Annotated in this window: 49 protein-coding genes and 6 tRNA genes (1 of these 55 only partly in view); 39 read left to right on the top strand and 16 right to left on the bottom strand. The window is 71.9% G+C overall.

Translation table 11 applies throughout. The features are described from left to right. The 3 genes from NHL53_RS09975 to NHL53_RS09965 all read right to left on the bottom strand — a co-directional run. Positions 1-124: the 5' portion of a hypothetical protein gene (locus NHL53_RS09975; RefSeq protein WP_433776713.1), read on the bottom strand. The gene continues 239 nt to the left of window position 1, outside the view; the window shows 124 of its 363 coding nt (coding positions 1-124); its start codon is at positions 122-124; its stop codon lies beyond the left edge, outside the window. Positions 125-263: 139 nt separating this feature from the next. Beyond that, the gene (locus NHL53_RS09970) at positions 264-884 is read right to left on the bottom strand and encodes a response regulator (protein WP_433776712.1); all 621 of its coding nucleotides are present in this window, start codon (positions 882-884) and stop codon (positions 264-266) included. Beyond that, positions 881-2,071 carry a sensor histidine kinase gene (locus tag NHL53_RS09965; RefSeq protein WP_433776711.1) on the bottom strand — a complete coding sequence of 397 codons (1,191 nt, stop codon included), beginning with the start codon at positions 2,069-2,071 and terminating at the stop codon, positions 881-883. Before NHL53_RS09965 ends, NHL53_RS09970 begins: the two co-directional genes overlap by 4 nt. 144 nt (positions 2,072-2,215) lie before the next feature. On the opposite strand from NHL53_RS09965, the gene NHL53_RS09960 reads away from it, so the two are divergent. Further along, a complete protein-coding gene (locus NHL53_RS09960) occupies positions 2,216-3,304 on the top strand; it encodes an FtsX-like permease family protein (protein WP_433776710.1) in 1,089 nt (362 codons plus the stop codon). Beyond that, positions 3,301-4,005 carry an ABC transporter ATP-binding protein gene (locus tag NHL53_RS09955; protein ID WP_433776709.1) on the top strand — a complete coding sequence of 235 codons (705 nt, stop codon included), beginning with the start codon at positions 3,301-3,303 and terminating at the stop codon, positions 4,003-4,005. Before NHL53_RS09960 ends, NHL53_RS09955 begins: the two co-directional genes overlap by 4 nt. Positions 4,006-4,159: 154 nt before the next feature. Here the strand turns inward: NHL53_RS09955 and NHL53_RS09950 are convergent. The 3 genes from NHL53_RS09950 to NHL53_RS09940 form a co-directional block, all read right to left on the bottom strand. Beyond that, positions 4,160-4,232 (bottom strand) — tRNA-Phe (locus tag NHL53_RS09950). A gap of 63 nt (positions 4,233-4,295) precedes the next feature. Next, positions 4,296-4,369 (bottom strand) — tRNA-Asp (locus NHL53_RS09945). 41 nt (positions 4,370-4,410) lie between these two features. Next, a tRNA-Glu gene (locus tag NHL53_RS09940) sits at positions 4,411-4,483 on the bottom strand. 277 nt (positions 4,484-4,760) lie between these two features. Here NHL53_RS09940 and NHL53_RS09935 point away from each other — a divergent pair. Then, positions 4,761-6,242 (top strand): M23 family metallopeptidase, encoded by a 1,482-nt coding sequence (locus NHL53_RS09935; RefSeq protein ID WP_433776708.1) that lies wholly within the window; start codon positions 4,761-4,763, stop codon positions 6,240-6,242. 58 nt (positions 6,243-6,300) lie between these two features. Here the strand turns inward: NHL53_RS09935 and NHL53_RS09930 are convergent, their stop codons facing one another. After that, entirely contained in the window at positions 6,301-6,837 is a 537-nt protein-coding gene (locus NHL53_RS09930; protein ID WP_433776707.1) for an inorganic diphosphatase, read from the bottom strand. A gap of 37 nt (positions 6,838-6,874) precedes the next feature. Here NHL53_RS09930 and tilS point away from each other — a divergent pair, with 37 nt between their 5' ends. The 12 genes from tilS (at position 6,875) to lysS (ending at position 19,352) form a co-directional block, all read left to right on the top strand. Then, complete coding sequence (gene tilS / locus NHL53_RS09925; RefSeq protein WP_433776706.1) at positions 6,875-7,921, top strand: tRNA lysidine(34) synthetase TilS; 1,047 nt, start codon at positions 6,875-6,877, stop codon at positions 7,919-7,921. A 10-nt stretch (positions 7,922-7,931) separates the two neighbouring features. Further along, a complete protein-coding gene (hpt, locus tag NHL53_RS09920) occupies positions 7,932-8,483 on the top strand; it encodes a hypoxanthine phosphoribosyltransferase (RefSeq protein ID WP_433776705.1) in 552 nt (183 codons plus the stop codon). A gap of 136 nt (positions 8,484-8,619) precedes the next feature. Next, positions 8,620-10,623 carry an ATP-dependent zinc metalloprotease FtsH gene (gene ftsH, locus NHL53_RS09915; RefSeq protein WP_433776704.1) on the top strand — a complete coding sequence of 668 codons (2,004 nt, stop codon included), beginning with the start codon at positions 8,620-8,622 and terminating at the stop codon, positions 10,621-10,623. Positions 10,624-10,637: 14 nt separating this feature from the next. Then, positions 10,638-11,282, top strand: coding sequence for a GTP cyclohydrolase I (folE, locus tag NHL53_RS09910; protein ID WP_433776703.1), 645 nt, complete (start codon positions 10,638-10,640; stop codon positions 11,280-11,282). Then, entirely contained in the window at positions 11,279-12,076 is a 798-nt protein-coding gene (gene folP / locus NHL53_RS09905; protein ID WP_433776702.1) for a dihydropteroate synthase, read from the top strand. The genes folE and folP overlap by 4 nt, the downstream gene beginning before the upstream one ends. After that, positions 12,073-12,447: a dihydroneopterin aldolase gene (gene folB, locus NHL53_RS09900; protein ID WP_433776701.1), complete on the top strand. Its 375-nt coding sequence runs from the start codon at positions 12,073-12,075 to the stop codon at positions 12,445-12,447. The genes folP and folB overlap by 4 nt, the downstream gene beginning before the upstream one ends. Beyond that, positions 12,444-12,977, top strand: a complete 534-nt coding sequence (gene folK, locus NHL53_RS09895) for a 2-amino-4-hydroxy-6-hydroxymethyldihydropteridine diphosphokinase (RefSeq protein ID WP_433776700.1) — start codon at positions 12,444-12,446, stop codon at positions 12,975-12,977. Before folB ends, folK begins: the two co-directional genes overlap by 4 nt. Next, positions 12,974-13,462 (top strand): DUF3180 family protein, encoded by a 489-nt coding sequence (locus tag NHL53_RS09890; RefSeq protein ID WP_433776699.1) that lies wholly within the window; start codon positions 12,974-12,976, stop codon positions 13,460-13,462. The genes folK and NHL53_RS09890 overlap by 4 nt, the downstream gene beginning before the upstream one ends. Continuing rightward, positions 13,413-14,621: a PH domain-containing protein gene (locus tag NHL53_RS09885; protein WP_433776698.1), complete on the top strand. Its 1,209-nt coding sequence runs from the start codon at positions 13,413-13,415 to the stop codon at positions 14,619-14,621. The genes NHL53_RS09890 and NHL53_RS09885 overlap by 50 nt, the downstream gene beginning before the upstream one ends. Next, entirely contained in the window at positions 14,618-16,321 is a 1,704-nt protein-coding gene (locus NHL53_RS09880; RefSeq protein ID WP_433776697.1) for a PH domain-containing protein, read from the top strand. Before NHL53_RS09885 ends, NHL53_RS09880 begins: the two co-directional genes overlap by 4 nt. 693 nt (positions 16,322-17,014) lie before the next feature. After that, positions 17,015-17,722, top strand: coding sequence for a DUF2520 domain-containing protein (locus NHL53_RS09875; RefSeq protein WP_433776696.1), 708 nt, complete (start codon positions 17,015-17,017; stop codon positions 17,720-17,722). Positions 17,723-17,831: 109 nt separating this feature from the next. Then, complete coding sequence (gene lysS / locus NHL53_RS09870; protein WP_433776695.1) at positions 17,832-19,352, top strand: lysine--tRNA ligase; 1,521 nt, start codon at positions 17,832-17,834, stop codon at positions 19,350-19,352. Here lysS and NHL53_RS09865 read toward each other — a convergent pair. Further along, a complete protein-coding gene (locus NHL53_RS09865; RefSeq protein WP_433776694.1) occupies positions 19,345-20,538 on the bottom strand; it encodes a DUF4192 family protein in 1,194 nt (397 codons plus the stop codon). The genes lysS and NHL53_RS09865 overlap by 8 nt on opposite strands. A gap of 125 nt (positions 20,539-20,663) precedes the next feature. Here NHL53_RS09865 and NHL53_RS09860 point away from each other — a divergent pair, with 125 nt between their 5' ends. Both NHL53_RS09860 and cls read left to right on the top strand, forming a co-directional pair. After that, entirely contained in the window at positions 20,664-20,852 is a 189-nt protein-coding gene (locus NHL53_RS09860) for a hypothetical protein (protein WP_433776693.1), read from the top strand. Positions 20,853-20,923: 71 nt separating this feature from the next. Then, positions 20,924-22,384 carry a cardiolipin synthase gene (gene cls / locus NHL53_RS09855; protein ID WP_433776692.1) on the top strand — a complete coding sequence of 487 codons (1,461 nt, stop codon included), beginning with the start codon at positions 20,924-20,926 and terminating at the stop codon, positions 22,382-22,384. Here cls and NHL53_RS09850 read toward each other — a convergent pair. Beyond that, positions 22,365-23,384 (bottom strand): diacylglycerol/lipid kinase family protein, encoded by a 1,020-nt coding sequence (locus tag NHL53_RS09850; protein ID WP_433776691.1) that lies wholly within the window; start codon positions 23,382-23,384, stop codon positions 22,365-22,367. The two genes, cls and NHL53_RS09850, sit on opposite strands and share 20 nt — an antisense overlap. A 58-nt stretch (positions 23,385-23,442) precedes the next feature. Between NHL53_RS09850 and serS the strand changes: the two genes are divergently transcribed. The 5 genes from serS to NHL53_RS09825 all read left to right on the top strand — a co-directional run bounded on the left by serS (position 23,443) and on the right by NHL53_RS09825 (position 27,477). Continuing rightward, the gene (gene serS / locus NHL53_RS09845; RefSeq protein ID WP_433776690.1) at positions 23,443-24,711 is read left to right on the top strand and encodes a serine--tRNA ligase; all 1,269 of its coding nucleotides are present in this window, start codon (positions 23,443-23,445) and stop codon (positions 24,709-24,711) included. Next, entirely contained in the window at positions 24,708-25,604 is an 897-nt protein-coding gene (locus NHL53_RS09840; RefSeq protein ID WP_433776689.1) for an HAD family hydrolase, read from the top strand. The genes serS and NHL53_RS09840 overlap by 4 nt, the downstream gene beginning before the upstream one ends. Positions 25,605-25,725: 121 nt before the next feature. Continuing rightward, positions 25,726-25,810: transfer RNA gene (locus tag NHL53_RS09835), tRNA-Ser, on the top strand. A 196-nt stretch (positions 25,811-26,006) separates the two neighbouring features. Next, positions 26,007-27,314 carry an LCP family protein gene (locus NHL53_RS09830; protein ID WP_433776688.1) on the top strand — a complete coding sequence of 436 codons (1,308 nt, stop codon included), beginning with the start codon at positions 26,007-26,009 and terminating at the stop codon, positions 27,312-27,314. 71 nt (positions 27,315-27,385) lie between these two features. Continuing rightward, positions 27,386-27,477: transfer RNA gene (locus tag NHL53_RS09825), tRNA-Ser, on the top strand. A 41-nt stretch (positions 27,478-27,518) separates the two neighbouring features. On the opposite strand, the gene NHL53_RS09820 is transcribed toward NHL53_RS09825, so the two are convergent. Next, the gene (locus NHL53_RS09820; protein ID WP_433776687.1) at positions 27,519-28,220 is read right to left on the bottom strand and encodes a FadR/GntR family transcriptional regulator; all 702 of its coding nucleotides are present in this window, start codon (positions 28,218-28,220) and stop codon (positions 27,519-27,521) included. Positions 28,221-28,369: 149 nt separating this feature from the next. Here NHL53_RS09820 and NHL53_RS09815 point away from each other — a divergent pair, with 149 nt between their 5' ends. Genes NHL53_RS09815 through NHL53_RS09800 form a run of 4 tightly spaced genes read left to right on the top strand, consistent with a single transcriptional unit; the run spans position 28,370 to position 32,812 of the window. Beyond that, entirely contained in the window at positions 28,370-29,599 is a 1,230-nt protein-coding gene (locus tag NHL53_RS09815) for an aminotransferase class V-fold PLP-dependent enzyme (RefSeq protein ID WP_433776686.1), read from the top strand. A gap of 40 nt (positions 29,600-29,639) precedes the next feature. Next, complete coding sequence (locus NHL53_RS09810; RefSeq protein WP_433776685.1) at positions 29,640-30,953, top strand: ABC transporter substrate-binding protein; 1,314 nt, start codon at positions 29,640-29,642, stop codon at positions 30,951-30,953. Between the two features lie 3 nt (positions 30,954-30,956). Further along, entirely contained in the window at positions 30,957-31,919 is a 963-nt protein-coding gene (locus NHL53_RS09805; RefSeq protein ID WP_433776684.1) for a carbohydrate ABC transporter permease, read from the top strand. Further along, complete coding sequence (locus NHL53_RS09800) at positions 31,916-32,812, top strand: carbohydrate ABC transporter permease (protein WP_433776683.1); 897 nt, start codon at positions 31,916-31,918, stop codon at positions 32,810-32,812. Before NHL53_RS09805 ends, NHL53_RS09800 begins: the two co-directional genes overlap by 4 nt. A gap of 38 nt (positions 32,813-32,850) precedes the next feature. Here the strand turns inward: NHL53_RS09800 and NHL53_RS09795 are convergent, their stop codons facing one another. Beyond that, a complete protein-coding gene (locus NHL53_RS09795) occupies positions 32,851-34,257 on the bottom strand; it encodes an anthranilate synthase component I family protein (RefSeq protein ID WP_433776682.1) in 1,407 nt (468 codons plus the stop codon). Continuing rightward, the gene (locus tag NHL53_RS09790) at positions 34,250-34,846 is read right to left on the bottom strand and encodes an anthranilate synthase component II (protein WP_433776681.1); all 597 of its coding nucleotides are present in this window, start codon (positions 34,844-34,846) and stop codon (positions 34,250-34,252) included. Before NHL53_RS09790 ends, NHL53_RS09795 begins: the two co-directional genes overlap by 8 nt. Before the next feature lie 197 nt (positions 34,847-35,043). Between NHL53_RS09790 and NHL53_RS09785 the strand changes: the two genes are divergently transcribed. Next, on the top strand, positions 35,044-35,820 hold the full coding sequence (locus NHL53_RS09785) for an aminotransferase class IV (protein WP_433776680.1): 777 nt from the start codon (positions 35,044-35,046) through the stop codon (positions 35,818-35,820). 510 nt (positions 35,821-36,330) lie between these two features. On the opposite strand, the gene NHL53_RS09780 is transcribed toward NHL53_RS09785, so the two are convergent. Beyond that, positions 36,331-36,975 (bottom strand): YigZ family protein, encoded by a 645-nt coding sequence (locus tag NHL53_RS09780; protein ID WP_433776679.1) that lies wholly within the window; start codon positions 36,973-36,975, stop codon positions 36,331-36,333. A 511-nt stretch (positions 36,976-37,486) separates the two neighbouring features. On the opposite strand from NHL53_RS09780, the gene NHL53_RS09775 reads away from it, so the two are divergent. The 3 genes from NHL53_RS09775 (at position 37,487) to NHL53_RS09765 (ending at position 41,580) form a co-directional block, all read left to right on the top strand. Next, on the top strand, positions 37,487-37,621 hold the full coding sequence (locus NHL53_RS09775) for a hypothetical protein (protein WP_433776678.1): 135 nt from the start codon (positions 37,487-37,489) through the stop codon (positions 37,619-37,621). Between the two features lie 385 nt (positions 37,622-38,006). Beyond that, on the top strand, positions 38,007-40,514 hold the full coding sequence (locus NHL53_RS09770; protein WP_433776677.1) for a DEAD/DEAH box helicase: 2,508 nt from the start codon (positions 38,007-38,009) through the stop codon (positions 40,512-40,514). A gap of 454 nt (positions 40,515-40,968) precedes the next feature. Then, complete coding sequence (locus NHL53_RS09765; RefSeq protein ID WP_433776676.1) at positions 40,969-41,580, top strand: thymidine kinase; 612 nt, start codon at positions 40,969-40,971, stop codon at positions 41,578-41,580. A 215-nt stretch (positions 41,581-41,795) separates the two neighbouring features. On the opposite strand, the gene NHL53_RS09760 is transcribed toward NHL53_RS09765, so the two are convergent. Both NHL53_RS09760 and NHL53_RS09755 read right to left on the bottom strand, forming a co-directional pair. Beyond that, a complete protein-coding gene (locus tag NHL53_RS09760; RefSeq protein ID WP_433776675.1) occupies positions 41,796-43,136 on the bottom strand; it encodes an AAA family ATPase in 1,341 nt (446 codons plus the stop codon). A gap of 150 nt (positions 43,137-43,286) precedes the next feature. After that, positions 43,287-44,393 (bottom strand): hypothetical protein, encoded by a 1,107-nt coding sequence (locus tag NHL53_RS09755; RefSeq protein WP_433776674.1) that lies wholly within the window; start codon positions 44,391-44,393, stop codon positions 43,287-43,289. A 345-nt stretch (positions 44,394-44,738) separates the two neighbouring features. Between NHL53_RS09755 and NHL53_RS09750 the strand changes: the two genes are divergently transcribed. Next, on the top strand, positions 44,739-46,253 hold the full coding sequence (locus NHL53_RS09750; protein WP_433776673.1) for a glyceraldehyde-3-phosphate dehydrogenase: 1,515 nt from the start codon (positions 44,739-44,741) through the stop codon (positions 46,251-46,253). A 196-nt stretch (positions 46,254-46,449) separates the two neighbouring features. On the opposite strand, the gene NHL53_RS09745 is transcribed toward NHL53_RS09750, so the two are convergent. After that, complete coding sequence (locus NHL53_RS09745) at positions 46,450-47,211, bottom strand: GntR family transcriptional regulator (RefSeq protein WP_433776672.1); 762 nt, start codon at positions 47,209-47,211, stop codon at positions 46,450-46,452. Between the two features lie 149 nt (positions 47,212-47,360). Here NHL53_RS09745 and iolC point away from each other — a divergent pair, with 149 nt between their 5' ends. From iolC to NHL53_RS09705, 8 genes are all read left to right on the top strand, one after another. Further along, positions 47,361-48,308 carry a 5-dehydro-2-deoxygluconokinase gene (gene iolC / locus NHL53_RS09740; RefSeq protein ID WP_433776671.1) on the top strand — a complete coding sequence of 316 codons (948 nt, stop codon included), beginning with the start codon at positions 47,361-47,363 and terminating at the stop codon, positions 48,306-48,308. Beyond that, entirely contained in the window at positions 48,308-49,216 is a 909-nt protein-coding gene (locus NHL53_RS09735) for a Cgl0159 family (beta/alpha)8-fold protein (RefSeq protein WP_433776670.1), read from the top strand. The genes iolC and NHL53_RS09735 overlap by 1 nt, the downstream gene beginning before the upstream one ends. 31 nt (positions 49,217-49,247) lie before the next feature. Beyond that, a complete protein-coding gene (locus NHL53_RS09730; RefSeq protein WP_433776669.1) occupies positions 49,248-50,762 on the top strand; it encodes a CoA-acylating methylmalonate-semialdehyde dehydrogenase in 1,515 nt (504 codons plus the stop codon). A gap of 161 nt (positions 50,763-50,923) precedes the next feature. Then, positions 50,924-52,837 carry a 3D-(3,5/4)-trihydroxycyclohexane-1,2-dione acylhydrolase (decyclizing) gene (iolD, locus tag NHL53_RS09725; protein ID WP_433776668.1) on the top strand — a complete coding sequence of 638 codons (1,914 nt, stop codon included), beginning with the start codon at positions 50,924-50,926 and terminating at the stop codon, positions 52,835-52,837. A gap of 40 nt (positions 52,838-52,877) precedes the next feature. After that, positions 52,878-53,819, top strand: a complete 942-nt coding sequence (locus NHL53_RS09720; protein WP_433776667.1) for a sugar phosphate isomerase/epimerase family protein — start codon at positions 52,878-52,880, stop codon at positions 53,817-53,819. 40 nt (positions 53,820-53,859) lie between these two features. Then, positions 53,860-54,870, top strand: a complete 1,011-nt coding sequence (iolG, locus tag NHL53_RS09715; RefSeq protein ID WP_433776666.1) for an inositol 2-dehydrogenase — start codon at positions 53,860-53,862, stop codon at positions 54,868-54,870. Between the two features lie 183 nt (positions 54,871-55,053). Next, on the top strand, positions 55,054-55,599 hold the full coding sequence (locus NHL53_RS09710) for an asparagine synthase (protein WP_433776665.1): 546 nt from the start codon (positions 55,054-55,056) through the stop codon (positions 55,597-55,599). Between the two features lie 96 nt (positions 55,600-55,695). Beyond that, positions 55,696-55,771: transfer RNA gene (locus NHL53_RS09705), tRNA-Arg, on the top strand. Positions 55,772-56,196 lie beyond the last annotated feature (425 nt).

Here is a 56,196-nt window from a genome sequence, read left to right as displayed (position 1 = left end):
CGTGCGGCGCCGACCACTCGACGCGGTCGCGCCTCTTCGCCGGCCGCGCGTCCTCGAACCACGTGAGCTCCACGCGGTGGCCGACGGGGATCGGGGCCGGGTAGTTCAGCGCGACCTTCGTCATGGCGACAGCCTAGGGGCGCCCCGGATCCCCGCGACCTCTCGCGCCGCGAGCGACCACGAAATCACCGAGCGACCACGAAATATCTTGGTCGGTCGGTGATTTCGTGGTCACTCGGCGAGCCGCGACGCCCCGCCCGGCGTCAGTCGATGATCCCGCCCTCGCGCGCGGCGGCGACGGCGGCCGTGCGCGAGGACACGTCGAGCTTCGTGTAGATGTGCACGAGGTGCGACTTCACGGTGGCGTGGCTGATGTGCAGCGCGTCCGCGATGCGGGTGTTCGACGCGCCGGCCGCGACGAGGCGCAGCACCTCCGTCTCGCGTGCGCTGAGGCTGACCCGCGGCGCGCGCATGCGTGCGAGGAGGCGGCGGGCGACGGCGGGAGCGAGGGCGCTCTCGCCGGCGGATGCGGCCCGGATGGCGGCGACGAGCTCCTCGGGTGGAGCGTCCTTCAGCAGGTATCCGCTGGCCCCGGCCTCCACGGCTCCGAGGATGTGCCCGTCCGAGTCGTAGTTCGTGAGCACGAGCACCGCGGGCGGCTCGTCGCCCGCCCGGATGCGGCGGGTCGCGTCCGCGCCCGTCTGCGCGAGGCCGAACTGGAGATCCATCAGCACCACGTCCGGCGACAGACGGGCCGCGAGCTCCACCGCCTCGTCGGGCGTCGCGGCCTCGCCGACGATGCCGAGCTCCGACTCGGTCGCGAGCAGGGCGCGCAGCCCAGCGCGCACCACGGGGTGGTCATCGGCGATGAGGATCCTGATCATGCGCGCCGCTCCTCTCGCTGAGCGTCCTCGAGCGTCACCTCGATGGCCGTCCCCCGGCCGGGTGCGGAGGAGATCTCGATCTCTCCGCCGAGCTGCGCGACGCGCTCGCGCATCGCCCGCAGTCCGAACGACTCCGATCCGGCAGGCGCCGTCGCCGCCTGCGCCGCGTCGAAGCCGCGGCCGTCGTCGCGCACCGCGAGGGAGACCGCGCCGGCGCGGGGGCGATCGAGGACGATGCCGATGCGCGAGGCCTCGGCGTGCCGCACGGCGTTGGCGACGGCTCCCTGAGCGATGCGCAGCAGCGCCGTCTGGATCGGCATGGGCGGGTCGATGTCGCCGGCCTCGACGTCGATCCGGATCCCCGAGCGCCGGGACTGCTCGTCGCCGAGGCGCCGCAGCGCGGCCGGGAGGCCGTCGCCGAGCGACACGGGGGTGAGCTCGCGGATGATCTGACGGGTGTCGGCGAGGCTCTCGGCCGCGGTCTCGCGGGCGAGGCGCAGGTATCCGGCCGCGGGTTCCTCCGCGTCGCGCTCGACGGCGCGGAGGAGCATCTGGATGCTCGAGAGGCCCTGTGCGACGGTGTCGTGGATGTCTCGGGCGAGGCGGGAGCGCTCTTCGAGGGCGCCCTGCTCGCGCTCGGTCTCCGCGAGCTGCCGACGTGTGCGGAGCAGCTCACCCAGCAGGCGCTCCCGTTCCGCCGCCTCGCGCACCATGGCGCGGTAGGCGAGGCCGATGAGCAGCGCGACCCCCGCGCCGACGAGGGGCCCCATGACGCCGCCGACGCTGAAGCCGTGATGCAGTCCGAGCGCGACGATCGCGCAGCCGGTCGCCGCGAGGATCGCGATGACGCCGCCCGCGCCCGGGAAGAGGTGCATCCAGAGGAAGAAGAGGGGGAACACGAGGTAGGCGCCCCCGGGGCTGAGCCACATCAGCAGCGCCCACAGCGCGGTGAGTGCGACGGCCCACGCGATGCTCCTCCCGCGGCGCGAGCCGGCGCGGTCGCGATGGGCGGCGATGACGCCGGCGAGGTAGACGGAGACGAACGCGGTCGCGGCGGCGGCCGCGGCCGGCGCGGTGGGCGAGCGGAGCGCGACGGCCTGGGCGACGGCGAAGACGGCGAGTCCGACGAGCAGCGCGTGGAGCCCCCAGCGCAGCCCCGAGAACACGGGGTCGAGGGCCTGTCGCACGCCTCCAGACTAGGCGGCGCTCGCCGCCGCGCATCAACCGAAAGTCGGATCCCGGAAGCGGGGGAACGGGCGATGCTCGCGCGTTCTCCCCGCGGGAGGCTCGAACGAGAGCCCGCGCAGACGCCGCGGGCGGAAAGGCACAGCGTGTTCGTCGCATGGAGAGAGCTGCGGTTCGCCCGCGGACGCTTCCTGCTCATCGGGGTCGTCGTGGCCCTCATCACCCTTCTCGTCGGATTCCTCTCCGGCCTCACGGGAGGCCTCGCGGCGCAGAACGTCTCGGCGGTGCTGCAGATCCCGGGAGAGCGGATCGTGCTGCAGCAGCCCGCAGACGGATCCCCGAGCTTCGCGACGTCGGAGATCGACGAGGCCGCCGTGGACGCGTGGCGGTCGGCGGAGGGCGCCGATCGCGTCGAACAGGTCGGCATCGCGTCCTCGCGCGCTTCTCGGGAGGATGCGGACGACGCCGTCGGCGTCGCTCTCTTCGGCATGGATCCGGACCGCACGGCGGGGGAGGGGACTCTCGCCGCCCTGATCCCGAGGAGCGACGACGAGATCGGGCTGTCGGCGGGCGCCGCGGACGATCTCGGCGCCGCCGTCGGTGACGTCATCGTCATCACCGGCAGCGCCTACACGGTCTCGGCGGTCGGCGAGGAGGTCTGGCACAGCCACCTGCCCGTCGTCGCGATGACGCCGGATGCCTGGAGCGACGCGAGCATCCGCGTGGGCGGATCGGGCGAGCCGACGGCGCTCGCCGTCTCGGGCGATGTCGACGTCGAGGCGGTGGGCGCGGCCACCGGGACCGTCGCGCAGACGCCGCTCGCGAGCCTCGCCGCGCTCGAGGCCTTCACCTCGGAGATCGGCTCGCTCGGCCTCATCATCGGCATGCTCTTCGGCGTCTCCGCCCTCGTCGTGGGCGCCTTCTTCACCGTGTGGACGATGCAGCGCGCGGGCGATGTCGCGGTGCTGAAGGCGCTCGGCGCGACGACGGGATCCCTCGTGTGCGACGCGCTCGGCCAGGCGCTCATCGTGCTCGCGGCCGGGATCGGGGCGGGCCTCGCCGCGGTCGTCGGCCTCGGCGCGCTGGCGCGTCAGGCGCTGCCGTTCGTGCTCAGCCCCCTCACCACCCTCCTGCCCGCCGCGCTCATGATCGCGCTGGGCCTCGCGGGCGCCGCGTTCGCGCTGCGCGCCGTCACGAAGGCCGACCCCCTCACCGCTCTCGGGAGCCACCGATGATCACCCTGCACGATGTCACCCTGACCTTCCCCGACGGGGACCGCCTGATCACGGCCGTCGACCGCGTCACGCTGCGCGGCGAGAACGGCGTCGTGACCGGCATCACCGGGCCGTCGGGGTCCGGCAAGTCGAGCATCCTCGCTCTGGCGGCGACCCTGATCCGCCCGGACGCGGGCCGGGTGCTGATCGGCGACGGCGCGGACGCGATCGACGCGGCTCGGCTGTCGCGGACCGAGGCGACGGCGCTGCGGCGCGAGCGCATCGGCATCGTGTTCCAGCAGTCGAACCTGCTGCCCTCCCTCACCGCGCGGGAGCAGCTGCGGGTGATGGCGGAGCTCGGGGGCGGGAGCCGCGCTCGTCGCTCGGCCGTCCGGGCGCAGGCCGATGAGCTCCTCGAGGAGGTCGGTCTCGCCGATCACGCGGACCGGCGGCCGCACCAGCTCTCCGGCGGTCAGCGTCAGCGCGTCGCGATCGCCCGCGCGCTCGTCCACGATCCCGACGTGCTGCTCGTGGACGAGCCGACGAGCGCTCTCGACCAGGAGCGCGGCGCGGAGATCATGCGCCTCATCGCCCGGCTCACGCATGAGCGCGACACGGCGACCCTGCTCGTCACGCACGACCTCGTGCACCGCGACGCGCTCGACGCGCTCGTGACCGTCGTGGACGGCCGGATCGCCCGCGCGCCTGCGCGCGTCGAGTGACCAAGAAATCGCCGAGTGACCACGAAATATCTTGGTCACTCGGCGATTTCTCGGTCACTCAGCGCGCTGCGCGGGAGCGACGGCGCGGAGAGAAGGGCAACCGGCCCCGGACGTGAAAGAACCCCCGCGATGTAGAAGCTACGCGGGGGTTCAGTGGCTCCGACCGGCGTCGATCCGGTGACCTTTCGATTTTCAGTCGAACGCTCTACCAACTGAGCTACAGAGCCGTACGGCTGTGTTGCCGCATCTTATGCGACAGGCCTTCTCGAAAGAAGGCCCGTCGCTCAGAGCGACCCTGACGGGACTTGAACCCGCGACCTCCGCCGTGACAGGGCGGCACGCTAACCAACTGCGCTACAGGGCCATGATGTGCTTTCGCACGATTTTCTATTGTATCAGCTCGTGTGACCCCAACGGGATTCGAACCCGTGCTGCCGCCGTGAAAGGGCGGTGTCCTAGGCCGCTAAACGATGGGGCCGTGTGGCGAACCGCGGGGGCTCACGCGCCAACCAGATAATCATACGCACAGCTTCTGCGCCCACGCAAAATCCCCTCGCTCCCGGGCGTGGCGCACGCGATCCGGCTTCCCCAGGGCGCATGCTGACGCGGGGAGGCGGCGTCTGCCTCGCGAAGGCGGAGCACGGCGCGGGGCTCGAGAAGACGCTCGCGCGCGCCCACGTGCGCGCGAGGAGGAAGACCTGATGCACAGGGAGACAGGCGTTGCGGATGAGCGAGGTGTTGTTAGTGTGACGGATGTGAAACCGATCGACGACGCACCCGACGCCGCCGTGCCCTGCGACTGCGCGCCCACGCGCGAGGAGAAGAAGGCGCTGTGGGGATCCGTCTCCCGCCGGAGCGCTCTCGCCGCCGGCGCGATCGGCGTGCTCGGCCTCGGCGTCTACGGGTCACTCCGCAGCCCCGGCTCCGCGTGGGCCGTCAGCTACGACCCCGCCGACTACCCCACGTGGGAGGACGTCGAGCGGGCGCGCGGCAACCAGAGCGCGAAGGCCGGAGAGATCCGCCGCATCGAGGGGTACATCGCCGACCTCAAGAACCGCGTCGCCGCCGCGCAGGAGGCCGCCCGCATCGCGGGCGAGGAGTACTACGAGGCCCAGCAGGACTTCTACGAGGCGTCCTTCCGCGCCGAGGAGCTGCAGCAGCAGGCGGACGACGAGTCGACCAAGGCCGATGAGGCCGCGCAGGCCGCGGCGAAGGTCGCCTCCTCGCTCGCCCGCACCGGCGGCGAGAGCACGCCCTACGAGGTGCTGTTCGCCGACTCGGCCGCGAACGCCGACGAGCTGCTCGCCAAGCTCGGCCAGATGGACAAGCTCGCCTCCCGCAACGAGTCGATCTACGCGGCGGCCGTCGCCGCCCGCGACTCCGCGCAGCACCTCAGCGACCAGGCGGAGGAGGCGCGCAAGGAGCGCGACCGCCTGCAGAAGATCGCCGAGCAGAAGCTCCAGGAGGCGCAGGCCGCGCAGGCCGCGGCCGAGCAGGCGCTCGCCGACCAGGAGACCCACCTCGTCACGCTCGAGCAGCAGCTCGCCGCCCTCCGCGACACGACCTCGAAGACGGTCGAGGAGTACCGCGAGGGCGTCGCCGCGAGGAAGGCGTATGAGGAGGAGCAGCGCCGCCTCGAGGAGGAGCGCCGCCGCAAGGCGGCCGAGGAGGCCGAGCGCCGCGCCCGCGAGGAAGAGGAGCGCCGCCGCCGCGAGCAGAGCCAGAACCCGGGCGGAGGCGGGACTCCCGCCGCTCCCGCACCGAACCCCCAGCCCTCGCAGCCCGCGCCGAACCCCGGCGGGGGCGGCAGCGGAAGCGGCGGCTGGACCCACCCGCACAGCGGCGCGGTCATCACCTCGGGCTACGGCTACCGCAACCAGATCTGCGGGCCGTCCTACTGCTCGACCTCGCTGCACGCCGGCACCGACCTCGCGGCCGGCTGCGGATCCGCGATCGTCGCCGCCAACTCCGGCACCGTCACCTACGCCGGATACAACGGCGGCTACGGCAACTACGTGCGCATCGAGCACGGCGGCGGCATCGGCACCGGCTACGCGCACATCGTCGACGGCGGCATCGCGGTCGGCTACGGCCAGCAGGTCAGCGCGGGACAGGTCATCGCCTACGAGGGCAACACCGGCAACTCGTTCGGCTGCCACCTGCACTTCGAGGTGTATGTGGGCGGCCCGACCGTCGACCCCGTCCCGTTCATGGCGGATCGCGGCATCTACCTCTGACGTCCGCGGGAACGCGAGAAGGGGCCCGGCATCGCCGGGCCCCTTCGTCGTGCGCGCGTCAGGCGCGGGTGTCGGGGAACTCGCCCTCGCCCTGCGTCTTCGTCTTGCCCTCCTCGGCGTCGAAGCGCTCGTAGGCCTCCTGGACGAGGCGCTCGGCCTCGGCCGCGTCGCCCCACTCGTCGACCTTGACCCACTTGCCGGGCTCGAGGTCCTTGTAGTGCTCGAAGAAGTGCGCGATCTCCTTGCGGGTGTACTCCGGGAGGTCCGAGACGTCCTGGATGTGCTCCCAGCGCGGGTCCTTCGCGAGCACCGCCACGACCTTGTCGTCGCCGCCGGCCTCGTCGCTCATCTTCAGCACGGCCACGGGGCGCACCGACGCGCCGACGCCCGGGTAGACCGAGTGATCCATGACGACGAGCACGTCGAGCGGGTCGCCGTCCTCGCCCAGCGTGTTCTCGAAGAAGCCGTAGTCGGTGGGGTAGCCGAACGTCGTGTACAGGACACGGTCGAGGAACACGCGGCCGGAGCCGTGGTCGACCTCGTACTTCACGCGGCTGCCGCGCGGGATCTCGATGACTGCGTCGTACGCGCCCATTGTCGTATCGCTCCTTGGAATGCGTCGGAAGGGACCGGTGACACCCTATCCCGGCGGCACGGCCGACACGGGATCCGGATACCGTGGGGGCGTGCTGGATCCCTCCATCGCGGCCGTGCGCCGCGCCGTGCGCCTCTCGCTCGCCCCCTTCGAGAACAGCGGGGCGACGATCCTCGTCGCCCTCTCGGGCGGCCCCGACTCGCTCGCCCTCGCCGCGGCCGCCGCGCATGAAGGGCCGCGGCTCGGCGTCGAGGTGGCGAGCGTCACGATCGACCACCAGCTGCAGGAGGGGGCGTCGGAGGTCGCGCAGCGCGCCGCCGAGGCGGCGAGGGGGCTCGGGATCGCGGACGCCCGCACGATGATCGCCGAGGTCGGTACGCGGGGCGGCCCCGAGGCCGCGGCGCGTGATGCCCGCTACCTGGCGCTCGACGGGGCCGCCTGGACGTCGAACGCCGCCGCCGTGCTCCTCGGCCACACCCTCGACGACCAGGCCGAGACCGTGCTGCTCGCCCTCGCCCGCGGATCCGGCGCCCGCAGCCTGTCCGGCATGTCGCCGCACCGCGTCGACCAGCGCGGGCTCGCGTGGATCCGCCCCCTCCTCGACGTGCGCCGCAAGACCACGCGGGCGTTCTGCGCCGCGAGCGGCCTCGAGCCGTGGCAGGATCCCCACAACGAGGACGAGCGGTTCCGCCGCGTGCGGGTGCGCCGCAGCGTGCTGCCCGTGCTCGAACGCGAGCTCGGGCCCGGAGTGGCCGCCGCCCTCGCCCGCACGGCCGAGCAGATGCGCGAGGACGACGAGGCGTTCGCCGACATGATCGACGAGACGATCGAGGACATCGTCGAGCACGCCGAGGCGGGCATCGCGGTCTCGGCCGCGGCCCTCGCGGCGAATCCGCCGGCGATCCGGAACCGCATCATCCGGCTCGTCGTCGACAGCGAGTTCGGCGCGAGCCTCACGCGCTCCCAGACGCTCGAGGTGGCGCGCCTCGCGACCGACTGGCGCGGCCAGGGGCCGATCGACCTGCCGGGCTGCACGGCGCGCCGCGACGGGGGACGGGTCGTGTTCACAGCCGGTCGCTCGTAAGATTCCGCGTATGCGCGCCGCAGACATCGCCGGAGACCTCGAACGTGTGCTCGTGACAGACGAGCAGATCCAGGACAAGCTCGCGGAGCTCGCGGCGGAGGTCGACCGCGACTACGCGGGCAAGGACATCCTGCTCGTCGGCGTGCTGAAGGGCGCCGTCATGGTGATGGCCGACTTCGCGCGCCACCTCACCATCGACGCGCCCATGGACTGGATGGCGGTGTCGAGCTACGGCTCGTCCACCAAGTCGAGCGGGGTCGTGCAGATCCGCAAGGACCTCGACACGCCGCTCGAGGGCAAGCACGTACTCGTCGTCGAGGACGTCATCGACTCGGGCCTCACCCTCAGCTGGCTGCTCGAGCACTTCGCCACCCGCGGCGCCGCGTCGATCGAGGTGCTCGCGATGCTCCGCAAGCCCGACGCCATGAAGGTCGAGATCGACAGCAGGTACGTCGGCTTCGACATCCCGAACGACTTCGTCGTGGGCTACGGCCTCGACTACGACGAGCGCTACCGCGGCCTGCGCGACGTCGCGGTGCTCGCCCGCCACGTCTACAACTGACCTCGGGAGCCAGCGGGGGTTCCGCCGTCGGCGAATCACAGACGCGGCATAGCGTCGCGCGGGTAGCCTGGAACGACCTGCGCTGGGCCGCGACCCGCGCGTCGATCTCCTGGAGGAGCTGGGACTTCCCCGCACTATGAACGCCAAGAAGCTCGCCCGCAACCCGTTCCTGTACGTGCTGCTCATCATCGTGCTGCTCGTCGCCGGGTTCTCCCTCATCTCGAACTTCGCCGGACCCAAGCAGGTCACGACCCAGCAGGGTCTCGAGCTGCTGGGCGGCGACACGGTCACCGAGGTGCTCATCACCGACGGCGATCAGCGCGTCGACCTGACGCTCTCGAAGGCGTTCGAGGGATCCGAGAACGTGCAGTTCTACTACGTCGGCGCGCGCGCCGACGAGGTGGTCGACGCCGTCGAGAAGGCCGCGCCCGAGGAGGGCTTCGACGACGCCGTCCCGCAGCCGTCGTTCTTCGGCAGCCTGCTGTCGATCATGATCCCCGTGCTGCTGCTCGGACTGCTGTTCTGGTTCCTCCTGTCGAACGCGCAGGGCGGCGGCAAGATCGCGCAGTTCGGCAAGTCGCGCGCGAAGAACGTCACGAAGGAGAACCCCGACGTCACCTTCGCGGACGTCGCGGGAGCCGACGAGGCGGTCGAGGAGCTCCAGGAGATCAAGGAGTTCCTCTCCGACCCCTCGAAGTTCCAGGCGCTCGGCGCGCGGATCCCCAAGGGCGTGCTGCTCTACGGCCCTCCCGGAACGGGAAAGACCCTGCTCGCGCGCGCCGTCGCCGGCGAGGCGGGCGTGCCGTTCTACCCGATCTCGGGATCCGACTTCGTCGAGATGTTCGTCGGCGTCGGCGCGAGCCGCGTGCGCGACCTGTTCACACAGGCGAAGGAGCACGCCCCCGCGATCATCTTCATCGACGAGATCGACGCCGTCGGCCGTCACCGCGGTGCAGGGATGGGCGGCGGGCACGACGAGCGCGAGCAGACGCTCAACCAGATGCTCGTCGAGATGGACGGCTTCGATCCCAAGGCCAACGTCATCGTCATCGCGGCGACCAACCGCCCCGACATCCTCGATCCCGCGCTGCTGCGTCCCGGCCGCTTCGACCGCCAGATCGGCGTCGACGCCCCCGACATGAAGGGCCGTCTGCAGATCCTCGAGGTGCACGGCCGCGGCAAGCCCCTCGCCGACTCGGTCGACCTCGAGGACGTCGCGCGCAAGACCCCCGGCTTCTCGGGCGCCGACCTCGCGAACGTGCTCAACGAGGCCGCGCTGCTCACCGCCCGCTCCGACGCGCAGCTGATCGACGACCGCGCGCTCGACGAGGCGATCGACCGCGTCATCGCCGGTCCGCAGCGCCGCACCCGCGTGATGAAGGACAAGGAGAAGCTCATCACGGCCTACCACGAGGGCGGACACGCGCTCGCGGCGGCGGCGATGAACCACTCGGATCCCGTCACAAAGATCACGATCCTGCCGCGCGGCAAGGCGCTCGGCTACACGATGGTGATGCCCGTCGACGACAAGTACTCGGTCACGCGCAACGAGCTGCAGGATCAGCTCACCTACGCGATGGGCGGTCGTGTCGCCGAGGAGATCGTGTTCCACGACCCGACCACGGGCGCCGCGAACGACATCGAGAAGGCGACGAGCATCGCCCGCAAGATGGTCACCGAATACGGCATGACGAGCGACATCGGGCCCGTGAAGGTCGCCGGCTCGTCGGGCGAGGTGTTCATGGGCCGCGACATGGGCCAGGGGCGCGACTACTCGGAGACCACGGCGGAGCGCATCGACCGCGAGGTGCGGCAGCTCATCGAGCAGGCCCACGACGAGGCGTACGAGGCGCTCAACGCGAACCGCGACGTCCTCGACCGCCTCGCGGCCGCCCTCCTCGAGCACGAGACGCTCGACCACAAGCAGATCGCCGAGATCTTCCACGACGTGCGCCGGATCGACGAGCGCCCCCAGTGGCTGTCGTCGAGCGAGCGGCCCGTCTCCCCGCTTCCCCCCATCGACGTGCCGCGTCGCGGCGCGGCGGAGGGCGTCGCGGCGCAGAGCGCGGCCGAGCAGGCGAGCGGACAGGCGGAGAGCCGTCCCGCGACCGGCGGGTCCGCCCGCCCGGCGACCGCGTAGCGCGAGGAGGCCCGGTGACGGTCGACCAGCAGCGGGTGCGCGAGCTCACCCGCGAGTTCCTCCTCGCGATCGGCGAGGATCCGGATCGCCCTGGCTTGCGCGAGACGCCCGCCCGCGTCGCGCAGGCCGCCGAGGAGTTCTTCTCGGGGCTCGGGCGCGACGCGACCGAGCCGCTGCAGCGCACGATCGACGTCTCCCACGGGCCCGCTCCCGAGACGGCGCCGACCGGCGCGGTGCTCGTGCGCGACATCCGGTTCCGGTCGATCTGCGAGCACCACCTGCTGCCCTTCGCAGGCCGCGCGCACATCGCGTACCTGCCGGGCGATCGGGTCGTGGGGATCGGCTCCCTCGCCAAGGTGATCGACATCGTCGCCTCCCGCCCGCAGGTGCAGGAGCGCCTCGGCGAGCAGGTCGCCGACGCGATCGCCACAGCGCTCGAGGCCAAGGGCGTGTTCGTGATGCTCGACGCGGCCCACGAGTGCCTCACGATGCGCGGCGACGCCCGTCCCGACGCCTCGACCGTGACGGTCGCGGCGCGCGGGGAGCTCGCGACCGCCGCCGCGCGCGCCGAGATGGCCGCCTACATCATCATCGGCGTGCAGAACCGCGCGGCGGAGGCACCCGTCGCCCCGCGCGGGGGCGACGGGGACGCGCCGTGATCGAGATCATGGGCGTCGTCAACGTCACGCCCGACTCGTTCAGCGACGGCGGCGAGCACGCCGACCCCGACGACGCGGTCGCGCACGGCCTGGCCCTGCGCGACGCCGGCGCGACCATCCTCGACGTGGGCGGCGAGTCGACCAGGCCCGGAGCGCAGCCCGTGGGATCCGAGGAGGAGCGCCGCCGGGTGCTGCCCGTCGTCGAGCGGCTCGCCGCCGCAGGCGCCGTCGTGAGCATCGACACGTACCGCGCCGACGTGGCGGCCGACGCCGTGCGCGCGGGGGCGTCGATCGTCAACGACGTCTCGGGCGGCCTGGCCGACGACGGGATGCTCGCGGCGGTCGCCGCGACCGAGGCGACGCTGGTCATCGGACACTGGCGCGGCCCCTCGGCCGACATGTACGCCCGCGCCTCCTACGACGACATCGTCGCCGAGACGACCGACGAGCTCGCCGCGCGCACCGCGGCGGCGGGGGAGGCGGGGATCCCCGCCGGACGCCTCGTGCTCGACCCCGGCATCGGCTTCGCGAAGGCCGGGGAGCGCAACTGGGAGCTGCTGCGCGGCCTCGAGCGGATCGTCCGGATCGGGCCGCCCGTGCTCGTCGGCACGTCGCGCAAGCGGTTCCTCGCCGGCGCCATCGGCGACGACGCCTCGCGCGACCGGCGCGACCTCGCCACGGCCGTCACGAGCGTCCTCGCCCAGCAGGCGGGGGCGTGGGGCGTGCGCGTGCACGACGTCGCCGCGACCCGCGACGCGCTCGCCGTGCTCGACGCGTGGGAGGGAGCCCGATGACCGCCCGCGACGCGATCGAGCTGACCGGCCTCACCGCCTTCGGGCGGCACGGCGTCTTCGGATTCGAGCGCGAGCGGGGCCAGGACTTCCGCATCGACCTGCGCCTCCTGCTCGACCTCGCCCCCGCCGCCGCGTCGGACGACGTCGCCGACACCGTGCACTACGGCGAGCTCGCCGAGCGGGTCGTCCGCATCGTCGAGGGCGACCCCGTCGACCTCATCGAGACGCTCGCCGCTCGCATCGCCGACGCCGTGCTCGAGGATCCGCGCGTCGACGAGGTGCGCGTCACGGTGCACAAGCCGCACGCGCCCATCGCCGCGCCGTTCGACGACGTGTCGGTGCGCATCACGCGGTCGAGGAGCGAGCGATGAGCCGCCGCCTCGCCGAGCCGATCCGCGACGCCCCCCGTCGCGACGCGGCCGAGCCCGTCGACGCGGTCGTGGCGCTCGGGGCAAACCTCGGCGACCGCGACGGCGCCCTCGCGGGCGCGGTCGACGCGCTCGCGGCGATGCCGCTGACCGACCGCGTCGTCTGCTCCGACCCCATCGAGTCGGTCGCGCTGACGCTCGACGGGCCCGACGAGACGAAGCCCGGATACCTCAACGCGGTCGCGCTCGTGCGCACGAGGCTCGCCCCCGCGATGCTGCTCGCGATGCTCCACGAGATCGAGGATCGTCACGGCCGCGTGCGGCGGGAGCGGTGGGGCGACCGCACCCTCGACCTCGACCTCATCGCCTACGGCGACGTCGTCTCCGACGACCCGGCGCTCACCCTCCCGCATCCCCGCGCCCACGAGCGCGACTTCGTGCTCGCGCCGTGGCTGCAGGTCGATCCGGACGCCGAGATCCCGGGGAGGGGGCCCGTCCGCGCCCTGCTCGAGCGGCTGCGGGAGGGCACATGACCCGCACCCGCGCGACGACGATCGCGCTGTTCGCCCTCGCCGGGGCGGCGGCCGGCTTCCTCCTCGACCACGCGCTCACCGCGTCGGGTCGCCCGACGTTCACCCCCGCGACGATGCTGCCGATCCTCCTCGTGCTGCTCGGGCTCGGCTGCCTCGCGCTCGCCTGGCAGGTGCGGCGCGCGGTGACGAGCGAGAAGGGCCCCCGGGTGGATCCGTTCCGCGCCCTGCGCATCGCGGTGCTCGCGAAGGCGTCGGCGCTCGTCGGCGCGCTCGTGGGCGGCGCGGGGGCCGGACTGCTGCTCTTCCTTCTCACGCGCCCGGTGACTCCCGGGTTAGGCTCATTGGCGCCGGTGATCGCCACCGTACTCGCGGGGCTGGCCCTCGTGGTGCTGGCGCTCATCGCGGAGAACCTCTGCACCCTGCCGAAGGATCCTGATGAGCGACAGCCAGACGCCCCCGAGCCCGGAGCCGAACCCGAGTTCTGACGACGCGACCCCTGACACGGGGTCCGCGCCCGCGGCTCCCGACGGGCCCCCGCTGCGACGCTCGCGTCAGCGGCCCCCCGCCGACGGGCAGGAGGACGGCGCCCGGCCCGCGCCGGAGGCCCCGGCACCCGGCGGATCCGCTCCGCAGGCCCCCGCCGTGCCGCCCGCGCCCGCGGCGGATCTGCCGGGCGCTCCCGTGCCGCCGCCCGCGGCACCCGCGGCCCCGCGCGTCGATCCCGCGCCCGGAGCCCCCGTCACGCCTCCGGCGGGCGCCGGGCAGCCGTCGTCCGGTGCCCCGGTTCCGCCCCCGGTGGGCGAGCCGGGACAGCAGCCGTATGGCGCTCCGGCGACGACCCCGGGACAGCCGTCGCTGGGTGCTCCCGTTCCGCCTCCGGCGGGCGCCCCGGGACAGCCGCCCTACGGCGCTCCCGTTCCGCCGGCGTACGGCGGGGCGCCGCGACCCGAGACGCCTCCCGCGTACGGCGCACCCGCTCCCGGTCAGCCCGCCCCGCAGCCCCCCGCCGGCTGGCCGGCCGGCGTCGCGCCCGCGCAGGAGCCGGCCCCCGCGGAGCCGGGCATCCCCGTCGTCACGGAGCCCGAGTTCCCCGCGGAGCGCGAGCCCGTCGCCTCCCCGGCGTCTCTCGACGAGGGCACGTTCGACCGCATCCGCGAGCCGCGCAGGCAGGGGCTCGCGCTCGACGGCGCGTGGCACCAGATCTCCCGCAAGTACGTCGTCTCGCAGGTGCTGCAGGAGGTCGTGCTGCTCGCGCTCGTCGTGATCGCCGCGTGCGTCGTGTTCTTCGTCTTCGACCAGAGCTGGGTGTGGATCCCGGCGGGGATCATCGTCCTCATGCAGGTCATCAGCCTCATCATCCTGCCGCGACAGGCGAAGGCCCTCGGCTACATGCTGCGCGGCGACGACATCGTCTTCCGCAAGGGGATCCTCTGGCAGCGCATGGTCGCCGTCCCGTACGGGCGCATGCAGCTCATCGACATCACCCACGGACCCCTCGACCGCATGTTCGGCGTCGCCAAGCTCAAGCTCGTGACGGCCGCGGCGACGACGGGCGTCGAGATCCCGGGGCTGGCCCAGCAGGCGGCGGAGGAGCTGCGCGACACCCTCATCGACGTCGCCGAGACCCGCAGGACCGGGCTGTGACCGGCCCGCACCCCGGGGCGCCCGAGCCCGAGGACGCCGCCGTCCGGCAGGACGAGGGCGCGCCGGCCTCGGCCCTCCCCGGCGGCGGGTCTTCGTCGCTCGTCGACGGCGAGTGGCACCGCCTGCACCCGCTGACTCCGCTCTTCAAGGGCGGGCTCGTGCTCCTCGTCGTCGCGGGCATCGTGCTCAACAGCATGCGCGACCGCGTGATCTACTGGTTCGTCAGCTTCGTCGCCCCGGCGGGCGAGCTCGAAGACGACGCCGTCGACTACGGCGAGCTCGATCCGCTCGACTGGATCTTCGCGAACAACCTCATCCTCATCGCGCTGCTCGTGACGCTCGTGCTCGTGGCCGCCTTCATCCTCGGGTACTGGATGGTGTGGCGCTTCCACCAGTTCCGCGTGACGGGGGAGAGCGTCGAGGTGAAGAAGGGCATCATCTTCCGCTCGCAGCGGCAGGCCCCGCTCGACCGCGTGCAGGGCGTCAACCTCACGCGTCCCTTCCCCGCCCGGCTCATCGGCATGGCGAAGCTCACGCTCGAGGGCGCCGGAACGGGCGCCGACGTCGCGCTCGAATACCTCAGCGCGAACCGCGCCGAGCGGGTGCGCTCCGACATCCTGCGCCTCGCCTCCGGCGCGCGCGCCGCCAAGGAGGAGCGCCGCACCGGCCAACCGGCTCGCCCGCGCGACGCGCACGGACGCGTGATCGACACGGTCAGCGAGAACGTCACGAACATCGTGCACGGCGTGGACCAGGACGACGTCGTGCCCGAGAGCCTCGTGAAGATCCCCGTGGGACGGCTCATCGCCTCGCAGGCGATCACGGGCTTCGTGTGGCTCGTGTTCTTCGGCCTCATCGTCGTGTTCGCGGTGCTCCTGCCGATCTACCTGACCGAGGACGGCCCCGAGCGCACGGTCATCCTCCTCAGCGCGGGGCTCGGCACGGCGATCCCGATGGTGTTCGCGACCTTCGCGATCGTCTGGTCCGCGCTGCAGAAGGGCTTCCGCTTCGCGATCGCCCCGACGCCGGACGGCCTGCGCGTGACGAGCGGCATGCTCACGACCGTGACCCGCACGATCCCGCCCGGCCGCGTGCACGCGGTCGAGGTGACGCAGAACCTGCTGTGGCGGCCGTTCGGCTGGTGGAGCGTGCGCATCAACCGGATGGGCGGCGGGTCCGCGGCCCAGCAGAACAGCAGCCAGGCGCAGCAGAACGCGGTGATCCTGCCGGTCGGCACGCGCGCCGACGTCGAGCGCGTCGTGGGGCTCCTCCTGCCGGACGCACCCGCGCAGGACGCGCTGTTCACGTGGGAGCACGGCATCCTCGGCCCCCAGCCGCAGGATCCGTTCACGACCACGCCGAAGCGCGCCCGCATCTGGCACCCTCTCGCGTGGAATCGCCGGGGCGTGCGCGTGACCTCCTATGCGGTGCTGCTGCGCCGCGGCCTGCTGCTGCGCCGTCTGGCGGTCTTCCCCCTCGCGCGCCTGCAGGGCGTGTCGGTGCGACAGGGGCCGATCGCCCGCGGGATGGGGCTCGCGGCCATGCAGATCCACGTCGTGCCCGGCCCGATCTCGGGCGACATCACGTCGCTCGACCGCGAGGACGCGCAGCGCTTCGCGTATCTCGTGATCCGCGGGGCCGTCGCGGCGGCCGAGTCCGACCACACGCATCGCTGGGCGGAGGAGCCGGTCCGGTCCTGAGACCGGGCGCGGTCTCGGCCGCCGCGGCCGCGGACGTTGGGCTCCTGCCCTGTGCGAAACAGGAGGCGGTGGGTGGGCGCGTCTCGATTCGTGCGGGTATGGGATCCGCTTTCCCGCATGTCGTGAGACATGGCGGCTGGGCGGTGCGGAGCGTGTCTCGATTTGTGTGGGTATGGGTGGCTCTTTCCCGCCTGTCGTGAGACACGGAGAGCGGAAGCGCGGAGCATGTCTCGTTTGCTGCGGGTATCGGATCCGCTTTCCCGCACCTCGTGAGACATGGTCGGTCGGCGGGGTCGAGCATGTCTCGATTCGTGCGGGTATGAGCGCGCCTTTCCCGCATGTCGTGAGACATGGCGGCTGGGCGGTGCGGAGCGTGTCTCGATCCGTGTGGGTATGGGTGGCCCTTTCCCGCCTGTCGTGAGACACGACGACCGGGCGAGCGGAGGCGCGCAGCGTGTCTCGTCTGCTGCGGGTATCGGATCCGCTTTCCCGCACTTCGTGAGACATGGTCGGTCGGCGGGGTCGGACATGTCTCGATTTATGCGGGTATGGGTGGCTCTTTCCCGCATGTCGTGAGACACGGTCGCCGGGGTCGTGCGAGTCTCGATCCGCGTCGGCAGGGATGCGTCCTTCGCGTCTCTCGGGGGACGCGCGGGGCGGGCGTGATCCGGCGGGGCGTGCGACGCTAGAGGGATGCAGCGCGAGGGAAGACTGGGTGTCGGGATCGTCGGCGCGGGACGGGTCGGGCCGGTCATCGGCGCCGCGCTCGCCGGCGCCGGACACGCGATCACGGGCATCACGCGGGGCTCAGACGAGGAGCGCGCGAGCGCGGTGCTACCCGACGCGCCGGTGCTCGATGAGCCCGAGGTGCTGCGCCGCAGCGAGCTCGTCGTCCTCGCGGTGCCGCGCGCCGAGCTGCCCGGTCTCGTGTCGGGGCTCGCGGCGGCGGGCCACTGGCAGATGGGTCAGCTGGTGCTGCACACCGACGCCTCGCACGGCATCGAGGTGCTGCGGCCCGCCGCCGAGAAGGGGGCGATCCCGCTCGCGGTGCACCCGGCCATGACCTTCACCGGGACGTCGATCGACCTGCGGCAGCTGGCCGCCACCTACGCGGCGGTCACGGCCCCGTCCGCCGTGCTGCCGATCGCGCAGGCGCTGGCCGTCGAGCTGGGCTGCGAGCCGATCGTCGTCGCGGAGGGTGACCGGCCCGCGTACGCGGAGGCGATCGCGACGGCGAGCGAGTTCTCGCGGCAGATCGTGCAGCAGGCCACGGGGATCCTCCGAGGCATCGGCATCGACAACCCCGGCGGATTCCTGTCGTCGCTCGTGCGCTCGACCGTGGATCACGCGCTCGCCGAGGCGACGCCCTCGATCCCCGATCTGCCTCCCGAGGCCGACTGACGGGCGCGGGATCCGGGAGGGGCCTCCCAGCGCGGCACCCCTAGACTGAGGCGCGGTGCGCGGCGTCGTCGCGCGCCCTTCCCGACCCACCCGCATGAGGAACACGCGCATGTCTGAGACGCCCGCACCGAACGCCGACGCCCAGCCCGACGAGGACATCTTCGAGCAGAAGGCCGTGCGCCTCGGCAAGCGCGAGCGACTGATCTCCGAGCGCGATTCCGCTGCGGGCGGCGCCTATCCCGTCTCGCTGCCGATCACCTCCTCCATCGCCGCCCTGCGCGAGGAGTACGGCGAGCTCGAGCCGGGCGCCGAGACCGGGGTGACGGCGGGCGTCGCGGGTCGCGTCGTGTTCAGCCGCAACACCGGCAAGCTCTGCTTCGCGTCGCTGCAGGCGGGCGACGGATCCCGGATCCAGGCGATGGTCTCGCTCGCGAAGGTCGGCGACGAGGAGCTGGCGCGCTGGAAGGAGCTCGTCGACCTCGGCGACCACGTGTTCGTCTCGGGCGAGGTGATCTCGAGCCGTCGCGGCGAGCTGTCGATCATGGTCGACGCGTGGAGCATGGCCTCGAAGGCGGTCCTGCCGCTGCCGAACCTGCACACCGAGCTCAGCGAGGAGTCGCGGGTGCGCCAGCGCTACCTCGACCTCATCGTGCGCGACCAGGCCCGCGCCACCGTGATCGCCCGCGCGAAGACCAACCAGAGCCTGCGCGAGACGTTCGCCGGCCACGGCTTCGTCGAGGTCGAGACGCCCATGCTGCAGGTGCAGCCCGGAGGGGCGTCGGCCCGCCCGTTCGTCACCCACTCGAACGCGTTCGACACCGAGCTGTTCATGCGCATCGCGCCCGAGCTCTACCTCAAGCGCGCCGTCGTCGGCGGCATCGACCGCGTGTTCGAGATCAACCGCAACTTCCGCAACGAGGGCGCCGACTCGACCCACAGCCCCGAGTTCGCCATGCTCGAGGCCTACCAGTCGTACAGCGACTACAACGGCATCGCCGACCTCACCCAGGAGCTCGTGCAGAACGCCGCGCGCGCCGTGGCCGGGACGACGACGGTCACGTGGGCCGACGGCACCGACTACGACCTCGGTGGCGAGTGGGACCGCGTGTCGATGTATCCCTCGCTGTCCGAGGCCGCCGGGGTGGAGGTCACCCCCGAGACCTCCCTCGAAGAGCTGCTCGCTCTCGCCGAGCGGAGCGACGTGGAGGTTCCCCCGCACGCCACGCACGGCAAGCTCGTCGAGGAGCTGTGGGAGCACTTCGTGAAGACGGGCCTCGAGCGCCCCACCTTCGTCATGGACTTCCCCGTCGACACGAGCCCCCTCGTGCGCGAGCACCGCTCGGTGCCCGGCGTCGTCGAGAAGTGGGACCTGTACGTGCGCGGCTTCGAGCTCGCGACGGGGTACTCGGAGCTCGTCGACCCGGTCATCCAGCGCGAGCGCTTCGTCGAGCAGGCGAAGCTCGCCGACCGCGGCGACGACGAGGCGATGCGCATCGACGAGGACTTCCTGCGCGCCCTCGAGCACGGCATGCCGCCGACCGGCGGGATGGGCATGGGCATCGACCGTCTGCTCATGGCGATCACGGGCCTCGGCATCCGCGAGACGATCCTCTTCCCGCTCGTCAAGTGACCGGCGCCGCCGGGGTGACCGCGGGCGTCGAGCCCTCGGCGGGGACCCCGGCGCGGTCGAGCGTCGCCCCGAACTCGTCGTAGGCCCACTGCGGCAGCCGCGCGGCGTCGACGAGCCGCCGGACGATGTCGGCGAGCCCGTGGCCGGGCTCGCGGTCGAGGGCGAGCGCGGCGTAGTGCGCGGCGTGGGTGGAGGATCCGAGCGCCCATGACAGCCAGGCGCACATCGCGAGGCATCCCGCGAGGTGCGCATCGGGCGCCAGCGCGGCGACCGCCCGCACGAGGTCGCGCGCCCGCCGCAGGCGTCGGGGATCCGGCCGCGGGCCCTCGCCGAGGAGGCGCACAGGCCCCTCGGGCAGGCGGCGGTCTCCGTCGGCCCATCGCTCCTGGAAGGCGAGCGCGCGGCGCCCCTCCGCGAGGTCTCCCGCCCACTGGGCGAGCGCGACGTCGCGCAGCGACGCACTGCGCCAGCGCGTGAGCAGCAGGGCGACGTCGTACGGATCCACGAGGTCCGGACCCCACTCCAGCGCCGCCTCGAACAGCGCAGGCAGGTCGGCGTCGGACGCCGTGAGCCGCGCGGCGGCATGCGGGTCGACCTCGCGCGACCCGCAGACGACGGGCTCGCCGAGCACCGCGTCGTCGTCGAGGCGCAGGAGGGCGGACGCCGTGCGCGAGAACGCGTCGAGCGCCGCCCGGACCTCGACGCGCCGGCCGGGATGGCCCTCGGGAAGGTCGGCGCCCGCGTGCTGGTCGCGATCGGCGAGGTGCTCGTCGCGGTCGGGGGCGATCTCGTCGAGGGGGCGCTCGTCACCCTCGGCGTACCGGCACCAGGCGTCGCCGGCGACGAGGAGCTCGTCTCGAACCTCGATGCCGCAGGAGCCGAGGCGATCCGAGACCGCCGCGACGAGCGGGTCGTGCGCGAGCCCCGCGCCGTCGCGCGCCGGGGCGTCGGTGAGCACGACGACGACCGCGGCGTCGACGCCGGGGACGTGGCAGAGCGAGCCGACGGAGGTCGATGCGACCTGCGCGATCTCCTCGGGGCGCGGCAGGTCGATGCGCAGGGCGCCGCAGCTGCGGCCCTCGCGCAGCGGCACGAGCACGAGGCTCTCGCGCGGCAGGCATCCGAGCAGCGCCGGCAGGGTGCGCAGCAGGTGGGCGGGGGAGGGGATGGGGATCGTGGTGGTCATGCATCGATCCTTCGCCGCCCGCGCGCCGCGACCCGCCTGTCCACAGGCCGGGAGTGGGGATCCCGCGCTGTGACGCGGGGTCGCGGCCCGGGCCCCGCTCAGGGGCGCTCGCGTAGGATGGGGGCATGGACAGCTATCTCGCCGCGGCGCTCTGGTCGCTTGCGCCCACGGTCGTGATCACCGTGCTGTTCTTCTTCATCCTGCGGAACATCCTGCGCTTCGACCGCACGGAGCGTCGCGTCTACGCCGACATCGAGGCGGAGGAGCGCGCCAAGCGCGGCCTGCCTCCGGCGGACGCCCCGCAGAAGAGCTGACGCGCCCGCCGCGGCATGCGCCATGACGCGCATGCCCTAGGCTCGAGACGACCGACGGCGGGAGGGGCGGCATGGAGTGGCTGTCGCTGTCGACCGCATGGGTCGCCTTCGTCTTCCTCGTCGACATGACGATCCGCATCACGTCCATCATGTTCGTGCCGCCGGGGCGGCGTCCGACGTCGGCGATGGCGTGGCTGCTGCTCATCTACTTCCTCCCCGTGCCCGGGGTGCTGTTCTTCCTGCTCATCGGCAATCCGCGCCTGCCGAAGAAGCGCCGCGACATCCAGGCCGAAGTCAACCAGGTGCTCCGCGACGCGAACGAGCACCTCGAGCTCGGCACGCTCCTGCCGGATCCGCCCGAGTGGTTCTCGTCGCTCGTGCGCATGAACCGAAGCCTCGGCGCGCTTCCGCTGTCGGGGGACAACGGCGTGCGGATCATCTCCGACTACCAGGCGAGCATCGACGCGATGGCCGAGGCGGTGCGCCGCGCCGAGAAGTACGTGCACGTCGAGTTCTACATCCTGAAGGCCGACGCCGCGACGGAGCCCTTCTTCCGCGCGCTGGAGGACGCCTGCTCCCGCGGCGTCGCCGTGCGCGTGCTGCTCGACCACTGGGCGAACCTCTCCAAGCCCCTGCACGGTCAGACGAAGGAGCGCCTCGAGGCGATGGGGGCCGACTGGCACCTGCTCCTGCCGCTCCAGCCCCTGCAGCGCAAGTTCCAGCGCCCGGACCTGCGCAACCACCGCAAGCTGGTGATCGTCGACGGCGAGGTCGCCTTCCTCGGGTCGCAGAACATGACGGATCCGTCGTACAACGTGCCGCGCAACATCCGCCGGGGCCTGCAGTGGGTCGACGCGATGGTGCGCCTCGACGGCCCGGTCGTGCGCTCGGTCGACGCCGTGTTCCTCACCGACTACTACAGCGAGACCGGCATCGTCCCCGACGGCGTCGACCTCGCCAGGGTGTCGCCGGGAAGCGACGACTACGACTGCCAGGTGGTGCCCTCCGGCCCCGGATTCGAGGCCGAGAACAACCTGCTCATGTTCGTGAGCCTCCTCTACGCCGCGCAGCGCAAGGCGATCATGGTCAGCCCCTACTTCATCCCCGACGAGGCGCTGATGCGGGCTGTGACGGCGGCGTGCGCCCGGGGCGTCGAGGTCGAGCTGTTCGTCAGCGAGACGAGCGACCAGGCGATGGTCTACCACGCGCAGCGCAGCTACTACGAGGATCTGCTGCGCGCCGGGGTGCGCATCTGGATGTACCGCGAGCCGTACATCCTCCACACGAAGAGCCTCTCGATCGACGACGAGACGGCCGTCATCGGCTCGAGCAACATGGACATGCGGTCGTTCGGCCTGAACTTCGAGGTGTCGCTGCTCGTGCGCGGCGGCGAGTTCGTCGAGCAGCTGCGCGAGGTCGAGCAGGACTATCGCACGCAGAGCCGCGAGCTCACGCTGGAGGAGTGGGCGGCGCAGCCGCTCCGCTCGCGCGTGCTCGACAACCTCGCCCGGCTCACGAGCGCTCTGCAGTGAGAGGGCCCGGCGCGACGCGATGCCCGCGCGGCACCGCGACGAGCAGCCCTCCCGGATCCACGACGCAGCGGATCCGCGTCGCCTCGCCGAGCTCGTCTCCGTCGACCTCCACGGGGTGCGGATCGGGGCAGGCCGCTTCGATGCCGGTGCCGGTCAGGTAGCGGATCGACTGGTTGCGCGTGCGCGCGACGACGCGGCGGCCGAGGCGCGACCGGCGCAGCACCGAGTTGTCCCACCAGATCCGGCGCCACACGCCGAGCCAGCCGAGGGGCCCGGCCGGCTGGATGAGGGCGACGTCGAGCAGGCCGTCGTCGATGCGCGCGTCTGGCACGAGCGCGATACCCGCCGGCAGCGCGCCGCAGTTGGTGAACAGGATGCTCTGCACCTTCGCCGAGTGGAGGCCCCGTCCCTCGAACTGGTAGGCGATGCGGAACGGCTTCGCGTCGGGGAGCGAGCGGGCGGCGCCGTCGACGTACGCGACCCAGCCGATCTGCTTCTTCATCCGGGGGTTGGTGTTCGCGATCATCGCGGCGTCGAGGCCCATCCCCGCCATCACGACGAACACGTGCTCCTCCGTCTCGCCGGACGGCCGGGTGAGGCGCGCGACGCCCACGTCGATCGCCCGCACGTCGCCGGTGAACGCCGCGCGCACCATCCCCTCGGGGGCGTCGAGCGGCAGCGAGAGATTGCGGGCGAGCAGGTTGCCCGTGCCGCTCGGCACGATCGCGAGGGGCACGCCGGATCCGCGCATCGCCTCCGACACCGCGCGCACCGTGCCGTCGCCGCCCGCGACGAGCACGACGGAGGCTCCCGCCTCGAGGGCGGCCCGCGTGGCCTCCTGCCCGGGATCCTCGATCGTCGTCTCGCGCACGAGCGGGCGCGCCCAGCCGGCCTCTCTCGAGGCGCGCACGACCTGCGCGCGCAGGCGCGCCGCATCGCGGACCTTCACGGGGTTGAACACGAGGGCGGCGCGCCCCCGCGGCTGGCGTGCTCGTGCCATGGCCTTCACTCTAGGCGGCGGGAGGGCTCCCGGAGGCGCGCCCCGTAGACTGGCAGGCGTGATCGATCTGGCTCTGCTCCGCGAAGACCCCGACGCCGTCACGCGCTCGCAGGTGGCGCGCGGCAACTCCCCCGACACGGTGCGCGCCGCGCTGGCGGCCGACGAGGAGCGCCGTCGATCGCTCACGGCCTTCGAGCAGCTCCGCGCCGAGCAGAACGCCTTCGGCAAGACCGTCGCGAAGGCGCCGAAGGAGGACAAGCCCGCGCTCGTCGCCCAGGCGAAGGAGCTGGCGGCGCGCGTCAAGCAGGCGCAGGCCGCGGCGAACGAGGCCGAGGAGGCGTTCCGCACGGCCGTCGACCGCATCGAGAACGTCGTGCTCGACGGCGTCCCCGCGGGCGGCGAGGAGAACTTCGTCACGATCCGCGAGGTCGGCGAGATCCCGACCTTCGACTTCGCTCCGCGCGACCACCTCGAGCTGGGCGAGAAGCTCGGCGCGATCGACATGGAGCGCGGCGCGAAGGTGTCGGGCGCGCGGTTCTACTTCCTCAAAGGCGTCGGCGCCCGCCTCGAGCTCGCGCTCATGAACTACGCCCTCGACCAGGCGCTGAAGAACGGCTTCACGCCGATGATCACGCCGACGCTCGTGCGCCCCGAGATCATGGCCGGCACCGGCTTCCTCGGCGAGCACAGCGATGAGATCTACCACCTGGGCGACGACGACCAGTACCTCGTCGGCACGAGCGAGGTCGCGCTCGCCGGCTACCACAAGGACGAGATCATCGATCTGCCGGAGGGCGCGCTGCGCTACGCGGGCTGGTCGACCTGCTACCGCCGCGAGGCGGGGTCGCACGGCAAGGACACCCGCGGCATCATCCGCGTGCACCAGTTCAACAAGCTCGAGATGTTCGTGTACTGCGCGCCGGAGCTCGCCGAGGCGGAGCACGAGCGCCTCCTCGCGCTCGAGGAGGAGATGCTCGGCTCCCTGGGGCTCGCGTATCGCGTCATCGACGTCGCCGCCGGCGACCTCGGATCCAGCGCCGCGCGCAAGTACGACACCGAGGCGTGGGTGCCGACGCAGGACGCCTACCGCGAGCTCACGTCGACGTCGAACTGCACCACGTACCAGGCGCGCCGTCTCGACATCCGCTACCGCCCCGAGGCGGGCGGGAAGACGCAGGCCGTGGCGACGCTCAACGGCACGCTCGCGACGACGCGCTGGATCGTCGCGATCCTCGAGACGCACCAGCGCGAGGACGGATCCGTCGTGGTCCCCGAGCCGCTGCGCCCCTACATGGGCGGGCTCGAGGTGCTGGAGCCGATCGCGTGAGCGACCTCGATCGGCCGGGCCTCCAGCCGGTGGACCCGGAGACCGGGCGGCCGCCTGTCGTGCCCGACGACGAGCGGATGCTCATCGCGCTCGACATCGACGGCACCGTGCTGCTGGAGGACGAGTCGTTCAGCCCCGGCGTGCCGGCGGCGGTGCGGGAGGCGGCGCAGCGCGGCCACATCGTGACGCTCGCGACGGGACGCAGCTGGGAGGCGACCTATCCCGTGCTCGTCTGGCTGGGGCTCACGCCCGAGTACGTCGTGTGCGCGAACGGCGCGACGATCATGGAGCGCGACACGACGTGCGCGACCGACTACCGGCGCCGCATCATCGAGACGTTCGACGCGACCGAGGTGCTGGAGCACCTCTCGCTGCAGCTGCCCGACGCCACCTACATGGTCGAGCTGGGCGACGGGGCCCGGCTGTTCACGCGCTTCCTGGGCGACTGGGATCTGTCGCGCCCCGATGCGCGCTGCGTGACGATCGACGAGATGAAGGGGCAGCAGGTCACCCGCGTCGTGGTCGTCTCGCCTCAGCACACGAGCGACGAGTTCGTCGACGTGGTCGCGGGGCTCGGGCTGCAGCAGGTGTCGTACTCGGTCGGGTGGTCGGCGTGGCTCGACATCGCGCCGCAGGGCATCGACAAGTCGACCGCTCTCGCGCAGGTGCGCGAGATGCTCGGCATCGATCCGTCGCGGGTGGTCGTGATGGGCGACGGACGCAACGACATCGAGATGCTGCAGTGGGCCGGTCAGGTCGGCGGCCGCGCGATCGCGATGGGGCAGGCCCTGCCGGAGGTCTCGCAGCACGCGACGGAGACGACGGGCGACGTGCACTCCGGGGGCGTGGCGAACGCCCTCCGCCGCCTCGGCGCGGTCTTCTCTCCCGCCTGACGGATCCGGCGCTCTCCGCGCGGGGAAAGGTCCCGCCCAGGCGCGCCCCAGGTCGTCGGGGCACGATGACGCTGATCCGGGTCGGTTAGACTCGCCTCCTGTCGGCGGGCTGCCCGCCACGGGAGGGTTGTCCGAGCGGCCGAAGGAACTGGTCTTGAAAACCAGCACGCAGAAATGTGTCGTGGGTTCGAATCCCACACCCTCCGCTGTCGTGTCCGGGGGCCCGGAGGGTCCCGGGACACGACATCAGGCGGAGCGGGTTCGAACCTTCAGGTGGGCCCCTGCCGCCGGAGGCTCCGCGGGGCGCGAAGCGCGCCTCGGAGGGGCGGGAGGGACGAATCCCACACCCTCCGCTGTCGTGTCCGGGGGCGCTCGCCGCCTGCCGGCCAGGAAGGAGCTCGCGTGACGAGTCCGTCGAAGACGCCCTGGCGCGGCCCGGTTGCCCGCCACACGAAGCTGCGCTCGCCTGGCGTGCCTCGGCAGCTGCTGAAGGGCCTGGGCCTCGCGCTCTCCGCCGTCCTCGTGGCGACGCTCGGCGTGGGCGCGTACGTCTACAGCGACCTCATGGGCTCGCTGAACGCCAACGCGGTGACGCTGGAGGGGCAGGACACCGAGCCGCCGAAGGTCGACGTGCTGCCGAACGAGGCGGTGAACATCGTCGTCACGGGCATCGACAAGTGCGAGGAGGAGCTGCTCGACGACTTCGGCGGACGCTGCACGCCCGAGCTGGTCGAGGCGCAGAAGGACTCCTTCGCGGGCCAGCTGAACGACGTGACCATGGTCGTGCACATCTCGCCGGAGCCGCGGCGGGTGACGGTGATCAGCATTCCGCGCGACATGATGACCTCGCGGCCCGAGTGCCAGGCGCAGGACGGCACGGTCCAGCCCGCCGTGCAGGTCGCGCAGTTCAACGAGGCATATGCGGTCGGCGGCCTGCCCTGCGTCGCGAAGACCGCGCAGGAGCTCACGGGTCTGCCCATCACGCACGCGGCGATGATGACCTGGGGCGGCGTGATCGACATCACGAACGCGATCGGTGGCGTCGACGTGTGCGTGCAGGAGCCGATCCACGATCCCGACAACACTGGCCTGACCCTCGAAGCGGGCCCGCACACGCTCGTCGGCATCGAGGCGCTGCAGTTCCTTCGCGTGCGGAAGAGCATCGGCGACGGCAGCGACCTGTCGCGCATCGGCAACCAGCAGGTCTACATGGGCGCCCTCGTGCGCAAGCTCGTGAGCGAGGAGACCCTCGGCAACGTCGGGAGGATGCTCCGGATCGCGAAGGCGACGGTCGAGAACGCGACGCTGTCGAACGGCCTCACGGATCCGCTCGCGATGGTGCAGATCGGCGGCGCGGCCGCGGGAGTGCCGCCGGAGGACTACACGTTCATCCAGTTCCCCGCCGTCGACTACGTGGGCGACACGAATCGCGTCGCCCCCGATGTCGCGACGTGGCAGATGATCTCCGACGCCCTGGAGGCCAACCAGTCGATCCAGGTCGGCGGGGAGGAACCCGTGGACGAGGAGGTCCCCGTCGAGGGGGAGCAGCCCGTCGAGGGCGAGCAGCCGCCGGCTGACGAGAGTGCGGAGGAGGCCGTCCCCGGCGAGGGCGAGGGCGAGGGCGACGGCACGCTCCGCCTGCCGGAGAGCGTGCGCGGCTCGAGCGCCGACCAGGAGGTCTCCTGCACGCCGAGCGCCGGCCTGTTCTGAGACACGCCCGTTTCGACGTGACCGCGCGATCGGGTTAGTATGGACGAGTGCGCCACCTGGTGAGCGCACGAGGAGACGTGCCGGAGCGGCCGAACGGACTTCACTGCTAATGAAGGGTCGGGGTTAAACTCGACCGGGGGTTCAAATCCCCCCGTCTCCGCCAGAAGAACCCCTGCTCAGGCAGGGGTTCTCGGCGTTTCGGGGTCACTCCTCCGTCGATGCTGCGGGGCGGTGCTTGCGCAGCCAGACCTCGGTCTGGGAGACGTGCGCGGCGGCGGCCGCCGAGGCCGAGACGGGGTCGCGCTCGGCGAGCCCGCGGAGGATCGCACGATGCCCCGCGTCGGAGAGGCGCTTGATCTCGTCGGCGTCCTCGGTCGTGAAGATCCGATACGCGCGGGAGCGCGACCGCATGACGGCGAGCAGCGCGCCGAGGGCCTCGTTGCCGCTGATCTGCGAGACGCGCAGGTGGAACTCATGGTCGAGGCGCGAGATGTCATCGTCGTCGTCGAGCACCTCCAGCTCGTCGAGGATCGCGCCGAGCTCGTCGAGCTCCGCGCCGGAGCACCGGGCCGCCGCGAGCGATGCGGCGTGCGCCTCGAGCACGCGGCGCAGCTCGTAGAGCTCGAGGACCGACTCGAGGGGGAGCAACCCGACGGTCAGCGAGAGGCTCCGGATCACGTCGGCCGCGCGGAGGTCCGCGACGAAGCTCCCGGATCCGTGACGCGTGTCGACGACGCCCAGCGCGGCGAGCATGCGGATCGCCTCGCGGACGGATCCGCGCGAGACGCCGATGGTCTCGCTGAGCTCTCCCTCGCTCGGCAGTCGGTCCCCGGCGCGCAGCGTGCCGTCGGCGATGAGCGCGCGCACCCCCTGCAGCGCCTGGTCGAGCGCGCTCTTCCCGTTCATGGCCTCTACTCTTCCATGTCTCGGCGCACCGGCGATGTTTCACTCACGTCACAGTTGTCGGACGAATCCGAGTCGTACGCCTCGTAGGGGTGGGATTATGGCGGCGTTCGTGGCAGGGTTGTCCGACGAGATACCCGAGAGGATCCTGAATGCCCGCTTCCGCTCCCGCGTCCGCACGCCTGCAGGCGACGTTCGCCGACGGCCGTCCCGCCAGCGAGGCCTGGCCGCTCGACCCCGACATCGTCCACCTCAACCACGGCTCGTTCGGCGCCGTGCCGACCGAGGTCGTGCGCTATCAGGACGAGCTGCGCGCGGAGGCCGACCGCAGCCCGGTCGGCTGGTTCCCCCGCCTGGGCGAGTACGTGGGCGCCGCGCGCGCGGAGATCGCACCGTTCCTCGGCGTCGACGCCGACGACACGGTCTTCGTGCCCAACGCGTCGGCGGCGGCGACCGTGGTCTACAACGCCCTCCGGCTCGAGACGGGCGACGAGATCCTCGTGACCGACCACGGCTACGGGGCCGTGTCGATGGGCGCACGGCGCCTCGCGGCGCGGTTCGGCGCGCGGCTGAGCGTCGTGCGGATCCCGCTCCTCGCGACCGACGACGAGGTCGTGGGCCTCTTCGCCGAGGCGCTCTCCGATCGCACGCGGCTGGTGGTCGTGGATCAGATCACCTCGCCGACCGCGCGCCGGTTCCCCACGAAGGAGATCGCACGGATCGCCCACGACCGCGGTGCGCGCGTGCTCGTCGACGGCGCCCACGCGCCGGGGCTCGTACCGGACGCCGCGGCGGACACGGGCGGCGACTGGTGGTTCGGCAACCTCCACAAGTGGCCGTGCGCGCCTCGCGGAGCCGCGATCCTCGCGACCGAAGCGCCCGACCGCGACGAGCTCTGGCCGCTGATCGACTCGTGGGGGGCGAACGAGCCGTTCCCCGCCCGATTCGACACGCAGGGCACGATCGACGCGACGACGTACCTGGCCGCGCCGCGCGCGATCTCGTTCGTCGAACGCGAGTACGGCTGGGCGCGCACGCGCGAGACGATGTCCGACCTCGCCGACCAGGGAGCCCGGATCATCGCCGACGCGATGCAGTCGCGCGTCAGCGGCGAGGCCCTCGTCTCCGTGCCTTCCCCCGTCCCGTCGATGCGGCTTGTGCGCCTGCCGGACGGGCTCGGCCGGGCGCGCGAGGACGCGGACGAGCTGCGCATGCGCCTGCTCGACCTCACCGGCATCGAGGCCGCGTTCACGAGCTTCGAGGGCATCGGCTACCTGCGCCTGTCCGCGCACCTCTACACGGAGACGCGCGACTTCGAGGCGTTCGCCGAGCGCGCCGTGCCCCAGATCTTCGCGCTCGCCGACGAGCGCCTCCCGGCCTGACCCCACCGCGAATCCCCCACCCCGAGAAGAAGGACGCGACATGAAACGCACCCGCATCACCCTCGTCACCGGGCTCGGCACCGCCGCCGCGCTCGCCCTGGCCGGCTGCTCGGGCGGGGGTGGAACCACCGGCGGCGATGGCGGCGACGTGACGCTGCAGATGGTCGAGAGCCTCACCAACCCCGCCCGCACCGAACTCATCCGCGGGCTGCTCGACGAGTTCGAAGCCGACAACCCCGGCGTGACCGTGAAGCTCGTCTCTCCGCCCACCGACCAGGCCGACCAGAAGCTGCAGCAGATGCTCCAGTCAGGCACCGGCGTCGACGTGCTCGAGGTGCGCGACCTGACGGTCGGGCCGTTCTCGAACAACGGGTGGCTCTACGACATGACCGACGACCTCGCCGACTGGGACGGCTGGGACGCCCTCACCGAGAACGCCCGCGCGGCCTCCGAGAGCCCGGACGGCGGGACCTATCTGCTGCCCTACGGCTTCTACGGGCTGTCGCTGTTCTACCGCACCGACCTCGTCGAGGAGGCGGGCTTCGACGGCCCGCCCACGAGCTGGGAGGAGCTGCTCGAGCAGGCGCAGGCGATCCAGGATCCCTCGCAGAACGCGTACGGCTACGCCTTCCGCGGGGGAGTGAACGGCTACTCCAACGCCGTCATCCCCATCGAGGCGTACGTGATGGACGACCTCGATCTCGAGAACGCCTTCCTGCTGGAGGACGGCTCGACGATCTTCTCGGCGCCCGAGGCGCTGGACGCGATGGAGCTGTACCTCGAGCTGTTCGAGACGGCGTCGCCGCCGTCGGCCGTCTCGTGGGGCTACCCCGAGATGGTCGAGGGATTCACCAACGGATCCACCGCGTTCCTCCTCCAGGATCCCGAGGTCATCGCCACGGTGCAGCAGTCGACGACCATCTCCGACGACCAGTGGGCGACCGCGCCCCTGCTCGTGGGGCCGACGGGCCAGGCCGCGCAGCCGCTCGCGATGGCGGGCTGGGGCGTCGCCGAGGCGAGCGCGCACAAGGAGGAGGCGGTCAAGCTCGTCGAGTTCCTCGCGGGCGAGGAGCCCGCGACGCAGTTCGCGCAGGAGAACAGCCTCGTGCCCATCATCGAGTCGGCCGCGGACGACGACTTCTACAAGGAGGGGCCCTGGACGAGCTACGTCGAGATGACGGAGAACCCGGACACCTACGTCAACGTCGTCCAGCCCCGCGGCGAGAGCTGGTGGACCGAGTGGGGCCAGAAGGCCGATCAGGACCTGCAGAACATGCTGCTCGGCAACACGACCCCCGAGGATCTGCTCGCCGACTGGGACGCCTACTGGGTCGAGAAGTACGCGGGGCAGTGACACGTGACCGCCGCCTCTGACACGCGACGGGAGGCCGCACCCCGCCGTGCGGCCTCCCGGACGCCCTCCCCGAGCCGTCGACGTCGTTCGTTCGGGCGGCGTCAGGCGCTCACGCTGCTGGCCTTCCTGTCGCCCGCGATCGTCTTCGTCTGCTGGTTCACCTACTGGCCGATGCTGCAGGGCGCCCGCATGGCGTTCCACGACTGGAACCTCTGGGATCTCACGTCGACCCCCTGGGTCGGCATGCAGAACTTCCTGACCGTCCTGCGCGATCCGGCGTTCTCGACCATCGCGGGCAACACCGTGCTGTGGGTCGTCGGATCCCTCGTGCCGCAGTTCGTCATCGGGTTCCTCATCGCCCTCGCCCTGCGTCGGCGCTTCCGGTTCCGCGGGCTCTACCAGGCGCTCGTGTTCTTCCCGTGGGCCGTGTCGGGATTCCTCATCGGCCTGCTGTTCCGCTGGATGTTCAGCGCCGAGTTCGGCGTCGTCAACGACCTGCTCATGAAGGCGGGCCTGATCGACCAGCCCCTCCCGTGGCTCGCGGATCCGAAGCTCGCGATGATCGCGGTGCTCATCGCGAACATCTGGTACGGCGTGACGTTCTTCGCGATCATGATCCTCGCGGCGCTGCAGTCGGTTCCCGAGGAGGTGCTCGAGGCGGCCAGCATCGACGGCGCGGGCAAGGCCCGTCAGCTCTTCTCGATCGTCATCCCGTACATCTCGACGACGCTGTTCCTCACGGTGCTTCTGCGGGTCATCTGGATCTTCAACTTCCCCGACATCATCTACGCGATGACGGGCGGAGGTCCCGCGAACCAGACCCACATCATCACCACGTGGATGATCGACTACACCCAGCAGGGCGCCTACGGCCTCGCGAGCGCGATCGGCCTGTTCGTCATGGCCGTCCTGTTCGTGTTCTGCGCGTTCTACCTGCTGGCGATGAGGAAGGCGGCCCGCTCATGAACGCGACGCAGGTGGTCACGACCGGCGGCGCCCCGCCGCGCCGACGCCCGGCCGGCAGGCCGAGGAAGCCCATCACGGCGACGGGCGTCGCCAAGGTGGTGGGCCTCGGGATCTGGCTGGTGCTCACGCTGTTCCCGCTGTACTGGATCGCGGTGACGTCGTTCAAATCGCCCGGATCCATCAACCGGTTCCCCCTCGAGTACTGGCCGACCGAGCCGTCGCTCGACAACTACCGGGGCCTGTTCGAGACCTCGAACTTCGGGGTGTTCCTCGGCAACTCCGCGGTCGTGGCCCTCCTCGCGGGGGCGACGGCGACGCTCATCGCGCTGCTGAGCGCCTACGTGCTCGCGCGGTTCGAGTTCCGCAGCAAGGGCGCGGTCCTCATCGCGTTCCTCCTGACGCAGATGATCCCGACCTTCATCGCGCTCGGACCGCTGTACTCGATGCTCGCCGATCTGGGCCTCGTCGACTCGAAGCCCGGCCTGATCCTCGTGTACATCGCGGTCTGCATCCCGTTCTCGACCGTGATGCTGCGCGGGTTCTTCGAGAACGTGCCGGACGCGCTCGAGGAGGCGGCGATGATCGACGGGTGCTCGCGGCTCGGCGCGCTGTTCCGCGTGCTCGTGCCCGTCATGACCCCCGGCATCGTGGCGGCGTTCATCTTCAACTTCGTCAACTGCTGGAACGAGCTGTTCCTGTCGGTGATCCTCATCAACTCCGACATGAACAAGACCGTGCCCTCGGCGCTCAACGGGTTCATCTCGACGTTCAACATCGCGTGGGGCCCGATGGCCGCCGCCGCGGTGCTGACGATCCTGCCGACGATGGTGCTGTTCGCGCTCGCGAGCCGCTGGATCGTGGAGGGGCTCACGGCCGGATCCGTGAAGGAGTGAGTCGCTCGCGCGGCGGGGCAGGGAGGGGCCCCGCCGCGTCACGCGAACGGGTGGGTGCGGCCGAAGGCGGTGAGGAGGGCGTCGCTCTTCGCGACGGTCTCGTCGGCCTCCTGGTCGGGGTCGCTGTCGATCGTGATGGCGCCTCCCGTGCCGATCGTCGCGCGGCCGTCCGCGATCACCGCCGTGCGGATCACGACGGACAGATCCACGGATCCGCAGCGCGAGAAGCATCCGACGACGCCCGAGTAGACGCCGCGGGGCGCCGCCTCGAGAGCGTCGAGCAGCTCGACCGTGCGCCTCTTCGGGGCGCCCGTCATCGACCCGGGCGGGAACAGGGCCTCGGCGGCGCGCACCCCCGCCGCGTCGCGGGGGCGGAGCTTCGCGCGCACCGACGTGACGAGCTGATGCACGCTCGCGTACGACTCGACCGCCATGAGATGCGGCACCTCGACCGTGCCCGGCAGGCTGATGCGGCCGAGATCGTTGCGCAGCAGGTCGACGATCATGAGGTTCTCGGCGCGGGTCTTCGGATCCGCCGCGAGCTCGCGCGCCGCCCGCGCGTCCGCCGCGGGATCCCCTGCCCGCCGAGCGGTGCCCTTGATGGGCTTCGTCTCGGCCCAGCCGGCGGGGGAGACCCGGAGGTACCGCTCGGGCGAGCACGAGAGGATCTCGCGGCCCGGCAGACGCAGGAACGCGGCGTACGGCGCCGGGTTCCGGCGGCGCAGGCGCCGGTAGGCGGCGAACGCGTCGCCCGCGAACGGGAACCCCAGCGTGTACGTGTAGCACGCCTCGTACGAGTCGCCGGCCTCGAGCCAGCCCCTGATCCGACCGAGATCGGCGATGTACCGCTCGCGGGTCACGGTCGCCGTCGCGGGCCCCCGAGGGTCCGGATCGGCGGGGGAGGGCAGGGCGGGCGTCTGCGCCGCGCGGCGGAGGGCGCCCTCGATCCACGCGCGCGCCTCGGGGCCGTCCGCGGCGGGGCCCACGGCGACGGCCGTCAGGCGGCGGGCGTCGTGGTCGAGCACGAGGAAGCGGCTGAGGTGCAGCAGCTGCGCGTCGGGGCCCGCGCCCGAGCGCGCCGCACCGATGTCCTTCGCCCCGTACCCGATGGATCCGACGTACCCGCCCGCGAAGGGCAGGTCGTCCGCGGGCTCGACCGGGTGGGCGTCGACGAGATCCGCGAGCACGTCCCATACCGAGCCCGCGCGCGGCTCGCCGCCCACCCGCACGGATCCGTCTGGCGCGAGCTCGACGAGGTGATCGCGCGGCGTCTCGGGGGCGCCGAGGATCGAGAACCGCCCCATCCCGTACGCGCGCTGGGCGCTGTCGAGCAGCAGCGCCTCCGGGCGGTCGCCGTAGAGGTGCGCGAAGAGAGCGTCGACGTCGCCCGAGAAGGGGACGTCGTCGCGCTGCAGATGCCAGGACCCGCGGATCCGCTCAGACATGCGGGCCTCCCGGCATCGCGAGGAAGTTCTCCACGAGGCGCGGTCCGTGGCCCGTGCCGATCGACTCGGGATGGAACTGCACGCCGAACCAGCGCCGCTCGGGCGCCGCCCCCGCCATCGGGAGCCCGTCGCGGGAGCGCGCCGTGATCGCGAGGGGCGCCGGCTCGGCGACGACGAGGGAGTGATAGCGCACCGCCTCGAAGCGCTCGGGCACGCCGGAGAAGAGCGCGGATCCGTCGTGCGCGATCTCGTCCACGAGACCGTGCGCGGGACGGGGAGCGGCGACGACGGATCCGCCGAGAGCCGCGGCCATCGCCTGGAACCCGAAGCAGACGCCGAGCACGGGCACGCGCGCTCGCCGCAGCACCTCGGGCACGCGGCCGGCGTCCTCCGCGCGGTGCGGGGTGCCGGGACCGGGGCCGATCACGACGTGCGAGAACGCGTCGAGCGCGTCGAGATCGACGCGGTCGTTCTGCACGAGCAGGGGCTCGTCGCCCGTGGCCGCCCAGATGATCTGCGCGATGCTGCCCGTGTACGAGTCGTAGTTGTCGACGAGCAGCACGCGACGGCTCGGGGACGCAGGCGGCATGGATCCATTGTCCGCCATCCGCGGGCGGCCGCGGTTCTCGGGGCTGCGGGCCGGGCGGGGATCCCCTCCTCCGCGAGAACGCGATCATCTGGAGGCGCGCACGGAGAGGGGCGTGTTCTCGCGGTCGGGGCGGGGCTCCTCCCTCTTCCTCTCCGAGAGAACGCACCGGCGTCGGACGCGGGTGGGACGATGGGTCCATGCAGCAGCTCGACGGCGCGCCGGTCACCCTGCGCGAGATGCAGTCCCTCGCGTTCCTCGGCCTCGCGCACTTCACGACCGTGCGCGTCGACGACGGCCGCGTGAAGGGGCTGGGCCTCCACCTCGAGCGGCTCGCGACCGACGCCCGCGCGCTGTTCGACGTCGACCTCGACCCGGATCTCGTGCGACGGCGCATCCGAGAGGCGATCGCCGACGAGCCCCCGAGCGTCATCGCGCGCATCACCGTGTTCGATCCGGACCTGCGGCTCGAGCGGCCGGGCGCCGACGCGCATCCGAGGATCCTCGTGACGCCCCGCCCCGTGTCGGCCTCCGCGTCGCCGCCGATGCGGGTGCGGTCGGTGCGCTTCGGGCGGCAGACCCCCGAGATCAAGCACGTCGGCCTGTTCGGCGCGCTCCGCGAACGGCGCCTCGCGCAGCGCGCCGGCTTCGACGACGCCGTGTTCGTCGACGAGACCGGGGCTCTCTCCGAGGGGCCGACGTGGAACCTCGGATTCGTCGCGGGCGACGAGATCGTCTGGCCCGACGGTGCCGCGCTGCCCGGCGTGACCCGCGACCTCCTCGCGGGAGCCGCGGGCGGGGCCTCGCGCCGCGTGGAGCTCGGGGACCTCGCGGCGTTCGAGGCTGCGTTCATCACGGGATCGGGCGCGGGAGTCCGCCCCCTCGCCGCGATCGACGAGGTCGCCTGGCCCGCGGATCACCCGGTCTTCGCGCGGCTCCGGGTGGCGTACGCGGAGATCGAGGGCGCCGCGGTCTGAGAGCGGCGTCGCCTGCCACGCGTTTCCGCGGCTCGGGCGGTGACGGGTCCGTTCCGGTCTGCGAAACGCACGGGTACGGCTCTTGGGAAGGTGCGTTTTCGCGACCCGGGCGGCGGCAGATCCGTTCGGGTCTGCGAAAGGCGCGGGTGCGGCTCTTGGGAAGGTGCGTTCTCGCGACGTGGCGGGTGGCGGATCTGTTCGGGTCTGGGAAACACACGTTCCCGGTGCTCGGGAGCATGCACTTCCGCGATTCGGGTCGCGGGAGATCCGTTCGGGTCTGTGAAACGCACGGGTACGGCTCTTGGGAAGGTGCGTTTTCGCGACTCGGGCAATGGATGATCTGCTCGAGTATGCGAATGACACCGATGTGAGTGGCAGATGGGTGCGTTTCTGCGACTTAGCGGGCAGGGGCACCGCCCGGGTCTGGGTAACGCACGGGTGCGGGCTCTGGGCGGGTGCGCTTCTGCGACCCGGGGAGAGGGAACCGTCGGGTGATGCGGAGCGGCCCGCTCAGGCGGGCACGTCGACGATGCGCACCTCGCCGGGCTCCGGAGCGACGGATCCCTGCGACCAGGCGGCGAGGTCGTCCGCGAGGCGGCCGAGAGCGTCGGCCGGGGTCCACACCTCGAACTCCGCCCGCGCGACGTACCGCGTCTCGCCGAGCACCGCGTCGTGGGAGCGGGTCCAGTCGCGCAGCAGGTTGTCGAAGCGCCCTGCCTCGGCGTGGTTGACGGCGAACGTCGCGCGGGTGAGCGCTCGGCGCTCGACGATGGTCGCGTGATCGAGCGCCTCCGACACCGCCGCGCCGTATGCGCGCACGAGGCCTCCCGCGCCGAGCTTGACGCCGCCGAAGTAACGGGTGACCACTGCCACGAGATCCGTCATCCCGCGCCGACGCAGCACCTCGAGCATCGGGATGCCCGCCGTGCCCGACGGCTCGCCGTCGTCGGACGAGCGCGCCTGGTCGCCCGTCGTGCCCGTGACCATCGCCACGCAGTTGTGGTTCGCGTCCCAGTGGCGCTTGCGGATCCGCGCGATCTCCTCGTCGGCCTCCTCGGGCGAGGAGACCGGCACCAGGTGGGTGAGGAACCGCGACCGTCTGATCTCGAGCTCGTGCTCGACCCGCTCGGCGATCGTGGCGGGGTAGACGGGCATCCTCCGAGGCTACCGGCGCGGAGCGACGACATCGTCGGCGGGGTCGTGGCCGTTCTGATGACGGGTGCCGCGCCGCGTGCCGGGAAGGCCCGGTGCACGACGACGCCATTTCTCGGACGGGTCGCGCGGATCACCGGCGCGTCGAGCGGCCCGCGCAGGAACTGGCGTCGTTGTGCATCGAGGAGGCCAGAACCTCGGCGGGGCTGCAGGAAACGGGACCGCGGGAGGAAGTGCGCGGCGGGCGAGACGCGTGCTGACGGCCGGATGCACGACGCCGCCATCTCTTGGACGAGGCCTGCGGATCACCCACGCGGCGGGGGATCGCGCGAAGAGCGACCTCGTCTCGCTCCCCACGGCGACGTGGCCGGCCCCGCACCTCCGGTGCGGAGGAGGGCGGATGTCGACGACCGATTCATGACGAGTGAATCGCTCCGCATCCCCCGCGCGGGGGAGGGCGGATCCCCGTCACGCGGCGGAGGCGCCGGACGGCGGGCCCAGGGAACATGGAGGCATGGATACGCAGATGATGGTCTTCCTGATGATGTTCGGCCCCCTGGCGGCCGCGATCACGACCGCCGTGAACGCGAATCGGATCAACGCCGCATACCGTGCCTGCAGGGAGGCGCGGCGCGCGCCCGCGAAGTGACGCGCCGGGGCGCTGCAGGGTCGTGCACCGCACGAGGACCCCGGTGCACGACGACGCCAATCGGCATCCGAAGTGCGCCCGTCACCGGCGGGTCGGGCCAGCGGCATGAACAATGGCGTCGTCGTGCATTCGCGGGGAGCGGAGGGGGCGCCGCTACGCGGAAGCGGCATCCGTCCGCAGTTCAGGCTCTCGGGCCGCCACCCGATGCAGGACGACGCCGATCAGCGCTCGTGGCGCTCGGGTCGACGGCGTGTCGGACCATCCGGGCGAAAGGTGGCGTCGTCGTGCATCCGCGCCCCGGGGCACTCCGGCACCTTGCCCCGCCGCGCCGCGGGGTGAGCCGCGCGCGCAGGCCCCGCCCGCGGGATGAGGCAGACTCGAGGGGATGACCTCCTCGCTGCTCGAAGCCGCCCGCGCCGCGGGCGATGACGCCGACGCTCTCTACGACGCCTTCCTCGAGTGGACCCTCGAGCGCGGCATCGAGCTGTACCCCGCGCAGGACGAGGCGCTCATGGAGCTCGTCTCGGGCAGCAACGTGATCCTCGCGACGCCGACCGGCACCGGGAAGTCACTCGTCGCCATCGCCGCGCACGCCATCGCGATCGGACGCGGCGGCCGCACCTACTACACGGCGCCCATCAAGGCGCTCGTGAGCGAGAAGTTCTTCGCCCTCGTCGAGACCTTCGGGGCCGAGAACGTCGGCATGGTCACCGGCGACTCGTCGGTGAACGCGGATGCCCCCATCGTCTGCTGCACGGCGGAGATCCTCGCGAACCTCGCCCTGCGCGAGGGAGAGGCCGCGGACGTCGACCAGGTCGTCATGGACGAGTTCCACTACTATGGCGACCGGGACCGCGGGTGGGGGTGGCAGATCCCCCTCCTGCTCCTGCCGCGGGCGCAGTTCCTGCTCATGTCGGCGACGCTCGGCGACACGACCCGGATCGAGGACGACCTCACGCGCCGCACGGGTCGCGCAACGACGCTCGTCGCGGGGGCCGAGCGCCCCGTGCCCCTGCACTTCTCCTACGAGAAGCGCCCCGCCCACGAGGTCGTGACGGAGCTGCTCGACGAGAACGAGGTGCCCGTCTACATCGTGCACTTCAGCCAGGCCGCGGCGATGGAGCGGGCGCAGTCGCTCGCGAGCATCGCCGTCGCCTCCCGCGCCCAGCGCGACGAGATCGCGGAGGCGCTCGGCGACTTCCGCTTCACGACGAGCTTCGGCAAGACGCTCTCGCGCCTCGTGCGAGCGGGCATCGGCGTGCACCACGCGGGCATGCTGCCGCGCTACCGGCGCCTCGTCGAGACGCTCGCCCAGCGCGGTCTGCTGCGCGTCATCTGCGGCACGGACACCCTCGGCGTGGGGATCAACGTGCCGATCCGCACGGTGCTCGTCACGGCGCTGTCGAAGTACGACGGCACGCGCATGCGGCGCCTCGGCGCCCGCGAGTTCCACCAGATCGCCGGGCGCGCCGGGCGGGCGGGGTACGACCCCTACGGCAACGTGATCGTCCTCGCCCCCGAGCACGAGATCGAGAACGAGCAGGCGCGGAAGAAGGCCGGCGACGACCCCAAGAAGCTCAAGAAGGTGCAGAAGAAGCAGGCGCCGAAGGGCTTCGTCAGCTGGAGCGAGCAGACCTTCGAGAACATCATCGAGGCGGATCCGGAGCCCCTCGCCCCGCAGATGCAGATGACGTCGGCCATGCTCATCAACGTCATCGCGCGCGGCGGCGACGTGTTCGCGAACGTGCGCTCCCTCGTCTTCGACAACCACCAGCCGCCCCGCGAGCAGTACGCGCTCGCCCGCCGGGCGCTCGCGATCTTCCGCACGCTCCGCGACGCGGGCCTCGTCGAGGTGCGCGGATCCGACATCCGGCTCGTCGTCGACCTGCAGCCCAACTTCGCCCTCAACCAGCCGCTGTCGCCCTTCGCCCTCGCGGCGCTCGAGCTGCTGGATCCCGACGAGGGGCCGGGCGCAGTCGGCACGGGCAGCTACGCGCTCGACGTCGTGAGCGTCGTCGAGGCGACGCTCGACGACCCGCGCGCGATCCTCTCCCAGCAGGAGTTCAAGGCCCGCGGCGAGGCGGTCGGCGCCATGAAGCGCGAGGGGATCGAGTACGACGAGCGCATGGAGCTGCTCGAGGAGATCACCTACCAGAAGCCGCTCGACGAGCTGCTGCAGCAGGCGTTCGAGACCTTCGCCTCGTCGCAGCCGTGGGTGCGCGACTTCCGCCTGTCGCCGAAGTCGGTCGTGCGCGACATGTACGAGCGGGCCATGACGTTCGCTGAGTTCGTGCAGTGGTATCAGCTGGGCCGCAGCGAGGGACTCGTGCTGCGCTACCTCTCCGACGCGTTCCGTACGATCCGCCAGACGGTGCCGCCCGAGGCGCGGACGCCGGAGCTCGAGGACATCGTCGAGTGGCTGGGCGAGATGGTGCGTCAGGTCGACTCGAGCCTCGTCGACGAGTGGGAGACGCTCATCGCCGGGCTCGACGCGGATCCCGCCGATGGGCCCGTCGTGCCTCCGTCACCGCCCTCGGTCGTGAAGAACCGTCGCGCGTTCACGGTGCTCGTGCGCAACGCGATGTTCCGGCGGGTGCAGCTCGCTGCCCTCGAACGCGACGACGAGCTCGCCGATCTCGACCCCGACGCGGGGTGGCCCGAGGCGCTCGACGCGTTCTACGCCGAGCACGACGAGATCCTCACGGGCGCGGCGGCGCGCTCGCCGCAGCTGTGCCGCATCGACGAGAGCGATCGCGACGTGTGGCGGGTCGAGCAGACGATCGACGACCCGGCGGGCGACCACGACTGGCGTATCCGCGCCGAGGTCGATCTCGCGGCGTCCGCCGACGAGGGCGAGGCCGTCGTGCGGGTCTCGGAGGTCGTGCGGCTGTAGCTGGCCCCGCGCCCCCGCCGGGGCGGCGGCCCGTCCTGCCGTGCGGTGTGGCGGGGTGCGGAGGGCGGTGCGTGTCTCGATCTCTGCGGGAATGGCGCCGGCGTTCCCGCACCTTTTGAGACACGGCGGGGCCTGGGGGCGGTGCGTGTCTCGATTCCGGTGGGAATGGTGCCGATATTCCCGCACCTTTTGAGACATGGTGGGGTCTGGGGGCGGTGCGTGTCTCGATTCCGGTGGGAATGGTGCCGATATTCCCGCACCTTTCGAGACACGGTGGGGCCTGGGGGCGGTGCGTGTCTCGATTCCGGTGGGAATGGTGCCGATATTCCCGCACCTTTCGAGACATGGTGGGGCCTGGGGGCGGTGCGTGTCTCGATCTCTGCGGGAATGGCGCTGGCATTCCCGCGCTCTTCGAGACACGGTGCGGAGGGCGACGCCGACGTAGTCTGGCGCCATGCGCGGATCCGCTGTCGCCCGTCTCGAGGTCATCGCCGGCCCGATGTTCGCCGGGAAGTCGGAGGAGCTGCTGCGTCGCGTGCGGCGATCCCGGGCCGCGGGCGTCGACGTCGTCGTCGTCTCGCACGCCGTCGACACCCGGTTCGGTGCGGGGGCGGTCTCCTCGCACGCCGGTCAGCAGGCGGAGTCGCGCACGGCCGCCGACGCCGAGGGGATCCTGCGGATCGCGGGGCAGGGCGATCCGCCGGGACTGCTCGCGATCGACGAAGCGCAGTTCTTCGGCCCGAGGCTGATCCCGGCGATCGAGCGGATCCTGGATCGGGGGACCACGGTGATCGCGTCGGGCCTCAGCGTCACGTTCGACGGCGCGCCGTTCGAGCCGATGCCGTCTCTCATGGCGCTCGCCGAGGACGTCGCGAAGCTCACCGCGGTCTGCGCCGTGTGCGGCGCCGACGCCGCGTTCCACCTGCGGGTCTCCCCGGGCGCGAGGACAGGCGCGCTCACGGCCGCCGCGGAGCACATCGGCGGCGCCGAGACCTACCAGGCGCGCTGCCGGAGGCACTTCTCCGCGGGAGGAGCGGACCGGTCGGAGTCGCGCGAGCGCACCTGAACGGCCGGGCAGGACGTCGTCGCGCCGGAACCCGAACGTCCCGAAGGATCCGCGGCGCGGAGCGCATCGCCCGGCCCGGCCGAGTGCGTCGGCGTCTGACCCGCGTGCCGCGGGGCGTCAGCGCACGCCGCGTGGCACGCGAATGCGGGATCCGCGGTGCCGCGAGAGCCCCGCTGCGCGGCCGCTCGCGGGCATCGCGATCTCGGAGCGGGCGCTCAGGACTCGGCGATGAGGCCGCGGGCGATCGCGGCGGTCGCGGCCAGCCAGGCGCGCTGCGTCTGCGGACGCAGGGCGCCGAAGTGCAGGTGCCCGTCGATCATCGCCGGGTCGAAGGGGATCTGCACGACGTCTCGCGTGAGCTTCCGGTAGCCGTCGATCACGCGGCGCACCTCGTTGAGGGGCGCCTTCTGGTCGGCCTGGCTCACGACCGTCACGGCGTTCGCCGCGAGCTGCGCCGAGCGCTCGTCGCGCTCCGCGAGGGCGTCGAGCAGCAGCGCACCGGCCTCGGCGTGCTCGTCGCGGGTCGTCGTGGCGACGACCAGCTGATCGGTGCGGTCGATCATGCGGCGCCACAGCGGATCCGACTCGTCGTTGCCCGAGTCCATGACGATGAGGCGGTAGTAGCGAGCGGCGACCGCGTGGATCTTGTCGACGTCCTCCGCCGTGACCCGCTGCTCCGACGCGAGCGCGATCGGCTGGGACCGCAGCACGTCGAAGCGGTCGCGGCGCTGGTGGTGCACGTAGTGCGCGACGTCGGCGGCCTGCGCGTCGGTCGAGAGCAGGTGGTCGGCGGCGCCGAGCATGTCGTGCAGGGTCGCGTCGTGGGCGCCCTTCTCGGTGCGCCAGCCGAGCGTGCCGCGGGTCTGGTTGTTGTCCCAGGCGAGCACGCCGGCGCCGCCGTAGCGGGCGAACACGGCGGCCGTGAGGATCGTCGTGGGCGTCTTCCCGGATCCGCCCTTGCCGTTCACCACGGCGATGGTGCGCGGGCCGGGCCAGTGCTGGCCGACGGCCATCTCGTCGGCGCGCTCGGCACGCTCGGCGGCCCCGGGCGACATGCGGATGCCCATGCGGGTCATCGTGCCGCGGAAGCCCTGCGTCGCGGGCTGCTCGTCCTGCTCGTCGGATCCGCTGTTCGTGAGGAACGTCTCGCGCTGCGCGCTGCGGTCGGCGAACTCGCGCTGCGTGCTGCGCGGCGTCACCTCGACCTGCGGCGTCGAGGGGCGCGGCGTCGTGGGGGCGGCCGTCGGAAGCGTCGGAGACGTGGGGCGCGGCGCGGCGGGCCGCGTCGGGTAGGGGGCGGGGTCCGGGCTCGCGTGCTCGACGCCGCCGTCTCCGGAGACGATGAGCGGCCACTGCCCGTCGGGCTCGATCACGACCACGCGCACGGGGTGGTCGAGCTGCGCCGCGATCTCGGCCGTGAGCCGCACGATCTCGCGGCGCGCGTCCTCGGCGTGCGTCGTCGCGATCTCGCGCGGCGTCTCATCGATGACGAGAACGGCGGATCCGTCCGGCCGGATCTCGGCGTTCAGACCGTCGTCGTTCGAGCTGTCGCGCATGGCGCCCCCTCCGGTGCTTCTGAAGCATCGTCACACACCGTCGCGCGCGCGACGGACACTTGCAAGCCTACCCAGGAGCACCCCGCGAAGATGTCCTCGCCGTGGTGCCGGGAACGGAGATTGTCAATCGGACGTTGTCCGCCCGCGAGGTCAGGGGGCCTCTGAGGTGCTTGCCGCGCTGCTCTCTCGCTCGCGTGCCTGCTGCGCGGTGAGCGCCTCATGTCGCTTCTCCGTCTGCTCCAGGCTTCTCACCCGCGTGCGGAGCGCGAGCCCCATCCACGATGAGCGCTCCGAGCGGGTATCGACGATGAATGCAGCGACTGGTGCCACACCAAGACAGGTCGTGAGCGAGAGTGCTAGCCAATGACCCGGGGCTGTTGCGTCAGCGGAGCACGCCGCCGCCCACAGGAAAACCTGAACGATCAGCCCGAAGATGAAGAAGGCGCGCCCGAAGCCATGGAAGACCTTTCCGAATGGCTTCAGCTGACGTCTCCGCCGGTGGAGACCGACAGGTCCGGGGCTCCACAGCAGGCCGGGGGGCTGCGCACGCGCGAAGAGAAGAACGCACGTCCCGTAAGCGGTGAACAGATTCGCCACGAGACAGACAGCGGCGAGCGGGAGGGCCTTCTGCCAGGACATGCTCGTCATCGCGCCAACAGCGATCACGGCAAGGAACGTCCCCACGGGGAACACCCCGAGCAAGACGTACGTCCGCAGCACGAGGACTCTATTCGAGGCGTGTGACGAACGGCTGTCCAGCCACGAGATCTCCTCCCGAAGGCGACGAATGCTCTCGCGCGCGTTCGCGATGCGGGCGGTCAGCGGTGCGAGAAGGAAACGGCCCGAGGCGAGGCCGAGCAACAGCGCCGGGACGGCGATGAGCAGGAGACCGCTGATGGCTTCTCGCCGTTCGGCCAGGTCCGCCGCTTCGGTCCCGAGAGGTGACGCGGTGAGACCCGCGATCACGAACACAGTCCAGGTCGCGAAGAAGGCAGTGAAGACGTGCGCGAGCGCGGTGACGGCGTGGCGGGTATCAGCAGAGTCTGCGGTGTCGCCGCGGAACACCGCGTTGGCGAAGGTCACGAGCAAGCCCAGGATGGCAAGGAGCGCGGGCGCGGTCCAAGGCATGTGAGCACCAGAAGCGCGCCCCCATTCTCCCCAGATCGACCACACACTCGGCAAGATGCGTGACGGTGCATCGTGACCGGTCAGGACCACTGCCAGCGTGGTCGCGCAGAGCAGGACGATAACGGTCAAGCCCAAGCTGACGATAGACGCCTGGCCCCAGTCGGGGCCGAACGTCGTCGCGGAGCGACCGGCTCCCCCTCCGTCGCTCGATGCATCGCGCGACGAGGTGTTTGAGCCGGTCGTGGGGGTTCTTCTTCTCCAATGACGGAACATGCGGCCAGGATTCGGGAGGGGGCTGACAAACGAAGAGCCGCGCCCCGTCTCGCCCCGCCGGACCGCCTTTGCCGTGAGGACAAGAATCGCGGATCTTGGCGGGCGGGACGGCGGGATCGCGGATCCTTCCTGCTCGTAGCGTGGAGAGCACGACCATCCACGAGGGCCCACCCGGCCCGCCCGACGAGGGAGTCGCAGCGCGTGAACGAACCCTACGAGACACTCCGAGCCGAATTCGCCGCCTGGGAGGAGCTCGCCGAGCGGATGATCCCGCTCATCGGACGCCTCTTCCGAGAGCAGGGGATCGTCCCCTCGCTGCACGGGCGCCGCCTGCTGCAGCTGTCGCCGCAGCAGATCCTCGCCACGCATCGCACGACGCGCCGCGTGGGCGACGAGGTGCTCGACCCGGAGAAGACGATGGCGGTGCTGGAGGCGCTCGCCGCGCTGCGCCCCGGCCCCGCCTCCGTCGACATCGCGCGCCTCGTCGAGATCCACGACGAGCGGGGCGGATCCTACGACGACGCGTCGCTCGCGGCGTTCCTGCGCGCCGAGCTCGTCGACGTCGTCGACGCCCGCCCCTCCGCGCCGACCGACGTCGTCATCTACGGCTTCGGGCGCATCGGCCGCCTCGTCGCGCGCATCCTCCTCGCGCACCAGACGACCGGATCCGGTCTGCGGCTGCGTGCCATCGTCGTGCGCGATCTCGCCGAGGGCGACCTGGAGAAGCGCGCGAGCCTGCTGCGCCGCGATTCCGTGCACGGGCCGTTCGCCGGCACGATCGAGGTCGACGAGGAGCGAGGCGCCCTCATCGCCAACGGCGCCCTCGTGCAGGTGATCACCGCGGCGTCCCCCGAGGAGGCGGACTACGCGAGCCGCGGGATCCGCGACGCGATCGTCGCCGACACGACCGGCCGGTGGCGCGATCGCGACGGCCTCGCCCGCCACCTCGAGGCTCCCGGCACGGCGCGCGTGCTGCTCACCGCCCCCGGGAAGGGCGACATCGAGAACATCGTCTTCGGCGTCAATGACGAGCGGATCGACGGGGGCGATCGGATCCTCTCCGCCGCCTCCTGCACGACCAACGCCATCACCCCCGTACTCGCGGCGCTCGACGAGGCCTTCGTCGTCGAACGCGGGCACGTCGAGACCGTGCACTCGTACACGAACGACCAGAACCTCATCGACAACTTCCACCGGGGCGAGCGACGCGGCCGATCCGCGGCCCTCAACATGGTCATCACCGAGACGGGCGCGGCCCGCGCGGTCGCCAAGGCGCTCCCGCAGCTGCGCGGCAGGCTGACCGGCAGCGCGATCCGCGTGCCCACGCCGGACGTGTCGCTCGCGATCCTCAACCTCCGGCTGCGGCGCGAGACGACGAAGGACGAGATCAACGCGTTCCTGCGCCGCACCTCGCGGCACGCGCCGCTGCGTCAGCAGATCGACTTCTCCGAGTCGCCCGAGGCGGTCTCGAGCGACTTCGTCGGCAGCACCCGCGCCGGCGTCGTCGACGGGCTCGCGACGATCGCGGAGGGCGGCCGCGACGTGGTCCTCTACGTCTGGTACGACAACGAGTACGGCTACTCCTGCCAGGTGGTGCGGGTGCTCGAGCGCATGGCGGGCGCGCACCCCACCGTCCTGCCGCTCCGGCGCGCCGTCGCGCTCGACGACGCCATCGCCGACGAGCTGGCGGACGAGGCGCGCGCCGCACTGGCCTGAGCGCACGGGAGGGGCGGATCCGAGCCATTCGGATCCGCCCTCTCCCGTGCGTCGGTCGCGTGGCTGCTCTGGCTCGCGAGTGGCGCAGACATTCGCGAAAGGCGCAGAAATGGGGTCGGATATCTGCGCCACTCGCGAGAATCTGCGCCACTCGCGAGCCGGTGGTGGTGGGCCCGGGAAGGGGCCGGAGGCGGCGCTACTTCGCGACGAGCGTCGTCTCGAAGCTGTACATGTCGGGACGGTAGACGTGGCGGCCGAACTCGACGGCCTCGCCCGACGCGTCGAAGGCGACGCGCTCCATCGTGAGCAGGGGGCTGCCGCGGTCGACGTCGAGCAGCTCCGGCTCGTCGTCGTGGGCGCTGCGCGCGCCGATGCGCTGCTGGGCGACGCGGATCGTCACGCCGCGGGCGCGGAGCATCGCGTAGAGGCCCGTCTCCTCGAGCTGCGCGGCGCCGAGGTCGGCGAACCGCGTCGGCAGGTGGTTCTCGAGGATCGCCATCGGGGCGCCGTCGGTCGTGCGCAGGCGCCGCAGCCGCAGCACCTCGTCGCCGACGGGCACGCCGAGCTTCTCGGCGACCGCCTCGGGCGCCGCGATCGTCTCGAGGGCGAGGAGCCGCGTGCCGGGGGAGAGGTGGGAGCCCTTGAGGTCCTCGTAGAGGCTCGTCAGCTCGACCTCGCGGGTGACCTGGCCCTGCACGACCTGCGTGCCGATGCCGCGGCGGCGCACGAGCAGCCCCTTGTCGACGACCTCCTGGATCGCGCGGCGCACGGTCGGGCGAGACAGCCCGAGCCGCTGGCTGATCGCGATCTCGTTCTCGATGCGGGCGCCGGCGGGGATCCGGCCGGAGCGGATCGCGCTCTCGAGCCGGCTCGAGATCTGGAAGTACAGGGGGATGGGGCCCGTGCGGTCGAGGTCGGCGAACAGCTCATCCGGCCAGACGGGTGCGTCGGCTGCCATGGGATCCCCCTCGTCGTGCATGTCCGCACAATCCTACGCAGGCGCTCTCCTCGCCCTCGTGCGAGCCCGATATGTTGTGATATTGTCAGGACAAATTGGGATCGCTGCCCGGGATCCCCTTCGGTCACACCACGATGGAGTCTGCCGATATGAGCTTCGCCCCCGACGTACTCGCCATCGGACGCCTCGGCGTCGACCTCTATCCCCTGCAGGACGGCGTGGGCCTCGAGCAGGTCGAGACGTTCGGCAAGTACCTCGGCGGCACCGCCGGGAACGTGACGGTCGCCGGCGCGAGGCACGGACGCCGCACGGCGCTCGTCTCGCGCGTGGGCGACGACCCGTTCGGCCGATACCTGCTCGCCGAGCTCGAGCGTCTCGGAGTCGACAACCGCTTCGTCGCCACGGATCCCGTGCTGAACACCCCCGTGACGTTCTGCGAGATCTTCCCCCCTGACGACTTCCCGCTCTACTTCTACCGCGAGCCCAAGGCCCCCGACATGAACGTCGAGCCGGCCGAGATCGACGCCGACGCCGTGCGCGCGGCGCGCATCCTCTGGGTCACGACGACGGGCCTCAGCGACGAGCCGAGCCGCAGCGCCCACCACGCGGCGCTGGAGGCGCGAGAGCGCGCCGAGCACACGATCCTCGACCTCGACTACCGACCGATGTTCTGGGAGACCCCCGCCGACGCGACCGCGCAGCTCGAGGAGGTCCTCGGACGCGTGACCGTCGCGGTCGGCAACCGCGAGGAGTGCGAGGTCGCCGTCGGAGAGACCGATCCCGACCGCGCCGCCGACGCGCTGCTCGAGCGCGGCATCGAGCTCGCGATCGTCAAGCAGGGCCCCAAGGGGGTGCTCGCCAAGACCCGCGACGAGCGCGTCGAGGTGCCCACCCACGCGGTCGACGTCGTCAACGGGCTCGGCGCGGGCGACGCCTTCGGCGGGGCGCTCTGCCACGGACTGCTCTCCGGATGGGTCCTGGAGCGGATCCTCCGCTTCGCGAACGTCGCCGGCGCGATCGTCGCGTCGCGCCGCGAATGCTCGACGGCGATGCCGACCTCCGACGAGGTCGAGCGCGCGCTCGAGGGAGCTCTCTGATGGGCCGCCTCGTCGAGAGCGACTTCGCCGCCCTGCGCGAGCTGCGCACGCGCCGCCCTGCGGAGCTCTCGGAGATCTTCGCCCGCCGCCGGCGCCGCGACCTGCTGGGCTCCGACGGGCGCCTGTTCATCATCGCCGCCGACCACCCGGCGCGCGGATCCCTCGCCGTCGGCGAGGATCCGAACGCGATGGACGACCGCTACGACCTGCTCGACCGGCTCGCGACGGCGCTCGCCCACCCGGGCGTCGACGGCGTGCTCGGAACGCCCGACATCGTCGACGACCTCGCGGGCCTCGGCCTGCTCGACGACACGCTCATCGTGGGATCCATGAACCGCGGCGGCCTGCGCGGCGCGTCGTTCGAGATGGACGACCGCTACACGGCCTACGACGTGCCGACCATGGCGGATCGGGGCATCGACCTCGCGAAGGCGCTCGTGCGCATCAACCTCGGCGATGCGGGGACCCTCCCCACCCTCGAGGCGACCGCGCGCGCCGTCACCGAGGCCGCCGCGGCGCGACTGCCGATCATGCTCGAGCCCTTCATGAGCGACTGGCGCGAGGGACGGATCGTGAACGACCTGACGCCCGACGCGGTCATCCGGTCGATTGCGATCGCCGCAGGGCTCGGCGCCGACAGCGCGTACACGTGGATGAAGCTGCCCGTCGTCGACGAGATGGAGCGGGTCATGGCCGCCACGACGATGCCGACGCTGCTGCTCGGCGGCGACGGCGGAGGCGACCCCGACGCGATGTTCGCGTCCTGGCGCGACGCGCTGGCCCTGCCGGGCGTCGTCGGCCTCACGGTCGGGCGCAACCTGCTCTATCCCCCCGACGACGACGTCGCGGGCGCGGTCGACACCGCGGCCCGCCTCGTCCACCCCGACACCGCGCGCGACGACGCGTGAGAACCGACCCTCCCGCACGGAAGAGGACATCATGAGCGAGACCGACACCCCCACGATCGGGCACTGGATCGACGGCGCCCCGCGCGCCTCGACGAGCGGGCGCACGGCCCCCGTCTTCCACCCCGCCACCGGCGAGAAGCAGGCCGAGGTCGCCCTCGCCGATCAGGCGGAGATCGACGAGGCGCTGCGGTCGGCGCAGCGCGGATTCGAGACCTGGAGCGCGCTGTCGATCGCGAAGCGCCAGGCCGTGATCTTCGCGTTCCGCGAGCTGCTCAACGCCCGCAAGGGCGAGCTCGCCGACATCATCACCCGCGAGCACGGCAAGGTGCGCTCCGACGCGATGGGCGAGATCCTCCGCGGCCAGGAGGTCGTCGAGCTCGCCACGGGCTTCCCGCACCTCCTCAAGGGGGCGTTCAGCGAGAGCGTCTCGACGGGGATCGACGTCTACTCGATCAAGCAGCCGCTCGGCGTCGTGGGCATCATCAGCCCCTTCAACTTCCCGGCCATGGTGCCGATGTGGTTCTTCCCCATCGCGATCGCGGCGGGCAACGCGGTTGTGCTCAAGCCCAGCGAGAAGGATCCGTCCGCCGCGCTGTGGCTCGCCGAGCTGTGGAAGGAGGCGGGGCTGCCCGACGGCGTCTTCACGGTGCTGCAGGGCGACAAGCTCGCGGTCGACGGCCTGCTGACCGATCCGGTCGTGCAGTCGATCTCGTTCGTCGGATCCACCCCCATCGCCCAGTACATCTACGAGACGGCCTCGACGCACGGCAAGCGCGTGCAGGCCCTCGGCGGGGCGAAGAACCACATGCTCGTGCTGCCCGACGCCGACCTCGACCTCGTCGCCGATCAGGCGATCAACGCGGGCTACGGCGCCGCGGGGGAGCGCTGCATGGCCATCTCGGTCGTGCTCGCCGTCGAGCCGGTGGCCGACGAGCTCATCCGGAAGATCGTCGCCCGCATCGAGAAGCTGCGGATCGGCGACGGCGCGTCGACGCCCGAGCCCGACATGGGGCCGCTCATCACGCGCGAGCACCGCGAGAAGGTGTCGGGCTACGTCGACATCGCCGAGCGGGACGGCGCGACGATCGTCGTCGACGGCCGCGACTTCCAGGTGCCGGGCGGGGAGGGCGGCTTCTTCTTCGGGCCGACGCTCATCGACCGCGTCCCGACCGACTCGCGCGCCTACACCGAGGAGATCTTCGGGCCCGTGCTCGAGGTCGTGCGCGTCGCCGGCTACGAGGAGGGCGTGGCGCTCATCAACTCGGGCGCCTTCGGCAACGGCACGGCGATCTTCACGAACGACGGGGGAGCGGCGCGGCGGTTCCAGAACGAGGTCCAGGTCGGCATGATCGGCATCAACGTGCCGATCCCCGTTCCCGTCGCCTACCACTCGTTCGGCGGGTGGAAGCAGTCGCTGTTCGGCGACGCGAAGGCCTACGGCGTGCACGGCTTCGACTTCTTCACCCGGGAGAAGGCGATCACGAGCCGCTGGCTCGACCCCGCGACCCACGGCGGCATCGACCTGGGATTCCCGCAGAACGACTGAGCCCGCGGTCCAGGTCCCCAGGTCTTCGACAAGTCCGCTGCGTGTGGCGGGGGAATTGACGAAGACTTGGGGATCCACAGGCCCGCCCCGACCCGACCCGGCCGAACGGGACCCGCAGACCCCGACCGACCCGCACCGCAGCGACGAGAAGCGAGAACGACATGGGACAGACGACGCGGATGACGGTGAGCCAGGCGCTCATCGCGTTCCTCGCGAACCAGTGGACCGTCGACGGAGACGTGCGCGAGCGCACGATCCCCGGCGTCTTCGGCATCTTCGGGCACGGCAACGTCGCCGGCGTCGGACAGGCGCTGAAGCAGCTGGGCGAGACGCACCCCGACCTCATGCCCTACCACCAGGCCCGCAACGAGCAGGCCATGGTGCATCAGGCCGTGGGGTACGCCCGCATGCACCGCCGTCGCGGCACCTACGCGGCCGCCGCGTCGGTCGGCCCCGGCGCCGCGAACATGCTCACCGCCGCGGCGCTCGCGACCGCGAACCGCCTCCCCGCCCTGCTGCTGCCGAGCGACACCTTCGCGACGCGCGTCGCGGATCCCGTGCTGCAGCAGCTGGAGCACCCGCACGACACGAGCCTCCAGGTCACCGACGCGTTCCGGCCCCTCTCGCGCTTCTTCGACCGGGTCGAGCGGCCGGAGCAGCTCTTCTCGATCGCCCTCTCCGCGATGCGCGTGCTCACCGACCCCGCGGAAACGGGCGCCGTGACGATCGCCCTGCCGGAGGACGTGCAGGCCGAGGCGCTCGACGTTCCCGCCGAGTTCCTGCAGCCGCGCGAGTGGCGCATCCGGCGCCCGCGGCCGGAACGCGACGCGATCGCGGCCGCCGCCGAGGCGATCCGCCGCGCCGAGCGGCCCCTCGTCGTCGCGGGCGGCGGCGTGCTCTACTCCGGTGCCGAGGACGAGCTGCGCGCCCTCGTCGAGGCCACGGGGATCCCCGTCGGAACCTCCCAGGCGGGCGGCGGGGTGCTCGCCTGGGACCACCCGCAGAACCTCGGCGGGGTCGGCGCCACGGGAACGCTCGCCGCGAACCGGATCGCCGCGGAGGCGGACGTCGTCATCGGCATCGGCACCCGCTACAGCGACTTCACGACGGCGTCGCGCACGGCGTTCCGGGATCCCGACGTCGCCTTCGTGAACATCAACATCGCCTCCTTCGACGCCTACAAGCACGGCACCCAGCTGCCCGTCGTCGCCGACGCGCGCGAGGCGATCCTCGAGCTGACGGAGGCGCTCGCGGGGCACGTCGTGCCGACGGCCCACGCCGCGCGCGTCGCCCGCGAGAAGGCCGCGTGGGACGCCGAGGTCGATCGCGCCTTCGCGCCGTCCGGCCTCGCGCTTCCCGGCCAGCCCGAGATCATCGGCGCCGTGCAGCGGGCCTCCGATCCGGAGGACGTCGTCGTCCAGGCCGCGGGATCCCTGCCGGGCGACCTGCACAAGCTGTGGCGGGTGCGGGATCCGCTCGGGTACCACGTCGAATACGCCTTCAGCTGCATGGGGTACGAGATCGCGGGCGGCCTCGGCGCCAAGCGCGGCGCGGAGGCGTCGGGATCCGATCGCGACGTCATCGTCATGGTCGGCGACGGCTCGTACCTCATGCTCCACACGGAGCTCGTGACGGCGGTCGCCGAGGGCATCAAGATCATCGTCGTGCTCATCCAGAACCACGGCTACGCGTCGATCGGGCACCTCTCCGAGACGGTCGGATCCGAGCGGTTCGGTACGAAGTACCGCGCCTACGACCCGCAGGCGCGGAGCTTCGAGAGCGGCGACGTGCTGCCCGTGGACCTCGCCGCGAACGCCCGCAGCTACGGACTCGACGTCATCGAGGTCGATCCGGGCCCGCGCGCGATCGACGACCTCGGCGCCGCGGTGCGCGCGGCGAAGGCGTCGGACCGCGCGACGGTCATCCACATCACCAGCGATCCGCTGATCTACGCGCCCGACGGAGCAGGATGGTGGGACGTGCCGGTCGCAGAGGAGTCGGCGATCGCCTCGACGGCCCGCGCCCGCGCCGAGTACGTCGAGCAGCAGAAGGCCCAGCGACCGCTGCTCGGCTGAGCGCGGCGCGAGAACGAGCACAGGACCCGAGAGGACGAAGATGTCGGCACCCGACCTGACCGCGGCGACGGGGGAGAACCCCGGCCTGCGCATCGGCACGGCCCCCGATTCGTGGGGCGTGTGGTTCCCGGACGACGAGAGGCAGGTGCCGTGGCGGCGCTTCCTCGACGAGGTCGTCGAGGCGGGCTACACCTGGATCGAGCTGGGCCCGTACGGCTACCTGCCCACGGATCCCCATCAGCTCGAGGACGAGCTCGGCAGCCGCGGGCTGAAGCTCGCCGGCGGCACGGTGTTCACGGGCTTCCACAAGAGCGACGACGAGTGGCGGCGCGCGTGGGACCAGGCGGTGCGCGTCGCGGGGCTTGCCTCCCGGCTCGGCGCGGAGCACATCGTCGTCATCCCGGATCTGTGGCGCAGCGACGCGACGGGGGAGGCGCTCGAGCCGCGCACGCTCGAGGACGAGCAGTGGGCGAAGCTCGCGGCGGGCCACGACCGGCTCGGCAAGGCGCTCGCCGAGGAGTACGGCGTGGCGCAGCAGTTCCACTCGCACGCCGACAGCCACGTCGGCACCTGGCGCGAGGTGACGCGCTTCCTCGACGAGACCGACGAGCGCTACACGAGCCTCTGCCTCGACACGGGCCACTTCGCCTACTACGGCGGCGACAGCCTGCGCCTCATCGAGGAACGCCCGGAGCGCATCGGCTACCTGCACCTGAAGCAGGTGGATCCGTCGCTCCTGTTCGACGTGCTGAAGAACGACACGTCGTTCGCCGACGCGGTGGCGGGCGGCATCATGATCGAGCCGCCGCACGGCGTTCCCGACCTCGCGCCGATCATCGAGGCGGTCGCGACGATCGCCCCCGACATCTTCGCGATCGTCGAGCAGGACATGTACGGCTGCGACGTCGATCGCCCGTTCCCGATCGCGCGCCGCACGCGCGAGCACATCTTCGGCTGCACCCACCTCGCACGGCAGAGCTGAGCGGCGCCGATCTCGGCGGTCGCTCCACGAAAGGACTCCCATGACCCCGCCTCCCCTCCGCATCGGGCTCATCGGCACCGGCCGCATCGGCCAGGTGCACGCCGCCGGCATCGCCGCGAACCCCCGGACGACGCTCGCGGTCGTCGCGGATCCGTTCGTCGAGGGCGCCAGGCGCGTCTCGGAGCGATACGGAGGCCGCGCGACCGACTCGGCGGACGATCTCATCGGATCCGGCGAGGCGGATGCGGTGCTCATCGCGTCGCCGACCCCCACCCACGTCGACCTCATCGCGTCCTCGGTGGCGCAGGGACTCCCCGTGCTCTGCGAGAAGCCGATCGACCTCGATATCTCGCGGGTGGAGGCGCTCCGCCCCGTCATCCGGGAGGCGGGCGTGCCGGTCGCGCTGGGCTTCAACCGGCGCTTCGACCCGGCCTTCGCGAGCGCCCGCGCCCGCGTCGAGGCCGGGGAGATCGGCGCGCTCGAGCAGCTGTCGATCATCAGCAGGGATCCCGCCGCCCCTCCCGCCGACTACGTGCGGGCGTCGGGAGGCATCTTCCGCGACATGACGATCCACGATCTCGACATGGCGCGCTTCTTCCTGCCCGAGATCGTCGAGGTGCAGGCGGTCGGCAGCCGCCTCTTCGACGAGGGCGCCAGGGAGCACGGCGACTTCGACACCGCCGTCACGACCCTGCGCGCGGCGAGCGGGGCGATCGTGACGATCGCGAACTCCCGTCACAGCGCCACGGGATACGACCAGCGCCTCGAGGCGTTCGGCGCGCGCGGCATGCTGCAGGTCGCGAACGCGCCGACGAGCCTCGTGAGCCTGTCCACCGCTCAGCACGTCGAGGCGAAGCCGCCGTACCAGGAGTTCTTCCTCGAGCGCTACGCCGCGGCGTACGCCGCCGAGCTCGCGGAGTTCGTCTCGCTCGCGCGCGGAGAGGGGTCGACGAGCCCGACCTTCGACGACGGCCGCGCCGCGCTGATCCTCGCCGACGCCGCGCAGCGGTCCGCCGAGGAGGGGGTCGCTGTTCCCGTCGACCTGAGCTGACGGGGCGGCGCTCTCGCTCCTCGAGGAGCCTCCCTCCGAGCGCCGATCGGTCTCGGGAGGCGGGCGGGATCCGACGGGTGGAGCGACCGCCGTCTCGGAGCGTCGTCGCGCAGGTTCTCGCGGGCCGCGCCGACTACGCTGGAGGGCGGAGAGGACGTTGCTGTGAGGCGCAATGCTGAAGCTGTGGAAGAGGGCGTGGCGATCGCCCTCGCCGCCGTGCGGCTGCAGGTGAAGAACCGCATCCTCGTCGGCACCATCACCCGCGACGACGACTTCGATCCGGACGCGTTCAGCGAGGACGCCCGCGAGGCGCTCCACGCTCTCGCCGATGAGCAGGAGAACGCGTCGATCGCGATGAAGCAGGCGCGACGTCAGGCGTGGGGGCGGCACAGCGACTCCCGCGGCACCCACGACTACCGCGACCGCGACACCCGCAACCTCCGCCGCCGGGCGAAGCAGTACGGCGGCGTCGCGAAGAAGCTCCGCGAGCTCGCCGAGGATCCGGACCAGGTGCGCACCATCGTCGAGGACGCGCGCTCGGCCGCGTGGCACGACGTCGAGATGAACCTCGACCGCCGTCTCTCGATCGAGGCGATGCGCCCCGAGGACGACCCCGAATACGCGCGCATGCGCGAGGCGCGGATGGAGGCGCTCATGTTCGTCGACCTGCAGCGCCTCGCGGGGGAGTCGAAGCGCCGTCACCAGCAGGCGGACGACGGCTCCCACTGATCGCTCAGACACGCCCGAGCCTGCCGCCCGGATTTCGTGCGGCATCGCGGTTCGGTGTAGTCTTAATGAGTTGCCGCGGAAACGCAGCGACAGGATGCGCCCCTAGCTCAATGGATAGAGCATCTGACTACGGATCAGAAGGTTGGGGGTTCGAGTCCCTCGGGGCGCGCCACACGAGAAACGGTCTCCACTTCGGTGGGGGCCGTTTCTGCGTTCGCGGTCAGACGGCTCTCCTGCTCGCGCCGGATCATCGGTGGCCTGCGGCCCGGGTGTCCGCTGAGGGCGGCACCACGCGGCCGGATCAAGGCCTCCCCATTCCTTTCGGCCCGTCACCCGAGACCCGAAGCGCGCTCTGGCGATGGCGCCCGATGCTCGACCGCGCCGTCCTCGCCTGGCTGCGCGAGTTCGCCCCGGCGGGCCGTGGACGGTCGACAGCGGCACGGACGCCCGCGGCCGGGGTCACGCGCTCGAGCCGGAGGACCTCGGACGCGCCTTCATGTTCGCGAGCCCGGCATGAAACAGACGGCGCTCGCCGCGAGCGGCGACGAGTGGGCGCGGAGCCGCCTCCCCGGCCACGAGCTCATCACGCCGCCGCCC

This window comes from Microbacterium sp. gxy059 (assembly GCF_050958665.1).
Lineage (GTDB): Bacteria > Actinomycetota > Actinomycetes > Actinomycetales > Microbacteriaceae > Microbacterium.
Note: the sequence above shows the minus strand (reverse complement) of the source record. Positions and strands in the feature narration are given on the sequence as shown.

What these genes read in the sequence shown, in the direction of transcription:
- NHL53_RS09970 (WP_433776712.1), bottom strand. Translation starts at nt 884, where the DNA reads ATGATCAGGATCCTCATCGCCGATGACCACCCCGTGGTGCGCGCTGGG.
- NHL53_RS09955 (WP_433776709.1), top strand. Translation starts at nt 3,301, where the DNA reads ATGATCACCCTGCACGATGTCACCCTGACCTTCCCCGACGGGGACCGC.
- NHL53_RS09930 (WP_433776707.1), bottom strand. Translation starts at nt 6,837, where the DNA reads ATGGGCGCGTACGACGCAGTCATCGAGATCCCGCGCGGCAGCCGCGTG.
- hpt (WP_433776705.1), top strand. Translation starts at nt 7,932, where the DNA reads ATGCGCGCCGCAGACATCGCCGGAGACCTCGAACGTGTGCTCGTGACA.
- ftsH (WP_433776704.1), top strand. Translation starts at nt 8,620, where the DNA reads ATGAACGCCAAGAAGCTCGCCCGCAACCCGTTCCTGTACGTGCTGCTC.
- folB (WP_433776701.1), top strand. Translation starts at nt 12,073, where the DNA reads ATGACCGCCCGCGACGCGATCGAGCTGACCGGCCTCACCGCCTTCGGG.
- folK (WP_433776700.1), top strand. Translation starts at nt 12,444, where the DNA reads ATGAGCCGCCGCCTCGCCGAGCCGATCCGCGACGCCCCCCGTCGCGAC.
- NHL53_RS09890 (WP_433776699.1), top strand. Translation starts at nt 12,974, where the DNA reads ATGACCCGCACCCGCGCGACGACGATCGCGCTGTTCGCCCTCGCCGGG.
- NHL53_RS09885 (WP_433776698.1), top strand. Translation starts at nt 13,413, where the DNA reads ATGAGCGACAGCCAGACGCCCCCGAGCCCGGAGCCGAACCCGAGTTCT.
- NHL53_RS09875 (WP_433776696.1), top strand. Translation starts at nt 17,015, where the DNA reads ATGCAGCGCGAGGGAAGACTGGGTGTCGGGATCGTCGGCGCGGGACGG.
- lysS (WP_433776695.1), top strand. Translation starts at nt 17,832, where the DNA reads ATGTCTGAGACGCCCGCACCGAACGCCGACGCCCAGCCCGACGAGGAC.
- NHL53_RS09865 (WP_433776694.1), bottom strand. Translation starts at nt 20,538, where the DNA reads ATGACCACCACGATCCCCATCCCCTCCCCCGCCCACCTGCTGCGCACC.
- NHL53_RS09860 (WP_433776693.1), top strand. Translation starts at nt 20,664, where the DNA reads ATGGACAGCTATCTCGCCGCGGCGCTCTGGTCGCTTGCGCCCACGGTC.
- cls (WP_433776692.1), top strand. Translation starts at nt 20,924, where the DNA reads ATGGAGTGGCTGTCGCTGTCGACCGCATGGGTCGCCTTCGTCTTCCTC.
- NHL53_RS09850 (WP_433776691.1), bottom strand. Translation starts at nt 23,384, where the DNA reads ATGGCACGAGCACGCCAGCCGCGGGGGCGCGCCGCCCTCGTGTTCAAC.
- NHL53_RS09820 (WP_433776687.1), bottom strand. Translation starts at nt 28,220, where the DNA reads ATGAACGGGAAGAGCGCGCTCGACCAGGCGCTGCAGGGGGTGCGCGCG.
- NHL53_RS09815 (WP_433776686.1), top strand. Translation starts at nt 28,370, where the DNA reads ATGCCCGCTTCCGCTCCCGCGTCCGCACGCCTGCAGGCGACGTTCGCC.
- NHL53_RS09810 (WP_433776685.1), top strand. Translation starts at nt 29,640, where the DNA reads ATGAAACGCACCCGCATCACCCTCGTCACCGGGCTCGGCACCGCCGCC.
- NHL53_RS09800 (WP_433776683.1), top strand. Translation starts at nt 31,916, where the DNA reads ATGAACGCGACGCAGGTGGTCACGACCGGCGGCGCCCCGCCGCGCCGA.
- NHL53_RS09795 (WP_433776682.1), bottom strand. Translation starts at nt 34,257, where the DNA reads ATGTCTGAGCGGATCCGCGGGTCCTGGCATCTGCAGCGCGACGACGTC.
- NHL53_RS09790 (WP_433776681.1), bottom strand. Translation starts at nt 34,846, where the DNA reads ATGCCGCCTGCGTCCCCGAGCCGTCGCGTGCTGCTCGTCGACAACTAC.
- NHL53_RS09785 (WP_433776680.1), top strand. Translation starts at nt 35,044, where the DNA reads ATGCAGCAGCTCGACGGCGCGCCGGTCACCCTGCGCGAGATGCAGTCC.
- NHL53_RS09780 (WP_433776679.1), bottom strand. Translation starts at nt 36,975, where the DNA reads ATGCCCGTCTACCCCGCCACGATCGCCGAGCGGGTCGAGCACGAGCTC.
- NHL53_RS09775 (WP_433776678.1), top strand. Translation starts at nt 37,487, where the DNA reads ATGGATACGCAGATGATGGTCTTCCTGATGATGTTCGGCCCCCTGGCG.
- NHL53_RS09770 (WP_433776677.1), top strand. Translation starts at nt 38,007, where the DNA reads ATGACCTCCTCGCTGCTCGAAGCCGCCCGCGCCGCGGGCGATGACGCC.
- NHL53_RS09765 (WP_433776676.1), top strand. Translation starts at nt 40,969, where the DNA reads ATGCGCGGATCCGCTGTCGCCCGTCTCGAGGTCATCGCCGGCCCGATG.
- NHL53_RS09760 (WP_433776675.1), bottom strand. Translation starts at nt 43,136, where the DNA reads ATGCGCGACAGCTCGAACGACGACGGTCTGAACGCCGAGATCCGGCCG.
- NHL53_RS09745 (WP_433776672.1), bottom strand. Translation starts at nt 47,211, where the DNA reads ATGGCAGCCGACGCACCCGTCTGGCCGGATGAGCTGTTCGCCGACCTC.
- iolC (WP_433776671.1), top strand. Translation starts at nt 47,361, where the DNA reads ATGAGCTTCGCCCCCGACGTACTCGCCATCGGACGCCTCGGCGTCGAC.
- NHL53_RS09735 (WP_433776670.1), top strand. Translation starts at nt 48,308, where the DNA reads ATGGGCCGCCTCGTCGAGAGCGACTTCGCCGCCCTGCGCGAGCTGCGC.
- NHL53_RS09730 (WP_433776669.1), top strand. Translation starts at nt 49,248, where the DNA reads ATGAGCGAGACCGACACCCCCACGATCGGGCACTGGATCGACGGCGCC.
- iolD (WP_433776668.1), top strand. Translation starts at nt 50,924, where the DNA reads ATGGGACAGACGACGCGGATGACGGTGAGCCAGGCGCTCATCGCGTTC.
- NHL53_RS09720 (WP_433776667.1), top strand. Translation starts at nt 52,878, where the DNA reads ATGTCGGCACCCGACCTGACCGCGGCGACGGGGGAGAACCCCGGCCTG.
- iolG (WP_433776666.1), top strand. Translation starts at nt 53,860, where the DNA reads ATGACCCCGCCTCCCCTCCGCATCGGGCTCATCGGCACCGGCCGCATC.